The organism is Sphingobium naphthae, from assembly GCF_043589935.1.
Lineage (GTDB): Bacteria > Pseudomonadota > Alphaproteobacteria > Sphingomonadales > Sphingomonadaceae > Sphingobium > Sphingobium naphthae_A.
This window is the reverse complement of the sequence record NZ_CP171454.1, coordinates 2,841,592-2,895,986: the sequence shown is the minus strand read 5'-3', so window position 1 is coordinate 2,895,986 and position 54,395 is coordinate 2,841,592. Positions and strand designations below refer to the sequence as shown.

Annotated in this window: 57 protein-coding genes, 2 tRNA genes and 1 other RNA gene (2 of these 60 only partly in view); 28 read left to right on the top strand and 32 right to left on the bottom strand. The window is 67.0% G+C overall.

Going from position 1 to position 54,395, the window contains the following annotated elements; all coding sequences use genetic code 11:
• Positions 1-409: the 3' portion of a hemerythrin domain-containing protein gene (locus tag ACGGKE_RS14390; RefSeq protein ID WP_394438886.1), read on the top strand. It extends 26 nt beyond the left edge of the window; the window shows 409 of its 435 coding nt (coding positions 27-435); the start codon falls outside the window, past its left edge; the stop codon is at positions 407-409.
• A 5-nt stretch (positions 410-414) separates the two neighbouring features.
• Here the strand turns inward: ACGGKE_RS14390 and ACGGKE_RS14385 are convergent, their stop codons facing one another.
• The 13 genes from ACGGKE_RS14385 to mscL all read right to left on the bottom strand — a co-directional run bounded on the left by ACGGKE_RS14385 (position 415) and on the right by mscL (position 10,793).
• Positions 415-1,947, bottom strand: a complete 1,533-nt coding sequence (locus ACGGKE_RS14385; RefSeq protein WP_394438885.1) for a methyl-accepting chemotaxis protein — start codon at positions 1,945-1,947, stop codon at positions 415-417.
• A complete protein-coding gene (locus tag ACGGKE_RS14380; protein ID WP_394438884.1) occupies positions 1,947-2,258 on the bottom strand; it encodes a hypothetical protein in 312 nt (103 codons plus the stop codon). Before ACGGKE_RS14380 ends, ACGGKE_RS14385 begins: the two co-directional genes overlap by 1 nt.
• Before the next feature lie 35 nt (positions 2,259-2,293).
• Entirely contained in the window at positions 2,294-2,647 is a 354-nt protein-coding gene (locus tag ACGGKE_RS14375) for a (2Fe-2S) ferredoxin domain-containing protein (protein ID WP_394442043.1), read from the bottom strand.
• The gene (locus ACGGKE_RS14370; protein WP_394438883.1) at positions 2,620-3,168 is read right to left on the bottom strand and encodes a J domain-containing protein; all 549 of its coding nucleotides are present in this window, start codon (positions 3,166-3,168) and stop codon (positions 2,620-2,622) included. Before ACGGKE_RS14370 ends, ACGGKE_RS14375 begins: the two co-directional genes overlap by 28 nt.
• Positions 3,169-3,229: 61 nt before the next feature.
• An RNA gene (gene rnpB / locus ACGGKE_RS14365) (RNase P RNA component class A) lies at positions 3,230-3,631 on the bottom strand.
• 41 nt (positions 3,632-3,672) lie between these two features.
• The gene (locus ACGGKE_RS14360) at positions 3,673-4,371 is read right to left on the bottom strand and encodes an N-acetylmuramoyl-L-alanine amidase (protein ID WP_394438882.1); all 699 of its coding nucleotides are present in this window, start codon (positions 4,369-4,371) and stop codon (positions 3,673-3,675) included.
• Between the two features lie 130 nt (positions 4,372-4,501).
• On the bottom strand, positions 4,502-5,374 hold the full coding sequence (locus ACGGKE_RS14355) for a CheR family methyltransferase (protein ID WP_394438881.1): 873 nt from the start codon (positions 5,372-5,374) through the stop codon (positions 4,502-4,504).
• A complete protein-coding gene (locus ACGGKE_RS14350; RefSeq protein ID WP_394438879.1) occupies positions 5,374-6,459 on the bottom strand; it encodes a chemotaxis protein CheB in 1,086 nt (361 codons plus the stop codon). The genes ACGGKE_RS14355 and ACGGKE_RS14350 overlap by 1 nt, the downstream gene beginning before the upstream one ends.
• Positions 6,460-6,526: 67 nt before the next feature.
• A complete protein-coding gene (locus ACGGKE_RS14345) occupies positions 6,527-6,892 on the bottom strand; it encodes a response regulator (protein ID WP_394438877.1) in 366 nt (121 codons plus the stop codon).
• Between the two features lie 79 nt (positions 6,893-6,971).
• On the bottom strand, positions 6,972-7,409 hold the full coding sequence (locus ACGGKE_RS14340; RefSeq protein WP_394438875.1) for a chemotaxis protein CheW: 438 nt from the start codon (positions 7,407-7,409) through the stop codon (positions 6,972-6,974).
• Between the two features lie 5 nt (positions 7,410-7,414).
• Positions 7,415-9,802, bottom strand: coding sequence for a chemotaxis protein CheA (locus ACGGKE_RS14335; protein WP_394438873.1), 2,388 nt, complete (start codon positions 9,800-9,802; stop codon positions 7,415-7,417).
• 132 nt (positions 9,803-9,934) lie between these two features.
• Positions 9,935-10,204, bottom strand: a complete 270-nt coding sequence (locus ACGGKE_RS14330; protein WP_394438871.1) for a hypothetical protein — start codon at positions 10,202-10,204, stop codon at positions 9,935-9,937.
• Between the two features lie 145 nt (positions 10,205-10,349).
• A complete protein-coding gene (gene mscL / locus ACGGKE_RS14325; protein WP_394438869.1) occupies positions 10,350-10,793 on the bottom strand; it encodes a large conductance mechanosensitive channel protein MscL in 444 nt (147 codons plus the stop codon).
• Between the two features lie 104 nt (positions 10,794-10,897).
• On the opposite strand from mscL, the gene ACGGKE_RS14320 reads away from it, so the two are divergent.
• The 4 genes from ACGGKE_RS14320 to ACGGKE_RS14305 all read left to right on the top strand — a co-directional run bounded on the left by ACGGKE_RS14320 (position 10,898) and on the right by ACGGKE_RS14305 (position 13,623).
• Entirely contained in the window at positions 10,898-11,500 is a 603-nt protein-coding gene (locus ACGGKE_RS14320) for a LemA family protein (protein WP_394438867.1), read from the top strand.
• A 115-nt stretch (positions 11,501-11,615) separates the two neighbouring features.
• Complete coding sequence (locus ACGGKE_RS14315; protein ID WP_394442040.1) at positions 11,616-12,407, top strand: TPM domain-containing protein; 792 nt, start codon at positions 11,616-11,618, stop codon at positions 12,405-12,407.
• Positions 12,407-13,084: a TPM domain-containing protein gene (locus ACGGKE_RS14310; RefSeq protein ID WP_394438865.1), complete on the top strand. Its 678-nt coding sequence runs from the start codon at positions 12,407-12,409 to the stop codon at positions 13,082-13,084. Before ACGGKE_RS14315 ends, ACGGKE_RS14310 begins: the two co-directional genes overlap by 1 nt.
• The gene (locus tag ACGGKE_RS14305) at positions 13,081-13,623 is read left to right on the top strand and encodes an NUDIX hydrolase (RefSeq protein WP_394438863.1); all 543 of its coding nucleotides are present in this window, start codon (positions 13,081-13,083) and stop codon (positions 13,621-13,623) included. Before ACGGKE_RS14310 ends, ACGGKE_RS14305 begins: the two co-directional genes overlap by 4 nt.
• A gap of 10 nt (positions 13,624-13,633) precedes the next feature.
• Here ACGGKE_RS14305 and ACGGKE_RS14300 read toward each other — a convergent pair whose 3' ends face one another.
• On the bottom strand, positions 13,634-14,089 hold the full coding sequence (locus ACGGKE_RS14300) for a DUF6456 domain-containing protein (protein ID WP_394438861.1): 456 nt from the start codon (positions 14,087-14,089) through the stop codon (positions 13,634-13,636).
• A 99-nt stretch (positions 14,090-14,188) separates the two neighbouring features.
• Between ACGGKE_RS14300 and ACGGKE_RS14295 the strand changes: the two genes are divergently transcribed.
• Together ACGGKE_RS14295 and ACGGKE_RS14290 are read left to right on the top strand one after the other, a co-directional pair.
• On the top strand, positions 14,189-14,752 hold the full coding sequence (locus tag ACGGKE_RS14295) for a helix-turn-helix domain-containing protein (protein WP_394438859.1): 564 nt from the start codon (positions 14,189-14,191) through the stop codon (positions 14,750-14,752).
• 57 nt (positions 14,753-14,809) lie between these two features.
• On the top strand, positions 14,810-15,982 hold the full coding sequence (locus ACGGKE_RS14290) for a glycosyltransferase (RefSeq protein ID WP_394438857.1): 1,173 nt from the start codon (positions 14,810-14,812) through the stop codon (positions 15,980-15,982).
• Here ACGGKE_RS14290 and ACGGKE_RS14285 read toward each other — a convergent pair.
• Positions 15,958-17,613, bottom strand: a complete 1,656-nt coding sequence (locus tag ACGGKE_RS14285; protein ID WP_394438855.1) for a molybdopterin oxidoreductase family protein — start codon at positions 17,611-17,613, stop codon at positions 15,958-15,960. The two genes, ACGGKE_RS14290 and ACGGKE_RS14285, sit on opposite strands and share 25 nt — an antisense overlap.
• Before the next feature lie 117 nt (positions 17,614-17,730).
• Here ACGGKE_RS14285 and modA point away from each other — a divergent pair, with 117 nt between their 5' ends.
• On the top strand, positions 17,731-18,501 hold the full coding sequence (gene modA, locus ACGGKE_RS14280) for a molybdate ABC transporter substrate-binding protein (RefSeq protein ID WP_394438853.1): 771 nt from the start codon (positions 17,731-17,733) through the stop codon (positions 18,499-18,501).
• Positions 18,502-18,504: 3 nt separating this feature from the next.
• On the opposite strand, the gene ACGGKE_RS14275 is transcribed toward modA, so the two are convergent.
• On the bottom strand, positions 18,505-19,251 hold the full coding sequence (locus ACGGKE_RS14275) for an HAD-IIB family hydrolase (RefSeq protein WP_394438851.1): 747 nt from the start codon (positions 19,249-19,251) through the stop codon (positions 18,505-18,507).
• Between the two features lie 129 nt (positions 19,252-19,380).
• Between ACGGKE_RS14275 and modB the strand changes: the two genes are divergently transcribed.
• The 3 genes from modB to ACGGKE_RS14260 all read left to right on the top strand — a co-directional run bounded on the left by modB (position 19,381) and on the right by ACGGKE_RS14260 (position 20,905).
• Positions 19,381-20,085: a molybdate ABC transporter permease subunit gene (gene modB / locus ACGGKE_RS14270; RefSeq protein WP_228165991.1), complete on the top strand. Its 705-nt coding sequence runs from the start codon at positions 19,381-19,383 to the stop codon at positions 20,083-20,085.
• On the top strand, positions 20,075-20,686 hold the full coding sequence (locus ACGGKE_RS14265; protein ID WP_394438848.1) for an ATP-binding cassette domain-containing protein: 612 nt from the start codon (positions 20,075-20,077) through the stop codon (positions 20,684-20,686). Before modB ends, ACGGKE_RS14265 begins: the two co-directional genes overlap by 11 nt.
• 145 nt (positions 20,687-20,831) lie before the next feature.
• A tRNA-Gln gene (locus ACGGKE_RS14260) sits at positions 20,832-20,905 on the top strand.
• Positions 20,906-21,235: 330 nt separating this feature from the next.
• Here ACGGKE_RS14260 and ACGGKE_RS14255 read toward each other — a convergent pair.
• From ACGGKE_RS14255 to thiS, 9 genes are all read right to left on the bottom strand, one after another.
• Positions 21,236-21,874 (bottom strand): Rap1a/Tai family immunity protein, encoded by a 639-nt coding sequence (locus tag ACGGKE_RS14255; protein ID WP_394438846.1) that lies wholly within the window; start codon positions 21,872-21,874, stop codon positions 21,236-21,238.
• Positions 21,875-21,888: 14 nt separating this feature from the next.
• Positions 21,889-23,172: a capsule biosynthesis protein gene (locus tag ACGGKE_RS14250; protein ID WP_394438844.1), complete on the bottom strand. Its 1,284-nt coding sequence runs from the start codon at positions 23,170-23,172 to the stop codon at positions 21,889-21,891.
• On the bottom strand, positions 23,165-24,787 hold the full coding sequence (locus ACGGKE_RS14245) for a beta-3-deoxy-D-manno-oct-2-ulosonic acid transferase (RefSeq protein ID WP_394438842.1): 1,623 nt from the start codon (positions 24,785-24,787) through the stop codon (positions 23,165-23,167). Before ACGGKE_RS14245 ends, ACGGKE_RS14250 begins: the two co-directional genes overlap by 8 nt.
• 104 nt (positions 24,788-24,891) lie before the next feature.
• A complete protein-coding gene (locus tag ACGGKE_RS14240) occupies positions 24,892-26,187 on the bottom strand; it encodes a glycosyltransferase family 4 protein (protein ID WP_394438840.1) in 1,296 nt (431 codons plus the stop codon).
• 45 nt (positions 26,188-26,232) lie between these two features.
• Positions 26,233-26,673, bottom strand: a complete 441-nt coding sequence (locus tag ACGGKE_RS14235) for an HIT family protein (RefSeq protein WP_394438838.1) — start codon at positions 26,671-26,673, stop codon at positions 26,233-26,235.
• A gap of 9 nt (positions 26,674-26,682) precedes the next feature.
• Positions 26,683-27,318 (bottom strand): CoA transferase subunit B, encoded by a 636-nt coding sequence (locus ACGGKE_RS14230; RefSeq protein WP_394442037.1) that lies wholly within the window; start codon positions 27,316-27,318, stop codon positions 26,683-26,685.
• Positions 27,318-28,079 (bottom strand): HAD family acid phosphatase, encoded by a 762-nt coding sequence (locus ACGGKE_RS14225; RefSeq protein WP_394438836.1) that lies wholly within the window; start codon positions 28,077-28,079, stop codon positions 27,318-27,320. Before ACGGKE_RS14225 ends, ACGGKE_RS14230 begins: the two co-directional genes overlap by 1 nt.
• A 188-nt stretch (positions 28,080-28,267) precedes the next feature.
• Entirely contained in the window at positions 28,268-28,978 is a 711-nt protein-coding gene (locus ACGGKE_RS14220; protein ID WP_394438834.1) for a CoA transferase subunit A, read from the bottom strand.
• Between the two features lie 87 nt (positions 28,979-29,065).
• The gene (thiS, locus tag ACGGKE_RS14215) at positions 29,066-30,067 is read right to left on the bottom strand and encodes a sulfur carrier protein ThiS (protein ID WP_394438832.1); all 1,002 of its coding nucleotides are present in this window, start codon (positions 30,065-30,067) and stop codon (positions 29,066-29,068) included.
• A gap of 114 nt (positions 30,068-30,181) precedes the next feature.
• Between thiS and aroQ the strand changes: the two genes are divergently transcribed.
• From aroQ to ACGGKE_RS14190, 5 genes are all read left to right on the top strand, one after another.
• Positions 30,182-30,622: a type II 3-dehydroquinate dehydratase gene (aroQ, locus tag ACGGKE_RS14210; RefSeq protein ID WP_228166025.1), complete on the top strand. Its 441-nt coding sequence runs from the start codon at positions 30,182-30,184 to the stop codon at positions 30,620-30,622.
• A gap of 91 nt (positions 30,623-30,713) precedes the next feature.
• The gene (gene accB, locus ACGGKE_RS14205) at positions 30,714-31,199 is read left to right on the top strand and encodes an acetyl-CoA carboxylase biotin carboxyl carrier protein (RefSeq protein WP_394438829.1); all 486 of its coding nucleotides are present in this window, start codon (positions 30,714-30,716) and stop codon (positions 31,197-31,199) included.
• A 14-nt stretch (positions 31,200-31,213) separates the two neighbouring features.
• Entirely contained in the window at positions 31,214-32,566 is a 1,353-nt protein-coding gene (gene accC, locus ACGGKE_RS14200; protein ID WP_228166027.1) for an acetyl-CoA carboxylase biotin carboxylase subunit, read from the top strand.
• On the top strand, positions 32,563-32,907 hold the full coding sequence (locus ACGGKE_RS14195) for an arsenate reductase family protein (protein WP_394438826.1): 345 nt from the start codon (positions 32,563-32,565) through the stop codon (positions 32,905-32,907). The genes accC and ACGGKE_RS14195 overlap by 4 nt, the downstream gene beginning before the upstream one ends.
• 136 nt (positions 32,908-33,043) lie before the next feature.
• Positions 33,044-33,805, top strand: coding sequence for a ParA family protein (locus tag ACGGKE_RS14190; RefSeq protein ID WP_394438824.1), 762 nt, complete (start codon positions 33,044-33,046; stop codon positions 33,803-33,805).
• A 27-nt stretch (positions 33,806-33,832) separates the two neighbouring features.
• On the opposite strand, the gene ACGGKE_RS14185 is transcribed toward ACGGKE_RS14190, so the two are convergent.
• Complete coding sequence (locus ACGGKE_RS14185) at positions 33,833-35,608, bottom strand: fatty acyl-AMP ligase (protein WP_394438822.1); 1,776 nt, start codon at positions 35,606-35,608, stop codon at positions 33,833-33,835.
• 150 nt (positions 35,609-35,758) lie between these two features.
• Here ACGGKE_RS14185 and ACGGKE_RS14180 point away from each other — a divergent pair, with 150 nt between their 5' ends.
• Positions 35,759-36,283, top strand: coding sequence for a regulatory protein RecX (locus ACGGKE_RS14180; RefSeq protein WP_394438819.1), 525 nt, complete (start codon positions 35,759-35,761; stop codon positions 36,281-36,283).
• Positions 36,284-36,595: 312 nt separating this feature from the next.
• Here ACGGKE_RS14180 and ACGGKE_RS14175 read toward each other — a convergent pair whose 3' ends face one another.
• Positions 36,596-37,381 carry a TerC family protein gene (locus ACGGKE_RS14175; RefSeq protein WP_394438817.1) on the bottom strand — a complete coding sequence of 262 codons (786 nt, stop codon included), beginning with the start codon at positions 37,379-37,381 and terminating at the stop codon, positions 36,596-36,598.
• 130 nt (positions 37,382-37,511) lie between these two features.
• On the opposite strand from ACGGKE_RS14175, the gene ACGGKE_RS14170 reads away from it, so the two are divergent.
• From ACGGKE_RS14170 to ACGGKE_RS14160, 3 genes are all read left to right on the top strand, one after another.
• Positions 37,512-38,420, top strand: a complete 909-nt coding sequence (locus tag ACGGKE_RS14170) for a tetratricopeptide repeat protein (RefSeq protein WP_394438815.1) — start codon at positions 37,512-37,514, stop codon at positions 38,418-38,420.
• Positions 38,421-38,524: 104 nt separating this feature from the next.
• Positions 38,525-39,547 (top strand): class 1 fructose-bisphosphatase, encoded by a 1,023-nt coding sequence (locus ACGGKE_RS14165; RefSeq protein ID WP_394438813.1) that lies wholly within the window; start codon positions 38,525-38,527, stop codon positions 39,545-39,547.
• Positions 39,548-39,872: 325 nt separating this feature from the next.
• Entirely contained in the window at positions 39,873-41,825 is a 1,953-nt protein-coding gene (locus tag ACGGKE_RS14160; protein ID WP_394438811.1) for an acyltransferase family protein, read from the top strand.
• On the opposite strand, the gene ACGGKE_RS14155 is transcribed toward ACGGKE_RS14160, so the two are convergent.
• On the bottom strand, positions 41,758-42,651 hold the full coding sequence (locus ACGGKE_RS14155) for an N-formylglutamate amidohydrolase (protein ID WP_394438809.1): 894 nt from the start codon (positions 42,649-42,651) through the stop codon (positions 41,758-41,760). The two genes, ACGGKE_RS14160 and ACGGKE_RS14155, sit on opposite strands and share 68 nt — an antisense overlap.
• Before the next feature lie 144 nt (positions 42,652-42,795).
• Here ACGGKE_RS14155 and cpdR point away from each other — a divergent pair, with 144 nt between their 5' ends.
• On the top strand, positions 42,796-43,173 hold the full coding sequence (gene cpdR, locus ACGGKE_RS14150; RefSeq protein WP_394438807.1) for a cell cycle two-component system response regulator CpdR: 378 nt from the start codon (positions 42,796-42,798) through the stop codon (positions 43,171-43,173).
• A gap of 7 nt (positions 43,174-43,180) precedes the next feature.
• Here cpdR and ACGGKE_RS14145 read toward each other — a convergent pair whose 3' ends face one another.
• Positions 43,181-44,512 carry a dicarboxylate/amino acid:cation symporter gene (locus ACGGKE_RS14145; protein ID WP_394438805.1) on the bottom strand — a complete coding sequence of 444 codons (1,332 nt, stop codon included), beginning with the start codon at positions 44,510-44,512 and terminating at the stop codon, positions 43,181-43,183.
• Between the two features lie 129 nt (positions 44,513-44,641).
• Between ACGGKE_RS14145 and ACGGKE_RS14140 the strand changes: the two genes are divergently transcribed.
• Together ACGGKE_RS14140 and ACGGKE_RS14135 are read left to right on the top strand one after the other, a co-directional pair.
• Positions 44,642-44,716: transfer RNA gene (locus ACGGKE_RS14140), tRNA-Val, on the top strand.
• 238 nt (positions 44,717-44,954) lie between these two features.
• Positions 44,955-45,173: a hypothetical protein gene (locus ACGGKE_RS14135; protein WP_394438803.1), complete on the top strand. Its 219-nt coding sequence runs from the start codon at positions 44,955-44,957 to the stop codon at positions 45,171-45,173.
• A gap of 55 nt (positions 45,174-45,228) precedes the next feature.
• On the opposite strand, the gene ACGGKE_RS14130 is transcribed toward ACGGKE_RS14135, so the two are convergent.
• Entirely contained in the window at positions 45,229-45,975 is a 747-nt protein-coding gene (locus ACGGKE_RS14130) for an SDR family NAD(P)-dependent oxidoreductase (RefSeq protein ID WP_394438800.1), read from the bottom strand.
• 82 nt (positions 45,976-46,057) lie between these two features.
• Complete coding sequence (locus ACGGKE_RS14125; RefSeq protein WP_394438798.1) at positions 46,058-48,457, bottom strand: membrane-bound PQQ-dependent dehydrogenase, glucose/quinate/shikimate family; 2,400 nt, start codon at positions 48,455-48,457, stop codon at positions 46,058-46,060.
• A gap of 262 nt (positions 48,458-48,719) precedes the next feature.
• Between ACGGKE_RS14125 and ACGGKE_RS14120 the strand changes: the two genes are divergently transcribed.
• Positions 48,720-49,082 carry a PilZ domain-containing protein gene (locus ACGGKE_RS14120; RefSeq protein WP_394438796.1) on the top strand — a complete coding sequence of 121 codons (363 nt, stop codon included), beginning with the start codon at positions 48,720-48,722 and terminating at the stop codon, positions 49,080-49,082.
• Between the two features lie 10 nt (positions 49,083-49,092).
• Here ACGGKE_RS14120 and ACGGKE_RS14115 read toward each other — a convergent pair whose 3' ends face one another.
• Positions 49,093-50,115: a LacI family DNA-binding transcriptional regulator gene (locus tag ACGGKE_RS14115; RefSeq protein WP_394438794.1), complete on the bottom strand. Its 1,023-nt coding sequence runs from the start codon at positions 50,113-50,115 to the stop codon at positions 49,093-49,095.
• A 201-nt stretch (positions 50,116-50,316) separates the two neighbouring features.
• Between ACGGKE_RS14115 and ACGGKE_RS14110 the strand changes: the two genes are divergently transcribed.
• The 4 genes from ACGGKE_RS14110 to ACGGKE_RS14095 form a co-directional block, all read left to right on the top strand.
• On the top strand, positions 50,317-50,925 hold the full coding sequence (locus ACGGKE_RS14110; RefSeq protein ID WP_394438791.1) for a TetR/AcrR family transcriptional regulator: 609 nt from the start codon (positions 50,317-50,319) through the stop codon (positions 50,923-50,925).
• Between the two features lie 413 nt (positions 50,926-51,338).
• On the top strand, positions 51,339-51,752 hold the full coding sequence (locus tag ACGGKE_RS14105) for a hypothetical protein (protein ID WP_394438789.1): 414 nt from the start codon (positions 51,339-51,341) through the stop codon (positions 51,750-51,752).
• On the top strand, positions 51,749-53,011 hold the full coding sequence (locus ACGGKE_RS14100; protein ID WP_394438787.1) for an efflux RND transporter periplasmic adaptor subunit: 1,263 nt from the start codon (positions 51,749-51,751) through the stop codon (positions 53,009-53,011). Before ACGGKE_RS14105 ends, ACGGKE_RS14100 begins: the two co-directional genes overlap by 4 nt.
• Positions 53,012-53,156: 145 nt before the next feature.
• Positions 53,157-54,395, top strand: partial view of an efflux RND transporter permease subunit gene (locus ACGGKE_RS14095; protein WP_394438786.1) — the beginning only. The gene runs 1,956 nt beyond the window's last position; the window shows 1,239 of its 3,195 coding nt (coding positions 1-1,239); it begins with the start codon at positions 53,157-53,159; the stop codon falls past the right edge of the window.

Here is a 54,395-nt window from a genome sequence, read left to right as displayed (position 1 = left end):
GCATGAGGAAATCACCCTGACGGCGCGCGCGCTGGCGCGGGCGGTGAGCGAGGAGCGACAGCCCGAGGGCGTGGCCCGGCTGCGCTGGCAGCTTGCGCGACAGCTGATGACGCATCTGGCGCTGGAGGACCGGCTTCTCTACCCCGCGCTCAAACGCTCCGCCGATCTGCGCACGCGCGATCAGGCCGCGGCCCTGGAGCAGGAGATCGGCGCGCTCGGCGCCACCTTCAACAATTATATGTCCAGCTGGAGCGACGATCGCATCGCCCGTGAATGGCCGGCCTTCTGTGCCGAAACGCGCGCGATATTGCGGGCATTGACCGATCGCGTCGGGCGGGAGGACCGCTTGTTCGGAACATTGGGAGACGTTCGGAACGCAGGCAAGCCGTCGGCCGCCCGTTTGGCCTGATCGGATCAGGCCGCTTCCAGTTGCGCGACGAACTGGTCGGTCGCGCGCTGCAGGGCCCTTGCGGTGCGCGACAGGCCCGATGCGGCGCTCGACACGCGATCCGACAGGCTTTCCGTGCTGCGCGCCATGTCGGCCGCCTGCTCCACTTGCGTCGCCATGCGAGTCACGCCTTGCGCCGTATCGCGGGCGGACTGGCCGATTGCCCTGGTCGCATTGCGCTGGTCGTCCACCGCCCTCTGGATCTCGCCGGCCGCAGCCGCCAACTGCTCGACCGCGCTCGTCACGTCGGACAACGCATTTTGCGCCACCCCCGCGCCTTGCTGCGCCGATGTCGCCAGCGACTGGATCTCGCCGGTCGCGCTCGCCGCCTGGCCAGCCAGCTGCTTTACTTCCTGCGCCACCACGGCGAAGCCGCGGCCAACGTCCCCCGCTCGCGCCGCTTCGATCGTCGCATTGAGCGCCAGTAAATTGGTGCGCGCGGCGATCTGCGTGATCGAATCAGCGAAGCTGGCGATGGAGGCCGTGCGGCTTTCCATGTCGCGCATCGCCTGATGACCCGCGCCCGACACGCGCTGCGCGGCGCCGCCCAGCGTCGCTTGTTGAGACGCGGCGCTTGCGATGGCGGTGATCGACTCCGACAACTGCTCTATGCGGCTGGCAAGTTCGGCGGCGCGGCTGGACGATTGTTCAGCCGCCGCGACGGTTTCTTCGGTCCCCGCGCTCGCGCGCCGCGCCAGGTCGTTCAGGGCGCGCGCCGATCCTTCCAGCTCGCCGGTTGCGCCGCTGACCGCCGCGACGACATCGGCGATGGACTGGCGAAACGCCTGCACCAGCGCCAGCGTCTCGGCCCGCCGCTCGGTGGCGAGGCGCGCGCGTTCCTGCTCGCGCTCGGCGCGCATCGCATCCTCGCGCAGCGCCGCTTCGCGGCTCGCCATCATCGCTCGTTCCGCCGCGTCACGGCCCGCTTCGGCCGCTTCGGCCAGCTGCGCCGCGCCATGCACATGACCGTCGAGCGCCAGCAGCAATGCGCGCAGGCGCACCGCCAGATAACAGAGCACCGCTGCCTGCAGCACCACCGCCAGCGCATGGACGCCCACGCGCTGGATGTCGCTGCCGCCCAGGAACACCCAGCCCGGCGCGACGATGTTGAGCAGCAGATGGTGCAGCGCGGTCAGCCCCGCCGCCATCAGGATCGGTCGCCAGTCATAGAGCAGCGCCAGCCCGGCGATCGCCACGAAGAAGAACATGTGCGCGTCCATCTGCCACCGGTGCCCGGACAGCAGGAAGACGCCAAGCGCAGGCTGCACCGCCGCCAATGTGCTGACCATCAGCCGCACGGACAAATCCTGGCGATGGCGCAGCGCCATGATGGTCGGCAGGATGTTGACCAGCGCCGACAGGAGCAGCACCCGGCCGCCATCATTCAGGCCCAGCGCCAGCGATAGCAAGCCCAGCGCCCCGCTCCACAGCCAGCTGCTGAGCAGCAATATCTGAAGGCCCCGCAAGCGCAGGCGGGCCAGGCTGTTGATACCGCTCATCAGGCCGGCTCCCCACACCCGGCGGCGCGCGCCGAAATGGCGATCGCGCCGACGCCGATCAGCGGTTGCATCAGTTCGTCGCGCTGGCCATCGACCAGCAGCGATCCCGCCACGGGCCCGGCGGCCACCAGCCGGGCGCCATGCGCGACCGCGACCGACGCCAGCGCGGCGCGGCCACCCGGTCCGACCGGCAGCAGCAGCATCTGGCCCGATGCCGGCGGCGTGACATAGAGCGCCAGCAGCCCGACCACCACCAGCGCGCACTGGATGCACAACGGCGCATGACGCCGGAAACGGGCGGAAATCATCATCCTGCCGCCTTAGCGCTCGCTTGGTAAGGAAGTGATTAACGATCTGCGCCGACCGGCAGGCCAAGTTCGCTCGCCAGCATGTCCAGGTCGGCGTCCGGCCGCACCAGCAGCCAGTCCCGGCTCGCCGCGCCATTCACCACCGTCACCGCGCCCTTGGGGCACACGCCCAAGCAATCGACCTCGATGATGCCGGCAGCCGCCTTGCGGCCTTTCTTGATCGACAAATGCCGGCGCAGCGCCTTGGCCAGCCGTTCGTCGCCGCGCGGGCCAAAGCCGCCGTCCAGCTTCTTGGAGCATTTGCGACAGACGAGCACCGCCTGCTGCCAGTTGGAACGCACCTGGTCCTTCAATCGCCCGTCCTTCAATCCACCGCGCCGCGCGGCTTCCAGGTCCGGCGCTCCTCGGCGGCGCGCAGCACCTCATAAGCAGCCTGGATGGTCTGGAACCGCACCGCAGCGTCGGCGTCGCCAGGCTTGACGTCGGGATGATATTCCTTCGCCAGCCGCCGCCAATTCTTCTTCACCGCCTCGAAACTGGCGTCGGTCTCCAGTTCCAGCGCCGCAAGCGCATGAAGCTCGTCGCGCGACCGGCTGCCATCGCCCGCCCCGCCCCAGCCATGATAGGCGCTCGACTGATAGCCGCTGGCGTCGCGCCGCTCGTCCCGCTCGCGCTGCTCCCGCTCTTCCTGGTCCAGGCCCTGAAAATAGTCCCAGTTGCGGTTATATTCGGCCGCATGCTCGGAACAGAAATACCAGCGTTCCCGACTGTTGGGCGATTTGGGCGCAGGGCAATTGCCCGGCTGATCGCATCCGAAGCGATCGCACAGCCGCACCTGCTGCGCCTCACGCGCCGCGCCATAGCTGCGCCAGCGGGGAAATCCCCAATCATTGGAACGACCTTGTTTCGCCATCAGGATAAATTAGGAAATAAGCCGCCGGAAAGCCACCCCGCCGCCCGGACGGGCGCATGAAAATGCCAGAGGGCCTGTAAGCCGGGTTCTGTCCACTTCCTTGCGGAAGATGGGCGACCATTCCTCTAGGGAACGAATTGCTCCGTTCCTCCAGCAACCAACCCGGGCGGTCTCGGCCGAAATCTGCCTAGCAGCCAAAGCTGCGCGCCGCCCCTATTCGGTCTTGCTTCCGGTGGGGTTTACCGTGCCGCCTTGCGTTGCCGCAGACGCGGTGCGCTCTTACCGCACCCTTTCAATTTCGCCCGCCCGAAGGCTTAGTCGTAAAGACTGGGCGACCTGCTTTCTGTTGCACTGTCCCTTGGATCGCTCCAGCCGGCCGTTAGCCGGCACCGTCATTTCGTGAAGCCCGGACTTTCCTCGCCGTGGAAGTTACCCGCCACGCCGCGGCCGCCCGGCCCTCTGGCGTCCAGCGCCCTAGCGCGCTTTTGCCGCGGCGTCACCTGGCTATTCGTCGCCCCGTGGCTTGGGCAGCAGCAGCGCCAGCAGAATCGCGCGGCATTCCCCGTCGATCACGCCGTCGATCAGTTCCGGGCGAAAGCGCCGCTGAAAGGCGACCACCGCCGCTTCGGGTTCGGCGATGTCATAGCCGAACCGCTCCAGCGCCAGCATGAAGGCGCTGTCGGTCCAGAGCGGGTCCATCAGATTCCTGGTGGGGCGCGGCAGGGCGAGGCGGAGGCGCGCCAATTGTCCCCAGGGGAACAGCTCGCCCGGATCCTGCTTGCGCGCGGGCGCGACGTCGCTGTGGCCAACGATGTTGCCGCGGGTAATGCCATGGCGCTGCACGATGTCGTGCATCAGCGGAATGAGCGCGCCGATCTGCGCCTCGGGAAAGGGCCGATAGCCCCATTCATGCCCGGGATTGACGATCTCTATGGCGATGCTGGCGGAATTGACGTCGTTGATGCCGCGCCAGTGCGACCGGCCCGCATGCCAGGCGCGCTTGGCTTCATCGACCATGCGCACGATCTGCCCGTCCTCGCACACGACATAATGGGCCGACACCTTGGATTCGGGGCTGGCCAGCCAGTCGAGCGCGCTCGCCGCGTCGGGCATGCCCGTATAGTGCAGCACCAGTAGCGAGACGGCGGACGCACGTTCGTCGAAATTGGGCGAGGGCCGCTCGATCATCGGCATGTCGGTCATCGGGAAAGGCCAGTCACTTCCTGCTCGATCATCGCGCCCTTCCGGCCGATCGAACGGGTATCGGCCTGGACTGACCATGGCCGACTCCGGCCCTGCAATCAAGTATGGTGACGCGGCCGCCCGGCCGGGTTCAGCCGGCGCGGCGCATTCCCGCCATGCGCTGCGCGATCACGGCCGCCTGCCGGGCATAGCTGCCGCGAAAATCGGGATGCGCGATGAAATCGTCGCCCTGGCCGATCACCGTCTCGCCCGCGCCCAGCAGCAGCACCGACCCGGCATGGCTGTGTTGCCCGAGCAGCTTGAGCACCGCCTGCCGCCGCTCGGGCGTGAAGTAGAGCAGCACATTGCGGCACAGCAGCAGATCATATTCGCCGCTCGGTTCGCGCGCATCGAACAGATTGTCCTGGCGGAAATCGATCATCCGTCGCAGTTCCGGGCTCGCGCGCCAGTCGTCGCCATGCGGCTCGAACCATTTGATGAGGTCGCCGATCGCCAGCCCGCGCTGCACGTCCATCTGCGAATAGATGCCCGACTTCGCCTGCTCGATCGCCCGGCCGGAAATGTCCGTCGCCAATATCTCGATCTGCCAGCCGTTCCAGCGCGACCAGGCGTTGCGCAACTGGATCGCCAGCGAATAGACTTCCTGCCCGGTCGAACAGCCCGCGCTCCAGATACGCAGCACGCGATTAGGACGAGTCTCGTGCAGATGCGGCAGGATCTGGCTCTGCAGCATGTCAAACAATTGCAGGTCGCGGAAGAAGCTGCTTTCATTGTTGAGCAGCGCCTCGATCACCGCCTTTTCCAGCGCCGCATCGGTCTTGCGCAGCAGCTTGGCGGCCAGCGCCTCCATATCCTCCAGCCCATGGGCGCGCAGCACCGGACGCAGCGCCGTTTCCATGCGCCAGGCGCGCCCTTCCGACAGGATCTGCCCCGTGCGAGCCTCCAGCAAACCGGTCAGGATGCGCGCCGCGCCCTGCTGCGAACCAGCCCCATCAACCGACATCAAGCCATCACCTTTCCGCGACGCGCGACAAATGCCATCATCTCGCGCGGCTCCATCAGCGCGCAGGTCAGGCCTTCCCCAGCGACCGATCCGGGCATGCCCCAGACCACGCTGCTTGCCTCATCCTGCGCCACGATCCATCCTCCGGCCGCCACGATCGCGCGCGCGCCCGCTGTTCCGTCCCGGCCCATGCCGGTGAGCACCATCCCCGCCGCGCCCGCGCCATAGGTCTCGGCCATGCTCGCAAACATGGGGTCGACCCCCGGCAGGTTGCCCGCCGGCGTGCGTTCCTGGTTCAGCTGGATGGTCACTCGCCCATGCAGCCCCTTGCGCAATTGCAGATTGGCGTCGCCCGGCGCGACATAGATGACGTCCGGCGCCAGCAAGTCGCCGGTTGCCGCCACCTGGACGCGCAAGCTGGTCATGCGCGCCAGCTGTTGCGCGAAGTAGACGGTGAAGCTCAAGGGCAAATGCTGTGTCAGCAGGATCGGCACGCCCAGCGGCGCGTCCATAGCCTCGAACAACTGCCCCAAGGCGTGAATGCCGCCGGTCGATGCGCCGATGCCCAGGCAAGCCAGCGGCTGGGTCGCCGCCTTCGTCGCCAGTTGCGGCGGCCGAGGCGGGGCGATCGGCCGCACCTGTTCGACATCATCGGCAAACAGGCGGCCCAGCCGCTCCACCAGCGCCTGGGGGAATTGCTCGCCGAAACTGCCGCTGCCCGGCTTGGACAGAATGTCGCTCGCGCCCAGCGCCAGCGCCTCGACGGCCGCGGCGCTGCCTTCCTCGCACTTGCCCGACAGGATCGCGACCTTCACGCCCGCCCCCGCGTCCATGATCGCCGGCAGCGCGGCAAGGCCACTCTGCCCGGGCAACTCGATGTCCAGCAGCACCAGGTCGACCTTGTTGTCCGCCAGGAACGCCAGCGCCTGTTCCGCGCTGCTGCTCTTGTTGACGACGCAATAGTGCGGATCGGCGTTCAGGATCCGTTCGATCACCGTCCGCACGACGACCGAATCGTCGACGACCAGCGTGCGGATCGGCTGCGATACGCTTCGGGGGCTGGTCATGATCGGCGCACTGGTCATGATGGAGCTTTCTGGACGAAAGGCGGAAGGAAAGACGAAACTCCCCGGATCGGGTCCCAGCCTGCGGCTAGATGATCCCGACGATCGACAGCTTGCTTTCCAGCGTTTCCCGGTCGAACGGCTTCATCACATATTCGTCCGCGCCGGCATCCACCGCCGCCTTGATGTGGCTGATGCCATTTTCGGTGGTGCAGAAGATGATCTTTGGCCGCGCGGTCATCTTGGCGCTCGAAAGCGCCTGCAGAAATTCCATGCCGCTCATGACCGGCATGTTCCAGTCGAGCAGCACCACGTCAGGCGCGGCGGCTTCGCACTGGGTCAGCGCATCCTGGCCGTCCACGGCCTCGCTGACGGACAGGTCGAGCGATTCGAGGATGTGGCGAGCCACCTTTCGGATGACCTTCGAATCGTCAACGACGAGGCAATTTTTCATGAGGCGTCCCTTTGATACGTGCGTCCCGTTGACAGGGGCTTAGCGAGCAAAAACGAGGATTTGGTAAACGGCCAATATGTCAGGCCGCCTGTACGGCCGACGCGCCTTCGATGAAGCTGGACAGCGACACCAGCAGCCAGGGATGACCGTCATGTTCGACGATCGCGCTGGCATAGGCGGCCCAGGCCGGGTCCAGTTGCCCGCGCAGCGGCACTTCGCCTTCGGGCACGCGGCAGATGTCGGATACGCGGTCCAGCATCAGACCGTAGCTGTGGCCGCTGATGTCGGCGATGACCGCCAGGCCGCGCCGCTCGGGCGGGGTCGGCTGGCCATGCACGATGGCGGCGACATCGACGATCGTCAGCACCCTGCTGCGCAGGGCGGACAGGCCCGCGACATGCGCGCCCATGCCCGGCACGGGCGAAATGTCGGTCAGCTTGACGACCGCCTCGACCTCGCCGGCCTCCACCGCGACGCGCGTGCCGGCCAGGATCGCAAACAGATAGAGATTATCCATGGGCCTTACCCCTGCCTTCCGCCGATGGCGGCCATCAGCGCATCCTGGTCGTAGCGATAGATGCTGCCATCCTGCGGTCCCGCGGCGCGCGGCGACGCGCGCAGCTGGACGACGCGGCATCCCATGATCTCGCCTGCCTGCGCGGCGTCGGTTCCGCTGCACAGGATCACGTCCTGGGCATCGACGGGCGCGTCCGACGGCAGGCCCAGCATCACCTCATGCCCGGCCTGTCGCAGCAGCGGCGCCAGTATCTCGCGCGTCCACCCATCCTCGCTGTCCAGCAGCACGCAGCGGCCCTGCTGCGGCCGGTCCAGCCGTTCCTGCGGCAGCGACGCGAACAGGGCGAAGGGGCTCAGCACCTCCAGATGTTCGCCCTCGATCACCGACACGCCGCTCAGCACGCCGTGCATCGCGACCATGTCGGGCACCAGCGGCATCTGCACGATGTCGAGCACCGCCGCGACCGGATAGCAGGCTTCCTGCGCGCCATCGCGCAGGCGCAGCGCGCACACCTTGTCCTGCGGGAAATCCGCCCGGCCATTGACGACCGGCATCAGCCGCCCGTCCAGCCGCACATAGGCCTTGCCGCCCGACCGCCCGAACAGGCTGGCGTCGATATCCTCGACTCGCTCGATCAGCGACAATTTGAGCAGGCGGCGCTCACCCGACAGTTCCTCGAAACGCAGCGCGGCGACCATCTCGACGCCGGTGGCCTCGGCTTCCTCTTCCTGCCGCCGCGCGACCTGATCGTCGACGATATTGGGTAGGCGCGCCGCATTGGCGAGGCCAGCCGCGTCCAGCAGCAGCATCGGCCGGCCATTGTCGGGCAGCGTCATGCCGGCGTAGACGCCGCTCGCCATCACCAGCGGCGAGGCGGGACGGATCACCAGTTCCTCATGATTGTCCACCGCCGCGACCGCCAGGGCGAAGGGCATGCCCGTGCCCGACCGCACCACCATGATGGCGCGCGGGCCCAGCTGGGGCAGTTTTTCCATGCCCAATATGTCTTCCAGGTCGATCATCGAATGACGCACCGCGCGGATCGTCGCGATCTGCGCGCCGCCCACCCGGCTGATCTGCAGCATGTCGTTGTTGTCGTGCAGTATCTCGACCACCGCCGCGCGCGGAATGGCGAAATGCTGCCCGCCCGCGCGCACGATCAGGCCGGGAATGATGGTCAGGGTCAGCGGCACGCGCAGCGTGATGCACAGCCCCTGCCCCGGATGATTGTCGAGCGCGATGAGGCCGCCGATCCGCTCCACATTGGCGCGGACCACGTCCATGCCGACGCCGCGGCCGGAAATCGCCGTCACTTGCTGCGCGGTCGACAGGCCAGCGAGGAAGATGAGGTCCAGCTTCTCCTGCTCGGTCATGCGCGCGGCGGCGTCCGGTGTCAGCCGACCGGCGGCAATCGCCTTGTCCACCAGCCTCGCCGTATCGATCCCCGCGCCATCGTCGCTGATCGCGATGACGATCTGGTTACCCGACTGACGCGCCTCGACGCGCAGCCTGCCGGTTTCCGGCTTGCCCGCCGCGCGCCGGCGCTCGGGCGTCTCGATGCCATGATCGATGCTGTTGCGCACGATATGGGTGAGCGGGTCGACGACCATCTCCACCATTTCGCGGTCCATTTCGACATCGCCGCCCTCCAGCACCAGGTCGATGCGCTTGCCCAGCTCCCGGCCCAGGTCGCGCGCCATGCGCGGGATGGCGGCGAACAGACGATCGACGCGCTGCATGCGGGTCTTGGAAATCACGTCGCGCATGTCCGCGACACAGGTCGAAAGCCGCTCGAACACCGTATCCAGTTCGGGATCGGCGCAGCGTTCGCGCAACTTGCGCGACAATTCGTTGCGCGCGAGCACCATGTCCGACACGCCGTTCATCAACTGATCGATCAGACTGAGCGGCAAGCGGATCGTGCGGGGCGCTGCCTGCGGCCCGCTGGCGCGCGCGACCGTGGCGGGCGCTTCGGCCGCGCCTTCGGACGCCGGCTTGCTCGCCGCCTCCTCGGCCGGCGATTCGGCCGGGGCGTGCAGCGCGGCGATCAGATAATCGTCATTCTCATTGGGCAGGGCCGCGCCCATGGCGACCGCTTCGGTCAGCTCGCCGATCCGATCCATCAGGCCCAGCACCGCGCTGACCGTCGCGGCGTCGGGCTGGCGTTCGCCGGCGCGAATGTCCGCCAGCACATCCTCGGCTGCATGGCTAAGCCGTTCGAAACGCGGCAGGTTAAGGAAGCCGCAGCTGCCCTTCACCGTGTGGAAGAAGCGAAAGATCGCGTCCAGCCGGTCGCGGTCCGATGGGTCCGCCTCCCAGGCGACCACCTCGCCCGCCAGAGCCTCCAGCGTCTCCTGCGTCTCCGAAATAAATTCCTGAAGTAGTTCGTCCATGCCCCTGGCCTTTATGGGTGCGCGCTCGGGCACCATGGCGGGACGTGGTTAAGGGCGCGTTAAAGCCGCGCGCATGCGAAAAGAGGCGCCGCGACATGCGCAGCGCCCCTTCCTAACTCGTCGAGCGAGCGATCAGTGCTGCGCTTCGACAGCGTCGCCGGCTTCTTCGCCAGCTTCGCGCGTGGCGTCAGCCTTGTTCTCCAGCGAATCGGCGGCATTTTCCGCGGCCGCTTCGGCGTTGCCGGTCAGGTTGTCGGCCATGGCTTCCATATTGTCGGCCTGGTTATCGAGCGCATCCGCCTGATTTTCGTAAGCATTCTCGACCTGGTTTTCCTTGGCGGAATCGCACGCGGCGAGGGCGACAAGGCTCGCAAGGCCAAGGACAGTGACGAAGGTTTTCACGGCGTTATTCTCCTGTTGTGCCCCCGGGGGCTGACGTCTCTGGGCAAGGCGTCAAGGCTGCCATGGCAACCCCTCACCCTGACGGCGATCAACCGGTCGCATGCCGGATGGTTCCCGCCGCCAACTCGTTTCGTCGCATAAACGATTATTTTTTCAAGGAGTCGCGGATCTCCCGCAGCAAAATAATATCTTCGGGCGTGGGTGGCGGGGGCGCGGCCTCCTGCTTGGCCTCTTCCTTGTGGGTCAGCCGATTGACGGCCTTGACCATCAGGAAGATGATGAAGGCCAGGATCAGGAAGTTGACCAGCACCGTCAGGAACTCGCCCCATCCGAACATGGCGACGCCCGCGGCCTTCAGGTCGGCATAGCTTGCCGGATTGCCGCTGAACGTTTCGGGGATCGGGCCCAGCCGGACGAAATAGCGGGAAAAATCCGCCCCGCCGAAAACATAGCCGACGACCGGCATGATGAGGTCATCGGTCAGCGACTTGGTAATGGTGGCGAAGGCGCCGCCGATGATCACGCCGACCGCCAGGTCCATGACGTTGCCGCGATTGATGAAGGTCTTGAATTCGGACATCAGTCCCATGTGCAAATCCTAGGGTTGTGACGGTGATGAATCGAGGATGGCCCGTTGCGCCGCGCAGGACAACGCCCTATTTTCCACCAGCGAAACAATGCCGAGGATGCTCCATGACGCTTCTGCGCCGCTTCTCTACCGTTCTGCTGCCGATATTCGGGGCGCTGGCCCTGTCCGCCTGCGGAGTCAACAGCGTCCCCACCGCCGAAGAGGAGGCGAAGGCCAAATGGGCCGACGTGCAGGCGCAATATCAGCGCCGCGCCAATCTGGTCGGCAACCTGGTCGCCACGGTGAAGGCCGCGGGCAAGCAGGAACAGGATACGCTGGTCCGGGTGACCGAAGCGCGCGCCAAGGCGACCTCGGTGCAGGTCAATGCCGACGACCTGTCCGACCCCGCCAAGGTCGCCCAGTTCCAGGCCGCTCAGGCGCAGCTGAGCCAGGGGCTCGGCCGCCTGCTCGCCTCGGTGGAGGCCTATCCCGATCTCCAGGCCAACGAGAATTTCCTGCAACTGCAATCGCAGCTGGAAGGGACCGAAAACCGCATCGCGGTCGCCATTCGCGATTATAATGGCGCGGTTCAGGCCTATAACACCCGCATCCGCACCTTCCCCGACGCGATCGGCGCCAAGCTGATCCATGGCGCCAAGCCCATGACGCCGTTCGAAGCCACGACGCCGGGCGCGGAGGAGGCACCGAAGGTCGACTTCGGCGCCTGACGCGGTGCGCTTCGTCCCCTCCCAGCCATTGTCAGTCCCGCGCCTCCCTTATGCGTTCCCGTTGCCGGCGCGCGGGGGCCTGGACGCCGTCGCGCCGCGCCTCGCCGCGTTTCTGATGCTGCTGCTGGCGCTGCTGGCGATCGCGCCCGGGGCCCATGCGCAGCAATTCCCGGCGTTTGACGACAAGGGCGTGGTCGACGCCGCCAACATCCTGTCGCCGCAGCAGGAACAGGCGCTCAGCAGCAAGCTGATCGCGCAGAAGCAGGCAAGCGGCCGCTCGCTGGTCGTCGCCACCATTCCCGACCTGCAGGGCTATGACATCGCCGACTATGGCTATCGCCTCGGCCGCGCCTGGGGCATCGGCGACAAGGACAGCAATGGCGCGCTGCTGATCGTCGCGCCTGCCGAACGCAAGCTGCGGATAGAGGTTGGCTACGGCCTGGAAGGCATACTGACGGACGCCCTCTCCTCGCAGATCGTTCGCACCGTCATCGCCCCGCGCTTCAAGGCCGGCGACATGCCGGGCGGGATCGACGCGGGCGTGGATGCGATCACCGGCCTTCTGGCCTTGCCGCCCGACCAGGCGCGGGCGCAGGCCGCCAAGGCGGAGGAAGCGGCCCGCCGCAGCGACGATGATGGCGGCGGCATCATCGGCTTCTGGATCATCCTCTTCATCGTCTTCTTCGTCGTGCTGCCGATGCTGTCGCGCGCGCGCGGCGGCGGCCGGCGCTACCGACGCGGCGGCAGCGCCCCCGTCATCATCTGGGGCCCGGGGCTCGGTTCAGGCTGGGGCTCGGGTGGAGGCTCTGGCGGGTCGAGCTGGGGCAGCGGTGGCGGCTGGGGCGGCGGCGGCGGCTTTTCGGGCGGCGGCAGCTTCGGCGGCGGCGGCGCGTCGGGGGATTGGTGATGCAGCTTCATCTGACCCAGGCCGACCATCAACTGGTCTCCGCTGCCGTGGCGGAGGCGGAGGCGCAGACATCGGGTGAGATCGTCACCATCGTCGCCCGGCGGTCCGACAGCTATCATGATGTCGGCTATAGCTGGGCGGTGGGCGCGACGTTCACCCTGCTGGCGCTGGCGGCAGCGTTTCCGGGCTGGCTGCGCGATCTGCTCTCGGCCCTGCTGCTCGATTGGGAGCATGAGCTGCCGGACTGGGAATTGCTGACCGGGCTGCTCGGCCTGTCGCTGCTGACCTTCCTTGGCGTGCGCTATGCGCTGGCGATCATGCCGCTGCGCATGCGCCTGACACCCCGCGCCACGCGCGCGCGCCGCGTGCGCCGCCGCGCGATCCTGCTGTTCCGCACCGCCGCCGAAGCGCGCACGCATGGCCGCACCGGCGTGCTCATCTATCTCTCGCTCGACGAACATCGCGCCGAGATCGTCGCCGACCGCGCGATCAACGAAAAGGTGGCGCCCGAAGCCTGGGGCGAAGCGATGGGGGCGCTGATCGACGCCATTCGGCAGGATCGCGCGGGCGAGGGCCTGGCCGCCGCCGTCCGCCAGGTCGGCGTGGTGCTCGCCGCCCATTTCCCGCGCGCCGACGACGACATCAACGAACTTCCCGACAGGCTGATCGAATTATGACCGACCCCGACCGCGACTTGCCCGAACAGATCATGTGGGCCGGCCGCTTCATCACCGCCAAGACGCGCGGGCGATGGGAATATGTGTCGCGCGCGCGCGGCATCCACGCCGCGGTCATCCTGGCGATCGACGAGGGCAAAGACGGCCGCCACGTTCTGCTGGTCGACCAATATCGCGTCCCGCTCGGCCGTCGCTGCATCGAACTGCCCGCCGGTTTGGTCGGCGACGAGCAGGAGGGCGAGGAAGCGAGCCTCGCCGCCGCGCGCGAACTGGAGGAAGAAACGGGATACAGGCCCGAGCGCCTGGAACGGCTCGGCGATTTCTGCGCCTCTCCCGGCATGGTCTCCGAAGGCTTCACCCTCTTTCGCGCCCATGGCCTGGTCAGGACCGGCGAAGGCGGCGGCGTCGCCGAGGAGGATATTCTGGTCCACCGCGTGCCGCTCGACCGCATCGCCGATCATGTCGCCGACTGGCGGGCGCAGGGTTATGCGATGGACGTGAAACTGCTGCTGCTGCTGGGCGCGGGCATGGTTGCCTGACGGCGCGGCCTCACGGCACCCGATACCAGTCCGCCACACGGTCGAGCGCCAGCGTCAGCACCAGCTTGCCCGCGCGGCTCGGCCAGCCGAGCGCCTTTTCCGCCGCCGCCAGCCCCTCTCCGGCGCAGGCCACGCGCCAGAGAATGTCGGCAAGGCCTGGTCCCGCCGCCCTGATCGCGCCGTCGAACCGCTCGCGCGCCGCCATTTGCGCCAATGTCGGATCGAACGCGCGGCCCGGCCCGCGCCGTCCGCCCGTTGTGGGCGCCGAATCCCACCGCATCGTCACCCGCGCGCCCAGCCCCGCCCGCTCCCAGTCGGCGCGCAGCGTGTCGCCCGCGACGAAATGCCGCTCGCTCAGCCGTCCCCGCGCCCGCAGCCAGGACAAGGGCGATTCGCCCAGATGCACCAGCACGCGCTGCCGCGCGCCATCGGTGCCCTCGATCATCTGTTCGACATGACTGGCCATGGGGCATCTCCTTCGCTGCGGGAATCGACAGCGAAGCACTTGCCACGGGGGATAATCTGTAGGAAAGGGAAAACCAAATAGGTTATCCGAGGAGGCGCTATGATCACCCGCATCCGCGAGGTCCGCAAGGCGAAGGGGCTGACGCTCGAACAGGTGGGCGCGCTGTGCGATCCGCCCACCACCGCGCAGACCATCGGCCGGCTGGAAACCGGCACCCGCACCGTGTCGGTCAAATGGCTGAACCGCATCGCCCTGGCGCTGGGCGTCACCAGCGCGGAACTGGTCGCCTTGCCGGGGCAGAGCGAAATCGCCGTTGCCGCGCTGCTGGGTCCCGACGGCGTGCGCGCGCCCACCCGGCCGCTCGCCTTTCCCCCGCCGATCGCCGCCGATGGCATGGTGGGCGTCCATGTCGGCGCCAGCATCGGCGACTATCGCGCGGGCGACGCCATCTGGTGCCGCCGCATCGCGCCGCCCGATTATGGCGCGGCGCTCAACCGCGACGTGCTGCTGCCTCGCCCCGCCGGTCGCTTCCTCTTCGGCCGGCTGATCGGACGCGAAGGCGACCGGCTGCAACTACTCCCGCTCGGCCCGGGCACGCGCCAGCTGGTGGTCACCGACCCGCCCTGGGCGGCCGTTGCCGAACAGCTCGTCCGACGTCTCTAGCCATTCCGCCGCTCCGCGCTTAACCATGCGTCAAAGCTGTGCATCGAAAGAGGGGCCATGACACTCAACGTCCTAACGCTGTCGACCCTCTTCCCCGACATGAGCCGGCCCAATTTCGGCGTGTTCGTCGAACGCCAGGCGCGCGAGCTGGCCAGTCGCCCGGACGCCGACGTGACGGTGATCGCGCCAGTGGGCGTCCCCTATTGGCCGCTTTCGCTCGCGCCGCATTACGCCGCGCTGCGCGCGCTGCCGCGCAAGGAGCGCTGGCGCGAACTCACCGTCTATCGCCCGATCTTCCGCATCCTGCCCAAGATCGGGGGCCGCACCAATGTCAGCGCCATGACCCGCGCCATCCTGCCGCTGGTGCGCCGCCTGCACGCGCAAAAGCCCTTCGACGTCATCGACGCCAGCTTCTTCTTTCCCGACGGCCCGGTCGCCCGCCGCCTCTCCAGGGCGCTGGGCATCCCCTATTCGGTCAAGGCGCGGGGCGCCGACATCCATTATTGGGGGACGCAGCCGGGCACGCGCAAACTGGTGCGCCATGCCGCGGACGACGCTGCCGGCCTGCTCGCCGTGTCGGACGCGATGCGCCGGTCGATGGCGCGCATGGGCATCGATGCCGATAAGATCCGCGTCCATTATACCGGGGTCGATCTCGACACATTCGAACTGATGGACCGCCAGGCGGCCAAGGCCGCGCTCGACTTCAACGGGCCGGTCGTGCTCAGCGTCGGCGCGCTGATTCCGCGCAAGGGGCAGGACCTGTTGGTCCGCGCCCTGCCGCAGCTGCCCGACGTCACGCTGCTGCTCGCGGGCCAAGGCCAGTATCGGCGCACGCTCGAAACGCTGGCGCAGGATCTGGGCGTGGAGCGGCGGATCGGCTTCCTGGGATCGGTCCCGCATCACAAGCTGCCGCGCATCTTCGCGGCCGCCGACGTGATGGCGCTGCCATCCGAATCGGAAGGGCTCGCCAATGCCTGGGTCGAATCGCTCGCCTGCGGCACGCCCATCGTCATCAGCGACGTCGGCGGCGCGCGCGAACTGCTCGACCGGCCGGAGGCGGGACGGATCGTCGATCGCGATCCCGACGCGATCGCCGCCGCGATCCGCGCGATCCTGGATAATCCGCCCGCCCAGTCGGCTGTCCGCGAAGCCGCGCTGCGCTTCACCTGGCAGGCCAATGGCGACGCGCTGCTCGCGCATCTTCAATCCATCGCCGCGTCCGGCTGAGGGTCGATGGGCAACAGCCGCGCCCGTCCGTCGGGCGTCGGGAAGCGTCCTTCGTCGAACGGCACGTCCCCCCAGCGCCAGGGGGTCAGCTCGGCATAGGCCGGATTGGAAATGGGCGCATGCCGCTTCAGGTTGAGCAGCCGCCCGCCCGCATTGCGATAGGCGGTCAGGCGCACATGCTCGCGATAAATGTCCGCCGGCCGCTCATAATGGAAGGCATCGCCCCAACCCATCGTCTGCGCCATGCGCGTCAGCGTCCACCATAGCGGCCGCGCCTCGCCCGGCAGGTCGAACAGCCGGCGCTGGCGGCTGACCAACCGGTCCAGCGCCGTCATCGTCCCGTCCTGCTCGATCCCCACCGGCGCGGGGAGCAGCGCGGTCCAACCCTGCGCCGCCGCCTCCGCCCGATGCGTCGCGCGGATCGACAGGCCGACCAGCGAACGGGCCTGCGCCAGCCAGCTTTCCGCCGCGGGATCTTCCCCGATGCTGATCAGCGCTCGCACTGATCTGTCCTGCATCGCGCGCAACAGCGCTTCCCCTTCCAGCCCCGGCGCCTGCGCCATCGCGCGCGCGCCCCAGAAGAGCGCGGTGTCGGCCACCGCTTCGGCGTCGAAGCCGCGATGCGCCGCCAGGCTGTCGGCCGTGCAGCCGACCTCCCGCGCGCCCATGCCGTTCGCCGCCGGCTCCAGCGCGAACGGCCCCGCGCCCGGCCGCCCGATCCGACCCGTGGCCAGATGCAGGTTCAGCGCCGCCGCCGCCACCGCGGCATCTCCCCCGCCAAACAGCGACAGCGCTCGCGCGTCCGCCGCCCACAGGTCGTAAAAGTCGCGCACCAGTTGCGGCGCCAGCCCGCAGGCCCGCGCCACCGACCAGATGTCATGGCCAGGCCGCAGCGCATCCCAGAAGCCATCGGGCGCGGCGACCGCGCGCGTCAACCCTTGCTCATCGACCAGGCCGGCATCGCGACAATGCAGCAGCAGCCCGCGCAGCAACGGGGCCAGCGCAGCGCTTGGTGCCGGCAGATGCAGGTCCGGGTCCAGACCCGCCCCCTCCTCCGCCGCGCCGATCACCACCAGCCGCGCGCCGCCATCACCCCGCGCCGCCTGCACCCGGTCGACCAGCACGGGATGATCCCGCATCGCCGCGTCGCCGATCATCAGGATGGTCGCCGCCCGGCCGACATCCTCATAGCTGGCCGGCATGACATCCTCGCCATAGGCTGCGCGCTGCACGGCCGCGATCGCGCCGCGCCAGGGCGCATGGATGTGCGGGGACCCGAAAAAGCCCTTCAGCAGCTTGTTGGCGACATAATAATCCTCGGTGGGCAGGGCGCCGCCGACATGCAGCGCGATGCTGCCTGGCCCATGGCGCGCCAGCACCGCCGACAGACGCCGCGCCAGCTGCGCGATGGTCTTGTCCCACGGCTGGCGTCGCCCATCGACGAGGGGGTGCAGCAACCGCCCGTCCAGCGCCCGCTCGTCCTGCAGCCGTTGCGCCCGCGCACACAGCAGCCCACCATTGGCGGGATGAGTCGCATCGCCCTCCAGATGCAGGCCACGCTCCTCGCCCGTCACCGCGCGAATGCCGCAGCCGACCGCGCATTGTCCGCACAGGCTTCGCACGATCGCCATGGTCAGCGGGCTTTGCGGCGGTGATCGGACATGCCTCGCCTCCTAGCCCATTGAGGGGCGGGACAAAAGTGCGCCCTGCGCCTTGCCCTGGCGCGGCGGGATGGACAGATAGGCGCCATGATGACTCTGCTGCTGCGCGCCCTCGCCCTTCTCGCCCTGCTTTGCGCGCCCCTGGCGCCCGCCGCCGCGCAGCAGCGCGGCCCGTTGCTGCTCGCCGCCGCCAGCATGCAGGAAGCGATGACCGCCGCCGCCGACGCCTGGACCGCGCGCGGCCATCCCCGCCCGGTGCTGTCCTTCGCCGGCTCGTCCGCCCTTGCCCGGCAGATTCGCGCCGGCGCACCTGCCGACCTCTTCGTCTCCGCCGATGAAGACTGGATGGACGATGTCGAGAAAGCGGGTCTGGTCATGCGCGGCACGCGCGCCAACCTGGCGGGCAACCGGCTGGTGCTGGTGCGCCCCACCAATGCGCGCCTGTCGCTGCGCATCGGGCGCAACATGCCGATCGCGCGCGCACTCGGCGACGGCCGGCTCGCCATGGCCAATCCCGACAGCGTGCCCGCGGGCAAATATGGCAAGGCGGCGCTTACCGCGCTCGGCGTCTGGCCGGCGGTGGCGCCCAAGGTGGCGCGGGCCGACAATGTCCGCGCCGCGCTGGCGCTGGTGGAGCGCGGCGCAATGCCGCTCGGCATCGTCTATGCAACCGACGCGCGCGCCGGCAATGGCGTCGCGATCGTGGGCGCCTTTCCCGAAAGCAGCCATGCGCCGATCCGCTATCCGCTCGCGCGCCTGACCGCCAGCCGGCACCGCGATGCCGAGGGCTTTCGCCGCTTCCTGCTGTCCGCGACCGGTCGCTCGATCCTGAAGCGCTACGGCTTCAGCGCGCCTTGACCGCTATTTCTGGCAGGCGATGATCGCCGCGATCACCGCCAGCGTTTCCTGCGGGTCGCGCACCCGCACCGTATCCAGCCCCAGCTGCTTGGCGGGATAGTCGTTGCCGCCCGGAAAGATGGCGTCGCCGATGAACATCATCGCATCCAGCGCGATGCCGCTTTCGTCTCGCAGCTTGCGCAGGCCATAGGCCTTGTCCACGCCCGCGCGGGTCACATCGATCGACGTCGCCCCGCCCATGTTGATCGACAGGCCCGGCAGGCGCTGCCGCAGGTCCGCCTGGATTCGCGTGCGCTTGGCGAAATCGGGGTCCCACGCTTCCTTGGCGTGGATCGGCGCCTGCTGCCCCAGCGCCGAAAAGGTGATCTGGCTGCCGCGATCCTCGATCCGCTCGCCCCACACCTGCTCCGGCGCGAAGCCGGTCGCTTCCAGCGCCTCGTCGAAAGCCGTCAATATCGCCGCCTTCTGCGCCTCGTCGAACAGTTCGGCATAGACCGGGCGCCAGCCGCCATCGCCATGGGTATAGAGCTTGGTCCCGGTCGTCGGCATCAGCCACAGCCGCGACAGGTCGGCCCGCGCCGGCAGGCGGCTCGCCACCTGCTTGTCGAATTGCGGCCAGTCGCCGCCCGAAATCACCGCGACATGCGCGACCGTCAGCAGGTCCGCCAGCGCCTCGCCCATCTCCGCCTCCAGCGGCTGCTTGCTCAGCGCCAATGTTCCGTCAAGGTCGAAGGCGATCAGTGATTTCATGGCGCTATCCTGTCGAAGGGCGGCTGGTCGTCGCGGCGGCGCTACACCAGCGCCCGCGCCCTTCGCAACCTCGCTGACGCTGGCCGCGCTTTCTTGACGCGCGCGCGCTAATCCCCCACGCAGCGCGCCATGGACTTCTCCCTGTCGCCGCAGGACTGGACGGTCATCGGCCTGTCGCTCAAGGTCAGCCTGGTCGCGGTCGCCGCCATGCTGCCGATCGCCTTCGCGCTCGCCTGGGTGCTGGCGCGCTGGCGCTTTCCGGGCAAGCTGCTGCTCGACGCGCTCGTGCACCTGCCGCTGGTAGTGCCGCCGGTCGTCACCGGCTGGCTGCTGCTGCTGCTCTTCGGCATCAACGGCCCGATCGGCAGCCGGCTCGATCAGTGGTTCGGCGTCACCCTGCTGTTCCGCTGGACCGGCGCCGCGCTCGCCGCCGCGATCATGGCGATGCCGCTGATGGTCCGCGCGATGCGCCTGTCGATCGAATCGGTCGACCGCCGGCTGGAGCAGGCGGCGCAGACGCTCGGCGCCTCGCCTTTGCGCAGCTTCCTCTCCATTTCCCTGCCGCTCTCGCTGCCCGGCGTGTTCGCCGGCGCGATGCTGGGCTTTGCCCGCTCGATCGGCGAATTCGGCGCGACCATCACCTTCGTGTCCGACATTCCCGGCGAAACCCGGACCCTCCCCATCGCCATCTATGCCGCGCTTCAAGTGCCAGGCGCCGAAACGGCGGTCAGCCGCTTCGCCCTCATCTCGGTGCTGCTTTCGCTCGGCGCGCTGCTGATGTCGGAAATCCTCGCGCGCCGCGCCACGCAGGGACGCATGCCCCATGTCCTTTGACATCGCCGTCCGCCGCCGGCTGGGCGATCGCGACATCGCGCTCCAATGCCGGGCCGACGCGCGCCTCATTGCCCTGATCGGCCCGTCGGGCGCAGGCAAGACCAGCCTCCTCAACATGATCGCCGGCCTGCTGACCCCGGATGCGGGCCATATCCGGGTCGATGGCGAAACGCTGTTCGACAGCGCGGCGGGCATCGACCTGGCTCCCGCCGATCGCCATGCCGGTTATCTCTTCCAGGATGTGCGTCTCTTCCCCCACATGCGGGTCGATCGCAACCTGCGCTATGGGCGACGCCCGGGCGGCAGCCTGTCGCAGGCGGAAGTGCTGGATTTTCTCGGCATCGGCCATCTGCTCCACCGCATGCCCGCGACCCTGTCGGGCGGCGAGGCGCAGCGGGTGGCGATCGGCCGCGCGCTGCTGTCGGCCCCGCGCTTCCTGCTGATGGACGAGCCCCTCTCCGGCGTCGATCGCGCCCGGCGGGAAGAGATCATGCGCCTCATCGAACGGCTGCGCGACGACATGCGCCTGCCGATCCTCTATGTCACTCACGACCTGCGCGAAGCCGAACGCCTCGCCGACCGCATCGTTGAAATGGCGTGAAGCCCAGCCGCACGGCCGATTCGGCGGGGAAAAAGTAGGTCTGACCTACTTTTGGAAAGTTGGTCGAATGACTTTTGAAATCACTTGACCGACGCGAAAAGCCCGCCTATCTGCGGCCTCCCGAGCGGGGCTACTCCGCTCCTGATGCCCGATCGTCTAAAGGTAAGACTACGGACTCTGACTCCGTCAATCGAGGTTCGAATCCTCGTCGGGCATCCATCATTCTCGTTTGAAAAGCATAGACTTAGACTTTTGGGCGCTGTCGTTCTATGTGCAAAAGACGCCTCTCGGCTTTACCGCAGATTTCCGTGCTTTTCCGCTACTTTCCGCCCGCTCCCGGCGTCTCCATGGCACATGATTGCACATGCGAAGCCGATAAATTGTCGCACCGGTGACGCCCTAGACTCTGCGTCGCTAATCCGTCATTATGCTCTTGTGCAGATCGAAACCGTCTGGGGGACCAGCGACCATTCCAGATGCACATACGCCGCTCCAGCAACGTAGGGGCAGCCCGGACCAGCCAGCGTGCACCCGACAGGCTGTTTAGACTTACGCCAGAGGTATCCGCGCGGCGCTGCCCTTCTCAAAGCGCTTTGAGCCGGGCAGGTCCATCATCCGGTGAACGGGGGCTAATCCGTTCGTCCGGGGCCTCCACCGCAACCTTTTGGTCTGCGGCGCGCCGTGGACCGGGGACTCAGCGATGAAACCTCGGAACACGATAACGGTGAAGATTGATGTGAAATGCGATGTGGCAGCGATTGCGCGAGCGATTGCGTTACTCGCCTTCCTTCTGTCCTGAGCCACCCCGGCGGGCACTATGCTCGCCGGGTCTTTTATTTCGGGACGATGGGACGAGCTATTAGAATTGCACGAGAACTGCTGTCTCATGGCGTATGTCACCAGCGGTCCAGATCTCAACGACTGATATTCTTCATTGAGGCGAATCCACGCCAGCACACTGTCTCGGATCATGCGTTCGCTGTAGACTTCCGGCAGACAGATGATCGGCCTCTCTTCACGTGCAGCCGATGTCGCAAGCGATCCTTCCAAGACTCCGCTGATGAATGGCCAGCAAGTCATGGCAATGAGCGGCTCAGCGCTATCGCAATGCTTTAACAGCGCCGTTCCGTCATGGCTGGGGACGTCGGCTGCTGCTGCAAAGCTTGGAAATCCCCATGAAGGCGTCAAAAGCTAGCTCTACTTCAGGCCGCATCGCCATGGATGACATCCATCGAGCGTCGCCGCCGCCGGATCGAACGCGGCATTGGGAGAACCGCCGAAGGCGCGCGCTCAAGCCGTTCGACTGCATTACACACCAGCATGTGCAGGCCCTCTTCGCTCAGCAAGCCGCCGCGGATCAGGCATCGATCCTCCAGCACGCGTTTGAAAGCCGCATAGAGTTTGACATCCGGCTGCCGCGCGGCCGCCCAGAAATCATCAAGACTGCCATGATGGACGATGCCGGGCACCTTGTAGACGGCGTGCCCCAAGGCGGCCACCGGCTTTGCCTCGTTGAGCGCCAACGTGCCCACCGTGCTGTTGACGGTCACCACGCCCAGCGATTTCTGCACGACTTCGGCAATGTCCCAGTCGGCCAGATAATGGACGCGCTCGGCCACGCCATAATGGGCGGCCAGCCGGCGCGTCAACCGTTCCCAGCTGACCAGACCCGGATCGAGCGGATGGCGCTTGACCAGCAGCGCGACGCCCTGCGGCGCATGTTCGGCGAAGCTCTTGATGACGAAGCGCAAGGCCGCGCGCATGTCGCCGAAGGGCGAATGGACGCGGATCTGATAATCGGAATTGAGCTGCAGCGGCAGGGTGAAATATGGCTGGTCCTTGACCGCCTCCCATGTCGCGGCCGACCGCTTCGCCTCGCGCTTCTCCATCAGCAGCTTCCAGCACCAGGCGACCGACTCCAGCAGGAAACTGTGCGGCCGATGGGTGCGATAATAGGGGAAATAGGGCCGCATCAGCGCCGATGACAGGCCGTTGCGCATCGTGTTGCGCGCGCGTGCCTGGAAGGTGGAGGGCACCGGCGGCAGCGGCTCGCTCCGGTCCGGCAAGCCCGCCGCCTGGTCGATATACCATTGCGGATCGAGCGGCAGCGTCGAATTGCCGTTCACCCCGTCATCCTGCAATGTCAGGAAATCGGGCCGGATATAGCCTTCCTCCATGCAATGGACGCGCAGGCCCCGCAGCCGCGCCATGCCATGGGCGGATGTGTGATAGGGCCGGCAATCGCCATAGAGGATGAGGTCGGTCACCCCATGGTTGACGATGAAATCGTCGAAGAAGAGCGGCCAGTTGCGGAAGGTGCCGCGATAATCGGTCGCTTCCCCCGGCCAGTCGATCTTGTCGCCGCCATTGATATTGATGCGCAGCGCGCGATGGCCCCGCGCCCGCAGCGCTTCGGCCAGCATCGCGAAATACGGCCCATGCGGCCCCTGCAGGAACAGAAAGGTCTTAACCTGCCGATCAACCATGGAAAAACTCTGCGGCCAAGGTCATAAATCTGCGCAACTTCCCCTGTATGGCCCGCACCCTGATAAGCCAGTTCACCGGCGGCGTCGACCCATTGCCTAAACGCTCCACCATCACTTCGGGGCCACAAGGCAATCGGGTCACCGGATCGAGATAGCGCGGATAGAGAATGAGCGCGGCGGCGACAAGCTGATCGACGCTCAGCCTGCGCCCGCGCCGGGGGCTGGGCTGGGCCAAGTCGCGGGTCAGGCCCCATCCGGCATAGAAGGGCATGCCGTGCACCGTCACCGCGCAGCCGCGGATCAGCGCCTCGAACCCGGTGAGCGAGGAGAGGACATGCACGGCGTCCACCGCCTGGCACAATTCCATCAGCGACCCGCCGCCATCGATCGCATCGGCATGGGCCAGCACCGCCGCATCGGTCAGATGCCCCTTGCGATGCCCGGCCTGCACGTCGGGATGCGGGCGATAGAGGATCCAGGCGTCCGGCTCGGCCCGCCGCACTCGCGCCAGAAAGTCGAGATTGCCGCCGACCCCCGCGCCGCCCAGCCGCACCGACAGATCATCGTCCACCTGCCCTACTGCCAGCACCGTGCGGCGCCCCTGCGGCAAGGCCGGCAGCGACCCCGCCTGCGGCCCATATTTGGTGACGCCCGACGCGCAGATGCGCGCGCGCAGCCGCCCCGCCCGCTCGACCAGCGCCGGCGGGAAATCATGAGTGGCGAGCAGCGTTTCCAGGTCGTTGGCCGCGCGCGCATTATAATAGATGCCGCTGCGGTCGACCACGACCGATCCGGGCGGATGCAACGCCGCTCCCAGGCCGCGCGAGCGGATGAAGCCGTCCTCCACGCGCGCGATGGTGACGCCCTCGGCCTCGGCCTGCGCCACAACCGCTGCGGGCACGCGCGATGGCCAGACCGCCAGGGCGCCGCCCTCGCGCCGCGCCTTGCGCAATCCCCGCCGCGCCGACAGGAAGGGGGCAGATCGCGTTCCGTCCCACAAAAAGGCGCTGATCGCCTCGCGCTTCCAGAAGGCCATGCCGCTTGCCGCCGACAGGCCGCGATTGCCGTCCAGGTGTCGCCGCCAATCCGCCAGCTGCGCGACCGCCTGCGCGATGGGGGTCGGCGCGCCGGTGAAGGGATCGCGATAGTCCGCCGCCGCCAGGCGGCCGCGCAGCGTCGCGTGCAGCCGCGCCGGATCAATCGCCACGCCGTCCGCGCCGATCACCGGCACGCCGATCAGGCCGGCGATCAGCGCCCACTCATCCTCTATGTCGGCATGGACCGCCTGCGCGCCCTCGATCAGGCTCCAGGGATCGCAGTCGGCCGGCAGCGCGCGCCCCGCGACCGGCGCCTCGCCTGTCCCGGGCAGCAGGCCGATCTGGTCGGGATGCAGGCCGACGAACGCCTGCGCGTCCACCGGCGTCCCCACTCGCAAGAGCCGCCGCACCGGGTCGGGCCGTGGCCCCCAGAAGCTGCCGCCCACGCGCGCCGCGCGCAGCATGGCGAACAGTCCGTCGGGCAAGGGGCGCGCCGGCGCTCGCGCCGCAGGCGCTGAAACGGCCGCGACGGCGGGATCGACATGAGGAAAGGGCGGAGATCGCAGCAACGGGGTCATGCGTCGCACTCGACAGGCCTATGCCACCTGCCCCCCTGCTGTCCCGCCGCGCGCCGCATTGTCATGCCCCTTCGCCCCATCCTTGGGCGGGGGTTCCGCAAAGGTCAAGGAACAGAAGCCGTTACCTCTTCGATCAACTCGGTCACTATGTCGAAATAGTCACGCCATGTCGGCGCGCGCCACTGGCCGATGCGCGCCAGCTGCGCCGCGCGCTCGGGCGACTGCGCCTGCGCATAGGCGCAGATCGCCCGCATCCATCCCAGCCCGTCGAGCGGATCGAGATAATCGGGTGCGTCGCCGCCCACTTCGCGATGCGCGATGATGTCGCTGCAGATCACCGGCACGCCCGCGGCCAGCGCCTCGACGACCGGCATGCCGAACCCTTCGGCGAAGGACGGCATCAGCATCGCGCGCGCATTGGCGACCAGCGCCTGCATGCGATTGTCGGACACTTCGCCCGCCTCGATCACATGGCCGCGCAAAATGTCCGCGCGCTCCAATATGTCGATGACATTCTCATTTTCCCAGCCGCGCCGCCCGACCAGCACCAGCACCGGCGCGGCGTCGCCCATCTGTTCCACCAACCGCCGCCAGATGGTGAGCAGCAGCAGATGGTTCTTCCGCGGCTCGATGGTCGAAATATAGACGAAATAGGGCCGCTTGGGCAGCGTCTCGTCGCGCGCGCCGAAAATGTCGGGGGCGTCCGCGCCGAAATGCGCGACCCGCACTACTCGCCCGTCCAGCCCGGCGCGCATATGCGGCGCCAGCGCGTCGATCGTCGCCTGGCTGTTGCCGATGATGCCGGTGGCGTAGCGGTCAATCGTGCGCACGCGCCGGCGATGCTCCTCCGCGCCCTGCGGCCGGGCATATTCGGGATGGCTCAGGGGAATGACGTCATGCACCAGCGTCACCAGCTTGGCGCCTTCCGCGCGCAGGATCGCGCCGACCTGCGGCGCGTCGTCCAGATGATGCGGCGACACCTGCAGGTAGATGCGCGGCCCCCGGGCGCGCGGCACCGGGCGCGGGCGCGTCGCAAACATGTGACGGATCACCGACGCCTTGCCCTCGGCCGCGTCGTCGCTGCGCGCATTGCGCCACTTGGCCGCGGTAAAGGCCAGGAACTGGCGCACCGCCGCGCTGCTCAACCGGCCATAATAGCCGCCTGCCGGATGCACCGCCGCAAAGGACAGGCGATCGGGCATCCGGTCCAGCAATTCGCGGGCATAGACATATTCGACCCGGTCGATCCCGGTCGGCGCCGGGTGGAAGGCGCGCGACAGCAGCCGCGACACGTCCAGCACCACCTCGCTCTCGCCACGGGCGCCGTCGAAGCGCGGGCTGGCGCGCTTGGTGCGCAGCGCCAGCCGCGCGCCCGGGGCGTTGAAGGGACGCAGCGCCATCGGCTCAGCGCCCGCCGCTCAGGTCTGTCATGCAGGCGCCGGGCATCAGAATTGCGCGCGAATCTCTTGCGCCAGCGCGGCAAGCGCCTCGGGATCGGCCTTTGCACCCGCGCCATGGGCGGCGAAGCCCTTGGGGTCGCCTTCCCAGCGCGGCAGGATATGGACGTGCAGGTGGAAAATGGTCTGCCCGGCCGGCGCGCCGTTGAACTGCGCGATCTGGATGCCGTCGGGGTCCAGCGCCTTGCGGATGGCGGCGGCGACCTTCTTCGTCGTCGCCATCACCTGGGCCAGCGCCTCCTCCTCGATCTCCAGCAGGTTGCGCGCCTTCGACCATTTGGAAATCACCAGCGCATGGCCCCGCGTCTGCGGCATGATGTCGAGGAAGGCCAGCGTGTTCTCATCCTCATACAGGCTCGTCGACGGGATTTTACCCTGCAGGATCAGGGCAAAGATATTCGCGTCGTCATAGGTGCCGTCGAGGCTCATGGATTGCCCTTAGCTGATATAATGGGCGCTCGTCTTAGCAGCCACTTCCTCCGCCGTCACGCCCGGCGCCAGTTCAATGAGCTTGAACGGGCTGTCATGGTCGGGCCGCTGGAACACGGCGAGGTCGGTGACGATCATGTCGACGACATTGGTGCCGGTCAGCGGCAGGGTGCAGGCCGGGATGAACTTGGGATCGCCATTCTTGGACGTGTGCTCCATCACGACGATGATCTTCTTGACGCCCGCGACCAGGTCCATCGCGCCGCCCATGCCCTTGATCATCTTGCCGGGGATCATCCAGTTCGCGATGTCGCCATTTTCCGCGACTTCCATCGCGCCCAGCACAGTCAGGTCGATATGCCCGCCCCGGATCATCGCGAAACTGTCGGCACTGGAGAAATAGACCGACTGCGGCAGTTCGCTGATCGTCTGCTTGCCGGCATTGATCAGGTCGGCGTCCTCCTCGCCCTCATAGGGGAAGGGCCCGATGCCCAGCATCCCGTTTTCCGACTGGAGCGTCACTTCCACGCCCGCAGGGATATGGTTCGCCACCAGCGTCGGGATGCCGATGCCCAGGTTCACGTAGAAACCGTCCTTGAGTTCCTTCGCCGCCCGCGCGGCCATCTCGTCACGAGTCCAGGGCATCATTGCTCTCCCTTGGCGGGCGGTGCCCACCGCTTGTCCATCGGAAATATCTCGTCGAACCCGCCCTTGAGGCCGCTGCCATAGACGGGATTGGGCATGACGAACCAGCCATTGCCCCATAGGCCGGCGATCGGCAGGGTCATCGTCGCGGCGCGGCGCGCGGGCACGGCTTGCCCCGCATTGAACAGGTCGGAAAAATCGCCCAGCTGGTCGCCGCCCATCGCGATCACGCAATATTTGGCGGCGATCGTCGCGCGGCGGCCATCCTTGCGCGATCCCATCTCGTCGTCGCCGCTCAGATACAGCGTGCGCCCATGCACCGCCTCCCCCAGCCCCGCCGCCCGGATCGCCCGCGCGGTCGCATCGGCATTGGCGGCCGAGCGGTTGGTGTTGAAGATCACGGTCACACCCATCTTGCGCAGCGCGGCCAGCACATGATCCGCGCCCGGCACCGGCGCGACCGCGCCCTCCCCGGTCTTTTCCCACGCGTCCCAGTCGGCGGCGCTATAGCCCTTGCCGGTGGTCGCATCATGATATTCGTAACCGATGTTGAGCAGCACCGTTTCATCGACGTCGAACACGGCCGCCAGCGGCTTGTCGCCGCACGGCACGAATGTCGGCGCTTCCAGGCTCGCCCCCTGCGCCAGCACCACGCTGTCGGCCGGCCGCGCCTTCACCTTCCCCGCGACATAGCCGAGCAGCCCATGCCAGGTCTGCACCGAAAGCGCCGCGCCCTCGCCCGACCCGTAGAGATATTGCATCCCCGCGGGCGGATCGGCGGGCGCTGCGCCCGTAACGGCCGGAGGCGTCGTCGTCGCACAAGCCGCCAGAGGCGCCAGCAGGACTATCGTGCTCCTGCGAAGGCAGGAGCCCAGAGCGCCAAGGCGTGTCGCTCGACCCTGGGCTCCTGCCTTCGCAAGAGCACTAGCAGCAGCCGTCTCGCGAAACATCACGCCGCCTCCCGCTGCCTCACGGTGCGGAACTCGATCTTCTTGTCATAGGGCGCGCCCACGATCATGCGCTTGACGTAGATGCCGGGCAGGTGGATCGCGTCCGGGTCCAGGCTGCCGGTCGGCACCACTTCCTCCACTTCCGCGATGCAGATCTTGGCCGCCGTCGCCATGGGCTGGTTGAAATTGCGCGCGGTCTTGCGAAAGACCAGGTTGCCGCTCTCGTCGGCCTTCCACCCCTTGATGATCGCGATGTCGGCGAAGATGCCGCGTTCCAGGATATAATCCTGCCCGTCAAAGCTCTTCACTTCCTTGCCCTGCGCCACCTGGGTGCCGACGCCGGTCTTGGTGTAGAAGCCCGGAATGCCCGCTCCGCCCGCGCGGCAGCGCTCGGCCAGCGTCCCCTGGGGGCAGAATTCCACTTCCAGCTCGCCGGCCAGAAACTGCCGCTCGAACTCCTTGTTCTCCCCGACATAGGAGGAGATCATCTTCTTCACCTGCCGTGTGCGCAGCAGCTTGCCCAGCCCCTCGCCGTCGATCCCGGCATTGTTGCTGGCGATGGTCAGGTCCTTGACGCCCGCGTCGCGGATCGCGTCGATCAGCCGCTCGGGAATGCCGCACAGGCCAAAGCCGCCGGCGCAGATATGCATGCCGTCGAAGAGAAGTCCGTCCAGCGCAGCCGCAGCATCGGGGTAGAGCTTGTTCACCATCGCCTGTCTCCTCGTCCGTCTTTGCGACAGCCATAGGCAGTGACGCGGAGTCGGTCAATTTGCTGCGGGGGCGAAAGCGCCTCTGGATCAGATCAGGCCGGCCAGCGGGCTCGACGGGTCGGCATACATGCGCTTGCCCATGCGCCCGGCGCGATAGGCCATGCGGCCGGCCTCGACCCCGGCCTTCATCGCCGCGGCCATCAGCACCGGGTCCTTCGCTTCGGCGATGGCGGTGTTCATCAGCACGCCAGTGCAGCCCAGCTCCATCGCCTGCGCCGCTTCCGACGCGGTGCCCACGCCCGCATCGACCAGCACGGGCAGCTTGGTGCCCTCCACGATCAGGCGGATCGTCACCTTGTTCTGGATGCCAAGGCCGCTGCCGATCGGCGCGCCCAGTGGCATGATCGCCACCGCGCCCGCATCCTCCAGCCGCTTGGCCGCGATCGGATCGTCGACGCAATAGACCATCGGCTTGAAGCCTTCCTTGGCCAATATCTCGGTCGCGCGCAGCGTTTCGACCATGTCGGGATAGAGGGTGCGCGCCTCGCCCAGCACCTCCAGCTTGACCAGATCCCATCCGCCCGCCTCGCGCGCCAGGCGCAGCGTGCGGATCGCCTCCTCGCCGGTGAAGCAGCCCGCCGTGTTGGGCAGGTAGGTGATCTTCTTCGGGTCGATAAAGTCGGTCAGCATCGGCGCCTCGGGGTCCGACACATTGACGCGCCGCACCGCCACCGTGACGATCTCGGCCCCGGAAGCCTCCAGCGCCGCCGCATTCTGCTCGAAACTCTTATATTTGCCGGTGCCCACGATCAGGCGCGATCGGAATGTTCTGCCCGCAACGGTCCAGCTATCGGTGTCGACCGACACATGGTCGCCGCCGCCCACGAAGTGGACGATTTCCAGCTCGTCGCCATCCTCGACGCAGACGTCGGCCAGGGTCGAGCGCGGCACCACTTCCAGATTGCGCTCCACCGCCACCTTTTCCGGCACGAAGCCCAGTTCGCTCGCCAGCTCGGCCAGGGTCAGCCCCTGACGGACGCGGCGATGCTCGCCATTGATGCGGATGGAAATGGTGCCGTCTATGCTCACTATGCTGTCCCGATTGGCAAAGTGTCTCGACGCGGCGAGACAGGAAAGGCTAAGGATCGACCCGCATATAGGGGCGGCCCTGCCCCCGCCGCAACATCAGAAAGGGGACTGGCCTTGGCCGACGCGCGCAAAATCTATGTGCTGAACGGACCCAATCTCAACATGCTCGGCACGCGCGAGCCGGACATTTACGGCTATGATACGCTGGACGACATTGCCGGGCGGATGGAGGACGCGGCCAATCGCGCCCATGTGGAGATTGATTTCCGCCAGTCCAACCATGAAGGCCATCTGGTCGACTGGCTGCAGGAAGCCCATGCCGAGGGCGCGCATGCGGTCATCCTCAACCCCGGCGCCTATACCCATACGTCTATCGCGCTGCACGACGCGATCAAGGGCATCACGGTGCCGGTGATCGAGGTGCATCTGTCGAACCCGCACGCGCGCGAGCCTTTCCGCCACAAGAGCTTCGTGGGCATGGCGGCCAGGGGGACGATCGCGGGCTTTGGCCCCCTGTCCTACATGCTCGCGCTGGAAGCCGCGCTCGAACTGTGACGCGCCCATTTGGGCGCACGAAAGTTGCGCTTTGCCGTAAATACGCATAGGCGCAGGGCCAGAAACGACATTCACCGTCCAGGGACATGACATGAACGACAAGCAGGAAAAGGGCGCAATGCAGGTGGACGTGCAGCTGGTGCGGGATCTCGCCGCCCTTCTGGATGACACCAACCTGACGGAAATCGAGGTGGAGGACGGCGATCGCAAGATACGCGTCGCGCGCAAGGCCGCCAGCGCCGCGCCCGCGCCCGTCTATGCGCCCGCACCCGCCGCAGCGCCCGCGGCGCCGGCCGCCGCGCCCGCGCCCGCCGCCGCCAGCGCCGAACCGGCGCTGCCTTCGGGCACCGTGGTCAAATCGCCGATCGTGGGCACCGCCTATCTCGCCGCCGAACCGGGCGCCGCCCCCTTCGCGCGCGTCGGGACGCAGGTCGCCGCCGGCGAAACCATCCTCATCGTCGAAGCGATGAAGGTCATGAACGCCATTCCCGCGCCCTCCGCCGGCACGGTCAAGGCGATCCTGGTCGATAACGGCCAGCCGGTCGAATATGACCAGCCGCTGATCGTGATCGAATAAGGCGACGCGCGCTCATGGGCATTGAAAAGTTGCTGATCGCCAATCGCGGCGAGATCGCGCTCCGTATCCACCGCGCCTGCCATGAAATGGGCATCAAGACGGTCGCGGTCCATTCGACCGCCGACGCCGACGCCATGCATGTGCGCTTGGCCGACGAAGCCATCTGCATCGGCCCGCCGGCCGCCAAAGACAGCTATCTGAACGTCGCGGCGATCATCTCGGCGGCGGAAATCTCGGGCGCGGACGCGATTCATCCGGGCTATGGCTTCCTGTCGGAAAACGCCAAGTTCGCCGAAATCGTCGAAGCGCATGGCCTCGCCTTCGTCGGCCCCAAGCCCGAACATATCCGCACCATGGGCGACAAGATCGAGGCCAAGCGCACCGCCGGCGCGCTCGGCCTGCCGCTCGTGCCGGGTTCGGACGGCGCGGTCAGCGATGTCGAGGAAGCGCGCGCCATCGCCGAAGCGGCCGGCTATCCCGTCATCATCAAGGCGGCGTCGGGCGGCGGTGGTCGCGGCATGAAGGTGTGCACCTCGCCGGACCAGCTCGAAACGCTGATGCAGCAGGCGGGTTCGGAAGCAAAGGCCGCCTTCGGCGACGCCACCGTCTATATCGAGAAATATCTCGGCAATCCGCGCCACATCGAAATCCAGGTGTTCGGCGACGGCAAGGGCAATGCCATCCATCTGGGCGAGCGCGACTGCTCGCTCCAGCGCCGCCACCAGAAGGTGCTGGAGGAAGCCCCCTCGCCCGTCCTCAGCCAGGCCGAGCGCGAGCGCATCGGCGGCGTCTGCGCCCGGGCGATGGCCGACATGGGCTATCGCGGCGCGGGCACGATCGAGTTCCTTTGGGAAAATGGCGAATTCTACTTCATCGAGATGAACACCCGCCTTCAGGTGGAGCATCCGGTGACGGAGATGATCACCGGCCTCGACCTGGTGCGCGAACAGATTCGCGTCGCCGAAGGCAAGCCGCTGTCGGTGCAGCAGGACGATGTGCGCTTTACCGGCCATGCGATCGAATGCCGCATCAATGCCGAAGATCCCCGCACCTTCGCGCCCTCGCCGGGCACCGTCACCAGCTATCATGTGCCGGGCGGCATGCATGTCCGCGTCGATAGCGGCCTCTATCAGGGCTATAAGGTGCCGCCTTATTACGACTCCATGATCGGCAAGCTGATCGTCTATGGCCGCACCCGCGAAGGCGCGATCATGCGCCTCAAGCGCGCGCTGCAGGAATATGTGATCGAAGGGATGAAGACCACCATCCCGCTGCACCAGGCGCTGCTGAACGATCCCGACTTCTTAAACGGCGACTATACGATCAAGTGGCTGGAGGATTGGCTGGCGCGGCAGGACCAGGCATGAAAGCCACCATCTGGCATAATCCCAAATGCGGCACGTCGCGCAAGACGCTCGCCATTCTGGAGGAAACGCCGGGCGTCGAGGTCGAGGTGATCGAATATCTCAAGACGCCCTATAGCCGCGCCAAGCTCGCCCAGCTGATCGCCGACGCCGGGATGACCCCGGCCGACGCGATCCGCACGATGGGCACCGATGCGGAGGAACGCGGCCTGGCGGACATGGACGCCGACGCGATCCTGGACGCCATGGCCGCCAACCCCGCCTATGTGAACCGGCCCTTCGTCGAAACCGAAAAAGGCGTGCGCTTCTGCCGGCCGCAGGACAAGGTGCGCGACATCCTCTGATCGTTTCGTTCCCGAAACGAATTGAGTGCGCGCAGGCCGCGCATCTGTCGCTTTCGCTGTCTGCATCGGCCTCCCCGATGCCGTCTCGGGCATTTCAGTCCTTGCTTTGGCGCAAGGAAGCCGTAGCTTCCGCCCCATGGCAAAGGACAGCGCACAGAACCGGGCCCTGGCGACCATCGCCGTCTACAGTCTCAAGGGGGGCGTGGGCAAAACCACCTTCGCGATCAACCTTGCCTGGGCGTCGGCGTGCATCTCGAAACGCCGCACCCTGCTCTGGGATCTCGATCCGCAGGCGGCGTCCAGCTGGCTGCTCTCGACCGACCATAGCAGCCGCGACGCGGCGCAGGCGATCTTCAGCAAGGATGTGGAGGTGCGCAAGCTGATCCAGCCCTCCACCGTGCCGGGGCTGGACCTCATCGCCGCCGACACCTCGCTGCGCGGGCTGGATCATCTCTTCCGCGAGATGGACAAGAAGAAGCGGCTCGCCAGGCTGATCGAAACGCTGGGCCGCGATTATGACCGCATCATCCTCGATTGCCCGCCCGGCCTCACCGAAACCAGCGAACAGGTGCTGCGCGCCGCCGACATCATCGTCATCCCGGTCATCCCCTCGCCCCTGTCGCAGCGGGCGATGGGGGAAGTCGCGCGCTATCTGGTGCAGCGCGGCGGCGCCCATGCGCCGATCCTGCCGGTCTATTCGATGGTCGACCGCCGCCGCAGCCTGCACCGGGCGGCGCTGGAAAGCCAGACCGGCTGGCCCGCCATCCCGATGGCCAGCACGGTCGAACAGATGACGGTCCGCCGCAAGCCGCTCGGCGCCTTCGCGCCCCATTCGCCCCCGGCCCAGGCCTTCTCGACGCTCTGGACCCAGGTGGAACGGCAACTGGGCGCGCGCTAGGACGCGCGGCCGGTCCTGGGCAACGGGTCAGGCGGCGATGTCGTAGGGACGGATCTCGCCGGTCAGATACAGGTTGCGCGCCTTGGACCGGCTGAGCTTGCCCGAACTGGTGCGCGGCAGCGTGCGCGGCGGCACCAGCTCCACGACACAGTTCATGCCGGTGATCGCCCGCACCCGCTCGCGGATCTGGTCGCGCAGCCGCGAGCGCTCCTCATTGTCGGACGTGCGGCAATGGACCAGCACCGCGGGCGCTTCCTCGCCGCCTGGCGTCGTGATCGCGAAGGCGGCGATGTCGCCCTGCTTGAAACCGGGCAGCTGCTCGACCGCCCATTCGATATCCTGCGGCCAGTGATTCTTGCCGTTGATGATGATCATGTCCTTGGCGCGGCCGACGATGTAGAGATAGCCATCGGAAAGATAGCCCATGTCGCCGGTATCGAGCCATATGCGGTTCGTTGAATCGGCGGCCATGCAGGCCGCCGTCGCCGCCTCGTCGCGGAAATAGCCGACCATCAGGCTGGGGCCCGTGGTCCACACCTTGCCGATCTGCCGCTCGTTCATCAGGCCGCCATCCTCGTCGCGGATCTCGACGACCATGTCCTTGGCCGGCTTGCCGCAATTGACGATGGAACGGAAACGCTGCGGCCGGCCCTCGGGCGCGTCGCCGCCCGACAGGTCGGTTTCCTCGACCAGCTCGACGATGATCCCCTCGCCCGGTGGCATGATGGTGACGGCCAGCGTCGCTTCGGCCAGGCCATAGCTCGGCAGGAAGGCCTTGGGGCTGAAGCCCGCATCGGCAAAGGCGTCGACGAAACTCTGCATCACATCGGGGCGGATCATGTCCGCGCCATTGCCCGCGAGCCTCCAACGGGACAGGTCGAACCGATCCTGCGCCTTGGTCTGGCTCGACATGCGCCGCGCGCAGATGTCGTAGCCGAAGGTCGGCGAATAGCTGATCGACGTGCCCTCGTTGCGGCTGATCAGGTCCAGCCAGGCGAGCGGCCGGCGCGCGAAATCCTCGGTCTTCATGTAATCGGTCGACACCTGGTTGGCGACGACCGACAGGAAGCAGCCGACCAGGCCCATGTCATGATACCAGGGCAGCCAGCTGATGCAGCGGTCGCTCTCCTGCACCTGCATGCCATGGCTGTGCGCCGACAGGTTGCTCAGCAGCGCATGGTGCGTCACCGCGACGCCATGGGGGAAGCGGGTCGAACCGCTCGAATATTGCAGATAGGCGATCTCTTCGGGCTGCGCCTGCGGCAAGTCGCACGGGGTCGCGTCGCGGGCGATGAAATCCTCGAACGCGATGCTCTCGACGCTTTTCTGCCGCCCGGCCTCGCCCGCCATATCCTCCAGTTCCTTGGGAAAGAGGAACAGCATCGGGTCGCAGCTGGTCAGCTGGACATTGAGCTGGTCAATATAGCTTTCCTTGCCGCCAAAGCTGGTGGGCAGCGGCAGCGGCACCGGCCAGGCGCCGGCATAGACGATGCCGAAGAAAAGCTGCGCGAAGTCCGCGCCGGTTTCCGCCACCAGCGCGACCCGGTCCTGCGGCTTGACGCCATGGCCGATCAGCCGGTGGGCGCAGGCGATCGCGTCCGCGCGCAATTCGCTGAAGGGATAGGGCCGCGCCAGATTGCCCCGCGCGTCGTGGAAATTCAGGCCCCGCTTACCCTGCGCCGCATAGTCCAGCGCCTCGCCCAGCGTCCCGAAATCGGAGAAGCGGCGCGGCAGATCGTCAGTGGTCGGCGTCGGTGCCATCATCTCTTGCGAACCCGTCATATTGGTTTCACCCAATGTCATAAGAAGCGTGAAAGCGCGGCCGCTAGCAGCTTTGGCCGTCGCTTGCACCGGATAGTTGCATTCCAGCCTTGCTTTCTAGCCGACAAGGCGCGGTAAAATTCCGGCCCGACTGTGGCATAAACATGGCGCTTGGGCCATGCTGGACAGGATATGACGGCAAAACGCCCCCCCAAGCCCCTGGACGAGGATGCGTTGCGCGATCTGGCGCTGCGCCATGTCGCGCGCTTCGCCACCAGCCGGGGCAAGCTGCTGGCCTATCTCAACCGCAAGCTGCGCGAACGCGGCTGGTCCGGCGAGCGACCGGCTGATCCGCAGGCGCTGGTCGATCGCTTCGCCGACCTCGATTATATCGACGATGCGAGCTATGCCGTCATGAAGAGCGCGTCGCTCGCGCGCCGCGGCTATGGCGCGCGCCGCGTCGGCGAAGCGCTGCGCGCCGCCGGCATTGCGGAAGAAGACCGCCAGCAGGCCGACGCCCAGACCGCGCGCGACGCCTGGGCCGCCGCCGATCGCTTCGCCCGGCGCAAGCGCATCGGCCCCTATGCCGCCGCCCCGCTCGATCCCAAACAGCGGGACAAGGCGATCGCCGCCTTCCTGCGCGCCGGCCACGCCTACGCCCTTGCCCGCCGCTGGGTCGACGCCGCTCCCGGCGAGGCGGTCGAAGAGGAAGAATGACGCGCGCCGTGCGAGCGCGACGAGCCGCCCACCTCGCTCCGTCATCCCGGCCCTGAGCCGGTACCCGCTTCCCGTCCCGTTCCATGCACGCGCGCGCAGACCGCCTTCCAATGTAGGATATTCTCTGATCTATCCTGATCGATGCAGCCGCGCGCGCCCCTTCCGATCGCCTCTTTCCCTGGTCGAGGCCCTGTCGCGTACCTGTCGCGTCGCGGTCGCCAAGCGGGCGCGTTCCGGTCGCCTCAGGCCCGAAAAGCCCGACGACACTGTGAACTTCGGCCGCACCCCGGCACGCTTCGCCAGGGCGCTGCGTCAGCCCTCCCCCTTGCGCAGCTTCGCCCGCCGCGCAAAGATGTTGAGCACCTCCACCAGCGTGGAAAAGGCCATGGCGGCGTAGATATAGCCCTTGGGCACATGCACGCCGAACCCGTCGGCGATCAGCACAGCGCCGATCATCAGCAGGAAGCCCAGCGCCAGCATCACCACGGTCGGATTGCGCGCGATGAAGTTCGCCAGCGGGTCGGCTGCGATCAGCATCACCGTGACCGCGACGATGACAGCGATATACATGACCGCCAGGTTATCGGTCATCCCTACTGCCGTCAGGATCGAATCGAGCGAGAAGATCATGTCGAGCAGGATGATCTGCGCGATGGCGCTGCCAAAGCTCATGGCGACCGCGCCTTTCTTGTCCAGCACATCATTGCCGCCATGCGGATCGACATTATGGTGGATTTCCTTGGTCGCCTTCCAGATCAGGAACAGGCCGCCCGCGATCAGGATCATGTCCCGCCAGGAAAATTCGGTTTCGAACGTCGGCGCGCCATGCATGTCGAGCGGTCCATTCACCCCCAGGTCGAACACTGGCTGAGTGAGGCTGACGATCCACGCGATCATCGACAGCAGCACCAGTCGCATCGCCAGCGCCAGGCCGATGCCGATCCGGCGCGCCTTGGGCCGCTGCGCTTCGGGCAGCTTGTTGGTCAGGATGGAAATGAAGACGAGATTGTCGATCCCCAGCACCACTTCCATCACCACCAGCGCGATCAGCGCAGCCAGGGCGGTCGGATCGGTGAAGGCGACGATGAGACTGTCCATGATTCTCCCCAACGTTTCGCTTTGGCAACGTATCGAAACGGCGCGCACAGGCTATCGTTCCTTTGTTGCTGCTTGATGCCGCGCGGCCGACTTTATAATGCTGTCGCGCCATCATCCGGGGGGATATTCCATGCGTTTCACGTCGTTGCTGGCGGGGCTCGGCCTCGCTCTGTCCATCCATGCGCCCGCTGGCGCCGAGGTATTCGACGTGGACGGTCAATTTCCCGCGCCCTTTCGCGACGTCAGCCTGGCGCGCAGCATCGGCATCGACCGGATCGGCGGGCGTGACGGCATGGCCCTCTCGCTCGCCATCGAACAGCAGCTGGGCCGGCGCGGTCCCGACGGCCGCCCCCATTTCGACCTGATCGCCCTGTCGCGCGGCGGCCCCGATGCCGACGCCATCGTCAGCGGCATGGCCGACGCCAGCATCCGCAAGAGCGACGTCAAGCGCAAGGTCGAGCAATGCGTCGAAAAACAGGACGGAGCCTGCAAGAAGAAGGAGAAGGTGGAGGCGACCTGCCTGCAGGAACTGGTGGCCTTCTCCTCCACCCTGCGCGTTGCGAGCGCCAGCGACGGCCGCATTCTCTATACCGAGACCCGGCCGCAGAGCGAGACGATCATCACCTGCCGCGGCGACAAGCAGGATCGCGATCCCCGCGACGTCATCGACAAGATGGTGCGCAAGGCGGCCGACCGCTTCGCCGACGACATCGTCCCGCGCCACGATCGCTACCGCATCCGCCTGCGCGAAGGGCGCGAGGGCATGGACAAGGCGATGGCGCAGGCGTTCAAGGACAGCATTCGCCTGTCGCAGCGTGATCCCGCCGCGGCCTGCACTCAGTGGGCGGGCATGAACCAGAGCCTGCCGGGACACCCCGCGCTGCTCTTCAACCTTGGCATGTGCGCCGAGCGCGACGGCGATTATGCGGCGGCCGGCCGTCTTTATGCGCAGGCCGGCAAGGCGGACGAGGATATCGCCCGCATGCGCGACCTCACCATCGGGCGCGACGACGCGCGGGCGCGCGCGGCCATGCAGTGACGCTTGCGCTGGACTTGCCGGACGGGCTGCCGTAGCGACAGCCCGTCCGCGCATCGCGGCGGGCTCGAACGCCATATCCTCCACCCCTTGCCAGAGGCGGGCTTATGACCAGAACCACTCTCACGCGTTTCCTGATCGAACAACAGCGCAATGCGAACGCCCTGCCCGGCGAGTTGCGGCTTCTGATCGAAACCGTCGCCCGCGCCTGCAAGGTGATCAGCCACGCCGTCAGCAAGGGCGCACTCGGCGAAGTCTTGGGCAGCCTCGACAGCGAAAATGTCCAGGGCGAGGTCCAGAAGAAGCTGGACGTGATCGCCAACGAACTGCTGCTCGACGCCAATGAATGGGGCGGCCATCTGGCGGCCATGGCCTCGGAGGAGATGGAGACCATCTACCCCATCCCCAACCGCTATCCCAAGGGCGAATATCTGATGCTGTTCGATCCGATCGACGGGTCGAGCAATATCGATGTCGACCTGTCGGTCGGCACCATCTTCTCGGTGCTCAAGGCGCCCGAGGATTGCGCCGGGCGCGACGTGACGGAGGAGGATTTCCTCCAGACCGGCCGCAACCAGGTCGCCGCTGGTTACGCCATTTACGGCCCGCAGACGCTGCTGGTGCTGAGCGTGGGCACCGGCGTCTATGAATTCACGCTCGACCGGGAAGTGGGCAGCTGGGTCATGACGGACCCGGACATGAAGATGCCCCAGGGTAAATGCGAATTTGCGATCAACATGTCCAACCGCCGCCAATGGTCGCCAGCCGTCGAACGCTATATCGACGAACGGGTCACGGGGGCCAAGGGACCGTGCGGCAAGGATTACAACATGCGCTGGACCGCCTCCATGGTGGCCGACGTGCATCGCATCCTGAAACGGGGCGGCATCTTCATGTATCCCTATGATCATCGCTCGCCCGGCAAGGCGAAGCTGCGCCTGATGTATGAAGCCAATCCGATGGCGTTCCTGATCGAACAGGCCGGCGGCGCGGCCAGTGACGGCTTCATGCCCATCATGGACGTGCCGGCCAACGGGCTGCACCAGCGCGTGGGCGTGGTGCTCGGCGACACGGCCGAGGTCGAAGCGGTGGTCGCCTATGGCCGGAAAACCGAGGCTCTGGTCGACTAAGGGGAAAATGATGGGGGAGAGCGCTGATCAGAGCGCTCCATCCCCCAGCCATGCCACGCCTGCCGGTCCTACCGGCGGCTCCTCTCCAGAAACTGTTTTATTGGCGCAGCATGAGCGGGATTCGCTTAGCCCAGCGAGGTGACAAAAAAAAGGCTGATCCGAAGATCAGCCGAAAGTTTTTAGGAGAGGATGCCTGAAAGGCACAGCCCTTTTGGCGCAGCGGGCATTTTCGCGCAAATGCGAAGAGCAGAAGGCCGGTTGCACCGGACGCAATCGTCGCTCCTGGCGAAAGCAATTGGCAGGGCTTTGCGGGTAAGGGGGATCCATGCACGGACCAGCACCCATGGCGGCGATCGACCATCCGCATCGCTACCGACGCGACATCGACGGCCTGCGCGCCCTCGCCATCCTGCCGGTCCTTCTGTTCCATGCCCATGTTCCCGGCTTTTCGGGAGGGTATGTGGGCGTCGACATTTTCTTCGTCATATCCGGCTTTCTGATCACCGGCATCCTCTCCCGCGACATCGATCAGGGGCGCTTCTCCCTCATCCGCTTCTACGAGCGGCGCTTTCGCCGGATCATCCCGGCGCTTGCCTTGATGATCCTGGTCACGCTGGCGCTTGCCGCCTGGCTCTATCTTCCCGGCGATCTGGAAGGCGTACCGCGCTCGGCGCTGGCGGCGACGCTGTTCGCGTCCAATCTCTGGTTCTTCACCGACACCGGCTATTTCGCCGGTGGCGCGGACGTGAAGCCGCTGCTCCACACATGGTCGCTGGCGGTGGAGGAGCAATTTTATATCGGCTTTCCCATCCTGCTGATGCTGCTCGCGCGCCATGCCCCGCGCTGGCGCACCGCCACGCTATGGGGCATGGCCGCCGCCTCGCTGCTGCTGGCCATAGGGATGGAACGCGACACCAGCGGCTTCACCTTCTATCTGCTGCCCACCCGCGCCTGGGAATTGTTCGCGGGCGGGCTGCTGGCGCTCGGCGCGGTGCCGGCGCTGCGGCGGCGCTGGCTTCGGGAAGGGGTCGCCGCGATCGGCCTGATCGCCATCGCCCTGCCCGTGTTCCTCTATGATCGCGCCACCATCTTCCCCGGCGTCACCGCCCTTCCCCCCGTGCTCGGCGCGGCGGCGCTGCTTCATGCCGCCCCCGGCACCCGCATCGGCCGCGTCCTGTCGCAGCCCTTGCTGGTCGGCATCGGCCTCGTCTCCTACTCGCTCTATCTCTGGCACTGGCCGCTGATCGTCTTCACCGAATATGCGACCGACGCGCCGCTGTCCGGCGCGCTGCGACTTGTCGTGATCGCTGTCGCCTTCCTCCTCGCCTATCTCTCCTGGCGCCTGGTCGAGCGGCCGTTCCGCAACCGCAACCGCGTGCCAGCCCGCGCCATATTCCGCTTCACCGCCGCCGCCATGACCCTGCTCTGCCTCGCCTCGCTCGCGCTGATGGCGCTGGGTGGCTGGCCCACGCGCTTCTCCGCGCCGGTGCTGGCACAGATGGCGGGGCAGCGGGACTTCAGCCCGATGCGCCACCGCTGCCATGACAGCTTCATGCGCGATGCTGCGCCCTGCACCTTGGGCGCGCCCGTGCGCGCTGACGCCATGCTGTGGGCCGACAGCCATGGCGTGGAACTGGCCTATGCACTGTCGCTGGAGGCGAGGGCGCAGGGCCGCGCCCTCATCCAGCGCACCACCTCAAGCTGCCCGCCTGTCCTGGCCTATGAGGCGACAGATCCCCGCTGCGCGGCCGCCAACCGGGCGGCCTTCGCCGCCCTGCGCGCCGACCCGCGCATCCGCCGCGTCTATCTCAGCGCCTTCTGGGCCAATGGCGACTTCGACGCGCCCGATTTCGTCGCCCGGCTCGACCGGACGATCGCCGCCATCCGTGACGAGCGACGCGATGTGGTCCTGATCGGACCGGTGCCGCCGCAGCCCTTCGACGTTCCCCGCCATCTCGCGCATCTGGCGCGCGCCGGACGGCTGGACCAGGCGCAAGGCGTCAGCCGCGCCTGGGTCGAGGCGCGCACGCCGCATCTGCGCGCTCTCTTCGCGCGCTGGCAGGACCGAGGCGTCACGCTGATCGACCCGCTCCGCGCGCTCTGCGCTGCGGGCACCTGCGCCATCACAGCGGACGGCAAGCCGCTCTATTTCGATTCCCATCATCTGAGCGTCGCGGGGGCGACACGGGTCGTGCGCTACGGGCGCTTCCCTATTCCGCCGCCATCGCATAGCCGGCGCGCGGCAATTCCACCGCCAGCGCCTCGGCCAGATCGGTGACCACCGCCTGCATCCGCGCCACGCCCGGCCCGGGCTGTTCCAGCGCCGCATCGAGATAGAGGCGGCGGTCGATCTCGACCTGCAGCGCATGCAGCCCCCTGTCGGGGTTCCCGTGCCGCTCGATCAGATGGTCGCCGGCATAGGGATGGTTCTGCGCCACGCTCACGCCGTGACTTTCGACGATTTCCGCGGCGAGCGCCATCAATTGGGTCGATGCGCTGCGGCCGAACCTGTCGCCAAGGACGACGCCCGGCGGCGCCTGCCCGGCGCCTGCAGGCGGCAAAGGCGGCATGGAATGAAGGTCGATCAGGATGGCGTGGCCATGCGCGTCCCGCGCCGCGCGCATCCTATGCGCGATCGCGGCGTGATAGGGGCGATGCAGCGTCTCGATCCGCTCGCGCGCCTCCGCCCAGCAGAGCGGCCGCTGCCACAATTCGCTGGCGCCCGGCATGCGCCGGGGAAAGAGGCCAAGGCCGCCGCGCAGCTTCGCACTGCTGTGCCAGGCGGCATCGCGCGGCGCGTCGGCGATCATGCCGGGATCAACCTCCCGCTCATGGCGGTTGAGGTCGATCATCGCCCGCGGCGCGCGCGCGACAAGCACGCAGAAGCCGCGCGCGATCAAAGGACGGGCGAGCAGATCGACCCAGCGATCCTCCAGCCGCCGCAACTGGGCAGGGCGCACGCGCGCGGCGGCCAGCAAGGCATCGGGATAGTCGCGGCCCGCATGAGGAACCGACAGGATGACGGGCCGGCCTGGCAATTCCGCGCCGAAAAGGTCGAAGGCCGCTTCACGCAAGCAGGGAGTGGGCAGCGCTTCGTCGTTCAAGGCGGCTCCTTTCGCCGGCCCCCCGCGAAATTGGTTACCCGGCTGGATAATATCTACACCTTGTCGCATATAAGCAGGCTTCGCGCCACCCCAGTGGCGGCGTGCAAGCCGGCTTAGCTGCCGGACGGACGAATGTTGAGGGCAATGATTCGCATCCTACTGGCCGAAGATGATGAGAGCATGCGCGTCTATCTCGCCCGCGCTCTGGAACGATCGGGATATGAGGTCGTCGCCGTGTCCACGGGGACGCAGGCCGTACCTTATATCAATTCGGACCGATTCGACCTGCTGCTGACGGACATCGTCATGCCGGAAATGGACGGTATCGAACTGGCTCAGCACGCCGCGCAGGTTGCGCCTGAAATGCGCATCATGTTCATCACCGGCTTCGCGGCGGTGACGCTCAAGGCCGGCAAGGCGGTGCCGCAGGCGAAGGTGCTTTCCAAACCGTTCCACCTGCGCGACCTGGTGCTGGAGGTCGAGCGCATGTTCGGCAGCGAAAGCCTGACCGGCCTCAACTGAACGCGCGTCAGTCGGGCACCACTTCCTCCATGTCCGGCGTCGGATCGAGCGCGATACCCGCCATCGCCGCGTTGAACCGTTCGCGGTCCAGCCCCTTCTCCCACGCAGACACGACCACCGTCGCGACGGCATTGCCGACGAAGTTTGTGAGGCTGCGGCATTCGCTCATGAAGCGATCGACGCCCAGGATCAGCGTCATGCCCGCGACCGGCACCGACGGCACGATCGACAGCGTCGCAGCCAGCGTGATGAACCCCGCGCCCGTCACCCCGGCCGCGCCCTTGGACGAGACCATCGCGACCAGCAGCAGCAGAATCTGTTCTTCCAGGCTGATATGCACGTTGCACGCCTGCGCGATGAAGAGCGCCGCCAGCGTCATGTAGATGTTGGTGCCGTCGAGGTTGAAGCTGTAGCCGGTCGGCACGACCAACCCGACGACCGACTTGCGACACCCTGCCCGCTCCATCTTCTCGATCAGGCTCGGCAGCGCCGCTTCGGACGAGGATGTGCCCAGCACCAGCAGCAATTCCGCCTTCAGATAGCGGATCAGGTGCAGGATGTTGAACCCGACGGCCCAGCACACCGTGCCGAGCACCACCAGCACGAACAGCAGCGACGTCAGGTAGAAGGTCGCGACCAGTCCGGCCAGATTGGCAAGCGCGCCCACCCCATATTCGCCGATGGTGAACGCCATCGCGCCGAAGGCGCCGATCGGCGCCGCCTTCATGAGCAAGGCGACCAGCTTGAACACCGCATGGCTGGCCGATCCCAGCACGGTCATCAGCGGCGTAGCCTTGTCGCCGATCATGGTGAGGGCGATGCCGAACAAGATGGCGACGAACAGCACCTGCAGGATGTTGCCGTCCGCCACCGCCGACACCATGGTCGCCGGGATGATGCTCATCAGAAAGCCGGTGAGCGTTCGCTCATGCGCCTGATGCGCATAATCCGCCACTTTGCCCGCATCGAGCGTTGCGGGATCGATGTTGAGGCCCGCGCCCGGCTGGATCAGGTTGGCGACGATCAGCCCGACGATCAGCGCCAGCGTGGAAAAGGTCAGGAAATAGCCGAACGCCTTGGCCGCCACCCGGCCGATCGCGCCCAGTTCCTTCATGCCCGCGATCCCGGTGACGATGGTCAGGAAAATGACCGGGGCGATGATCATCTTCACCAGCTTGATGAAGGCTTCCCCCAGCGGCTTGAGCTGCACGCCCGCTTCCGGCCAGAAATGACCGATCAGCACGCCCAGCGCGATGGCGGCGAGCACCTGGACATAGAGCTGACGATGGAATGGCAGCCGCGGCGCCGTCTGGATCGGCGAGGATGGCGATGGCAGCATGATGATGTGGCGTCCCCCTTATGCGCCGCAGCATATGGGCCGCCCCTCCCCTGTCCAGAAGAATGTGTGCGCACGGCAAATAACCGCTTGCGTGCCCCGACGCCCCCCGCTATTGGCCCCCTCCACGGCGGGCGTGTAGCTCAGTGGTAGAGCACTGTGTTGACATCGCAGGGGTCGCAAGTTCAATCCTTGCCACGCCCACCATTGAAAACCCCGGCAGGTCATCGACCTGGCGGGGTTTTTATTGTGGCGCGGCCGATCGTCGACCCGGCCGTGCGCTTTTCACGCCATTACGCCTTCGGGTGGAAATCTGAGGCTATTATATCCCTTGCCATAAGCAGGGCACCGCGCCTCCTTCGCGAATATCGCTTCCCATCCCGTATCGCAAAGCAGCGTCGATCGACGGATCATGATAGGATCGCGACTCAGAAGGAGGCGACGCATGACCATTTTGGAGACCGACAGCCAGCCCCCGGAGGATGCCTGGACGCAACTTTTCTATGCTTGGCAGATGCCGTGGCGGATGAGCTTGCAATGGTGGGAATTCTATGTCCAGGCGCTGAACGTCACGGGCACGCATCTGACGCATGGCAGGCCGCAGCTGGTGCCCCCGGAGCAGGAGCCCTTGCAGGTCGAGGAAGCCGAAGGGCTTTGCGCCTGACAGGTGGCGGACCGGGCTGAAGCGCCCTGCCCTTGGCCTGCCCCTGCTTGCGCTCTCAGCCGCGCGCGACCTGGAATCCGGCGAAGGATTGCGTGACCGGCATCAGTTCGAGGCGATTGATGTTGAGATGCGGCGGCTGGCTTGCGACCCAGAGCAGGGTCTGCGCGATGTCCTGCGCGGTCATGGGCTGAGCGCCGCCATAGAGCGCGTCCGATGCCGCCTGGCTGCCGGTGCGGACCAGGGTAAATTCGGTTTCGACCATGCCCGGTTCGATCGAGGTGACGCGCACGCCTGTCCCATGCAGGTCGGAGCGCAGGCCGAGCGAGAATTGCTGCACGAACGCCTTGGTCCCGCCATAGACATTGCCGCCGCTATAGGGATAGGTGGCGGCGACCGAGCTCAGATTGATGATCGCCCCTTTCCGCTCGACCAAGCGCGGCAGCAGCTTGTGCGTGATGGCGATGAGGCCGCTGATATTGGTGTCGATCATCTGCTGCCATTGCGCCAGATCCGCCTGATGCGCCGGCGCGGTGCCGAGCGCCAGGCCAGCATTATTGATCAGCAAGTCGATTGCCTGAAACTGCGATGGCAACGACGCGAGCGCGCTGTCGATCGCCGCTCCGTCGCGCATGTCGAAGGCCAGCGCATGCATCTGCGGTCCAATGTCCGCGACCAGCGCCTGCAGCCGATCCGCGCGCCGGCCCGTGCCGATCACCCGCCATCCCGCCGCGGCGAAGGCGCGCGCCGCCGCTTCGCCAATGCCCGCGGTGGCTCCAGTGATGAGGACGGTCCGGTCGGTCATGCTGTCTCCTTGTCGGCAAAGCGGGCCAGCCCCCGCGCATCGTTGCGCCTATGTGGCTTAGCGGCGCGCGGGAGACAACCGGTCAGGGCAGCGCATAGGCGACTAGCTGGTCGCTGACCGGCGTTTCCATGAAGTGATGGCCGCCCGCCATGATGACCAGATATTGCTTGCCATTCTGGCTGTAGGTCATCGGCGTCGCCTGTCCGCCGCCCGGCAGCACGTCGGTCCATAGCGTCTTGCCGGTGCGCAGGTCAATGGCGCGGATCAGATTGTCGGTCGCGGCGGCGATGAAGATGAGGCCGCTCTTGGTCACCACCGCCCCGCCATTATTGGGCGTGCCGATGGTCAGCGGCAGCATCGATGGAATGCCGAAGGGCCCGTTGGTGCGCGCCGTGCCGAACGGCCGGTCCCACAGGGTGCGCCCGGTCGCCAGGTCGATCGCGCGGATGCCGCCATAGGGCGGCTGCTTGCACAGCATCCCGGTGAACTTCATCCGCCAGCCGGCATTGACGTCGATCGCATAGGGCGTGTGCGCCTGCGGATCGCCCGCCCCTTCCGCGCCGCCGATATTGCCACGCGCCTGGTCGCGGGGCGCCCAGCCGCGTTCATTGGCTTCCGCCCGCGGCACAAGCCGCACATAATTGGGCATGTCGTTATAGTTGGCGACGATCACCCCGCGCGCGGGGTCGATCGCAATGCCGCCCCAGTCGGTTCCGCCATTATAGCCGGGATATTCGATCGATCGGCGATCGGCTTCGGGCGGCGTGAAGAAGCCCTTGTAGCTCGCCTTGCGGAACTGGATGCGGCAAATCATCTGGTCGATCGGCGACATGCCCCACATGTCCCGCTCCGTCAGGTCGGGCTTTCGCAGATTGTGGTAAAGAGAGACGCGCTGGGTGGCGGCGCGCTCCTGCGGCTCGACGCCCCCGCCCGGCGCCTTGATCCGGCCGATCGGGGTCAGCGGCTGGCCGGTACGGCGGTCGAGCACATAGATGTCGCCCTGCTTGCTGGGCAGGACCATTGCGGGCACCGCGCCCTGGGGCGTCGGGAAATCGACCAGCGTCGCCTGGGCGCCAAAGTCATAATCCCATACATCCTTTTCCACCGCCTGGAAGCTCCAGCGCGGCTTGCCCGTCACGACGTCAATCGCGACCAGCGAAGTGGCATAGCGGTTTTCCTGCGGCCGCCGCAGGCCGCTGTAATAATCGGCCGCGGCATTGCCCATCGGCAGGTAGACGAGGCCCAGTTGCTCGTCGCCCGACGCGATCGTCCACATATTGGGCGTGCCGCGCGCATAGGTCTGGCCTGCGGGCGGCGGGCCGCTGCGTTCGGGGTGCATCATGTCCCACGCCCAGCGCATTTCACCAGTGACCGCGTCATAGGCCTGGATCACGCCCGAGGGGGCCCAGCGATCCTGCCCGTCGAGCACCTGATGCCCGGTCACAATGACGCCGCGCACGATGGTGGGCGGCGAGTTGATCGAGACATAGCCGGGCCGCACCTGCCCCATGCCGTCGGTGATGCGCAGCTGGCCATTGCGGCCAAAGTCGCGGCACTGCCGCCCGGTGCGCGCGTCGAGCGCGATGATGCGGGCGTCCAGCGTGCCGAGAATGATCCGCTGCGCGCAGGGCGCGCCCGCCGCCGCGCCAGGCACGGCATAATAGCTGACGCCGCGACAGGCGGCGGTATAGGGAATGGCGTCATCCTTGACGCCGGGGTCGAAACGCCATTTCTGCTTGCCGGTGGTGGGGTCGAGCGCCAGCACCATGCTTTTGGGCGTGCAGAGATAGAGAGTGTCGCCGATCTTGAGCGGCGTGGTTTCCGCGCCATAGGTGTTGCGCACATCCGGCGAACTGGGCAAGTCGCCGGTGTGGATCGCCCAGGCACGCTTCAACTGGCCGACATTGTCCGGCGTGATCTGCGCCAACGGCGAATAGCGACGCGCGCTGTAGGTGCCGCCATAAGCGGGCCAGTCATCTCCCACCTGCGCCAGCGACGGATCCGCCATGGCGAAGCGTTCGCCCGGCAGATTGCCCTGCACTGGCGGAATGAAGTTGCCCGCGATGCTCCAGCCGAAGATTCCCGCGATGAGAAGAGTCGCCACGACGCCGAGCCCCGCCAGCTTCCAGCGGCCCGGGCGGCGCGTCATGGTGGGCATGACCAGCATCACGGCGATCAGCAGGACCAGCGGAGCGACCAGCCGCGGCACCAGTGCCCACGGGCTTAACCCCACTTCCCACAAGGCCCAGAACAGCGTGCCCAGGAAGATGGCACCATAGAGCCATGCACCCGTCATCCGCCCGCGCGCCAGCAGCACGCCGGCGACGATCATGGCCACGCCGGCGACCAGATAATAGGCCGATCCGCCCTCCACCAGCAGCCAGACGCCGCCGACCGACAGCACCAGGCCGATGAGGCCGATCAAGGCGCCCAGAATGATCGCCGCGATCGATCGCCTTGCAACGGGACCCGTGCTGCCCATCACTGTTTCTCCTTTGTGTCTGGCGGGAGTTTACCCACAGAAGCGACCAGGGACGGATGGGTTCCTTTCGGCGGCGGAATTCATGGGGATTTCTCTGGACAATTTTGGCGCGCGGCGCGGGCGATCCGCCGCGCGTCCGATCAGGCGTTACCGGTTGTTAAGAATTGGGTGCAAGTATCGGACTCTTCCATCGAGGGATGTCAGCGACGTCCTTCGTCCCTGTTGAGACATGTCGCATGGCGATTTTTGGAGGTGCTGGACAATGACAATCACGGACCTGGCAGCGCGCTTCGACAGGCGGCGGCATCCGCGCTTCGTCACCGCGTTCGAAGCGGACCTGATGGAGGGCGAGGAGTGCCGGAAGGTGATCGTCGGCGACGTATCGGCCGGCGGCTGCCTGCTGGAACATCCGCTGGGCTTCCGCATCGGCAACACCGTGCGGCTGCGGGCCAAGGATCTGGACATGGAGGCGCGCATCATGTGGTCGCGCGGCGACCTGTGCGGCATGCGCTTCGCGCAGAGCGTCGATCCCTGGCAAGTGATCCGCGCCAATGTCGATGGCGCAGCGCGGCTGGAGGACATGATCAACGAAGGCGCGCGGCTGCGCCTGGAGCCCACCCGCTAAGGCACCCCGCCTAAGGCACGGAGCCAGTCGACTCGGCGATCCGCAGCCTGAGCGGCGGAATGTCGAGCGGCGAGAGCGGTCTGGCTTCTATCAGGTCGGCGAGCAGGCGCGCGGCGCCTTCCGCCATGGCGCCGAAGGGCCGCTCGACCGTGGTCAACGACGGGATCAGCATGTCCGCGAGCAGGCTGCCGTCGAAGCCAACGACCGACAGACGATCCGGAACGCCGATTCCCTGTTCATGCGTCGCCTTGAGCAGGCCGGCGGCCATGACGTCGTTCGCCGCGAAGATGGCGCTGGGCTGATCGCGCTCCGCCAGCAGACTGCGTCCGGCCGCCAGGCCCGAGGCGAGGCCATAATCGCCCTCCCGCTCCGCCATCAGCGTCACGCCGCCGCTGGCCAGGCCTTCGATGAAGCCGGCGCGCCGCTCCGCGGCGGAGCGGGTGTTGGCAGGGCCGGTCACCATCGCGATGCGCCGATGCCCCAGCGCCAGCAGATGCGCCGCCACGTCGGCCGCCGCCCGGCGCTCCTGTGACAGGATGACGGCGCCATAGCCGTCGATCGGCACTGAGGAGAGCGCGACCGCCGGCACGCCAGCGTCCCGCAGGGCGGGGGCGAGATCAGGAAGGTCGGCGACCGGCGGGAGCAGCATCACGCCATCGACGCGCGCGCGGCGCGCGAAGGCCAGAACATCCGCCTCCGGGTCGGTCCCCGTTTCCAGCGCGACCGAATGGCTGACCACTTCATAACCGCGCCGAGTCGCTTCCCGCCCGACGCCGCGCTGGACGCTGTCGAGCACCAGCGCATTGCGATCGCTGTGGACGATGCCCAGCAGATAGGAGCGGCCGGTGGCGAGGGCGCGGCCCCGCTGGCTGGGACGAAAGTCCAGCGTCGCGATGGCGGCGCGGACGCGGTCGCGGGTCGCGGCGTTGACCTTGGGGGAATCGTTGAGGACACGCGAAACCGTGCGGATCGAGACGCCCGCCGCCGCCGCCACATCTCCGATCGTCGGATCGCCGGTCGCTATCCTGTCCATTGCCCGCATCGCCCTTGTCCCCTCGGTTCGCGCAACCACGCTATTGCCCCCCGCCCGCCCTGTCACCTCCCGCAAGGCGCGTCACCCTCTGAACACCGACAGCGAAAGCGACAGGTGCACGGGGTTTGCGCGCGCGCCGGGTCGAGGCGGGAAAGCGGCCATGCTGGACTTTCGGGCGATGCCACCTATATACCGATCGGTATGGAAACGATGACGCAGAACGGGAGGGGCCGGCCCCGGGAGTTCGATCCCGAACAAGCCCTGTCGGCTGCGCTGCAGGTGTTCTGGCGGCGCGGTTATGAAGGCGCGTCGCTGGCCGAACTGACCGAAGCGATGGGCATCACCAAGCCGAGCCTCTACGCCTGTTTCGGCAACAAGGAAGCGCTCTTCCGTAAGGCGCTCGACCTCTATGAGCGCGACAAGCTCTGTTATGTGCGGTCCGCGCTGGACGCGCCGACGTCGCGCGAAGTCGCCGAACGACTGCTGCGCGGGTCGCTGGCGATCCAGACCAACAGCACCGATCCCAAGGGATGCATGGGCGTCATCAGCTCGGTCGGCGGCACGGCCCATTCCGAATGCATTCGCGACGAGATATTCGCGCGCCGCGCGTCGTCCGACCGGGCGCTGATCGAGCGATTCGAGCGCGCCCGGGCGGAAGGCGACCTGCCCGACCATATCGAGCCGCAGGCGATCGCCTGCTACCTGTCCACCGTGATGCAGGGCATGGCGGTGCAGGCGGGCGCGGGCGTGCCGGTCGAGCGGCTGGAGGCGCTGATCAACACCACGCTGGCGATGTGGCCCGGGCGCTGAACTTTATTTCGCATCCGTAGCATCCTCCCCCCTTGAAATCGGCGGGCGAGAAATAAAATACCTGCCGGTACAGAATAGCTCTTGACCAGCAAGGTCCGGTTAATATATACCGAGCGGTATAGAAGGAACTGGGCCTATGTCCGGGGAGGTCAATCATGCACGATATTTCCACTGCCGACCGCTGTCGCTGACAGCGGCTTGATGGCGCGCATCGGGGCAACCGAGGCACGCCGTTTCCATCATCACAGCCCTTCTCCCTGACGCGCAGCCGCGCGGCCAGCCGGGATGGTCTGCGCAAAAATTCGGGCGCAAGCCGCGAGACGCCATCAGCGTCATTCCGGGCGTAAGGACGCGCGTCCGCCGAACACCGGCAGCGCGAGGCAGCGCCGCAAGACAGGGAAGGAACACGGATCATGGCTTTCCTCGACTTCACTCAACCCATGGCAGGGCCCGCCCCGCTGGCGGCCGTCACCACCACGCCCGCCCCGGCCGATTCCGCGCCGGCCATCGCAACCGGATTTACCGCGCAGGAATGGCGGATCGTCGCGCTGGCGCGCACCGACGGCCTGCGGTCGCTGAACGGACCGGGCCGTTTCGTGCGGTTGCGGCGCTGGATCTTCGGCGAAGAAACCAACCTGACGCTCGCCAGCGAGCGGCTGGAGGCGTTGCGGCGCCTGGCTGTCGAAGCCTGGCACCGGGGCTATGCCGTATCGCTTTCAGCGCTCGCCGCCTTTCGCGCGGCGGGCTTCTCCACCGCCCAACTCGAGCTGCTGCTCGCCACCATCAGCGCGGGCCGCCACGCCCGCGGACGCCGGAGTTTCGCATGAACCAGATGAGCAAGGTCACCGCCGACGGCGCGCAGGACGCGCCCGCACACCGCCCGCGCCGCCGATGGTCCCGTCGCCATGGCGGCATCGCCGCCATCGCGCTGGTCGCAGTGCTGGGCGGTGCCTGGAAACTGATCGACAAGCCGCAGGCGCAGGCGCAGGCAGCGCAAATCGCGACGGTCGGCATTTCCGCGCCGTTGCAGCGCGCCGTCACCCAATGGGATGATTATGTCGGCCGCTTCGCCCCCAGCCAGACGGTGGAAATCCGCCCGCGCGTGTCTGGCGCGGTGACCGCCATCCATTTCCGCGACGGCGACTATGTGCGGCAGGGGCAATTGCTCTTCACCATCGACCAGCGCCCGTTCCGCGCCGCGCTGGCCGAGGCGCGGGCAAGCGTTGCATCGGCGCGCAGCGCGCTGCTGCTGGCGCAGAATGACTATGCCCGCGTCCAGCGCCTGACCGGCGACGAGGCGGTGTCGGGCAGCGAAGTCGATGCGCTGCGATCGCGCCTACAGGCGGCGCAGGCCGAACTGGCGGGCGCCCAGGCGCGCGAACGCAGCCGCGCGCTGGACGTCGAGTTCACTCAGGTGCGTGCGCCCATTTCCGGGCGGGTGTCCGATCGCCGGGTCGACATCGGCAATCTGGTGTCGGGGGCGCAAGGCAATGGCGCGACCCTGCTGACGACGGTCAACAAGCTGGACCCGATCTACTTCAACTTCGACGCGTCCGAAGCGCTTTACCTCAAGTCGCAACGGGATCAGGCCGACGGCGGCCTGGTCGAGGTGCGGTTGCAGGACGAAGCCGATTATCGCCACAAGGGCCGGCTCGACTTCACCGACAATGGCCTGGACCCCCGGTCGGGGACGATCCGCATCCGCGCGGTCTTCGCCAATCCCGACAATTTCCTGACCCCCGGCATGTTCGGCAATATGCGCCTGGCCAATGGCGGCAAGGCGACGGCGCTGCTGGTGCCCGACGCAGCCATCCAGTCGGACCAGGCGCGCAAGACCGTTCTGGTCGTGGGCAAGGATGACAGCGTCGCGGCCAAGCCCGTGGAACTGGGGCCGGTGGTGGACGGACTGCGCATCATCCGCAGCGGCCTGAACCCCAAGGACCGCGTGGTCGTGAGCAATGTCCAGGCGGCCATGCCCGGCGCCAAGGTCGCGACCCGGCCCACCCCGATCAAGCCGACCCCCGCGCCGGTGACCCCGGTCGACAGCGCGGCGCCCGCCGCGGCGCAGGCGACGTTCGTGCAGTAGGGTCTCCGGGCTCCTGAAAAAGCGAGAGCCCGGACCTGCCCTTTGAACTGGCTTCTGCTTTCGCAGGAGCGCGACATTCTCTCGTCCCGTGATCCGGCGGCTGCCGGATCGCGCGGCATCCCTTTCGCTCGCAAAGGACGATCCGATGCGCCTTTCCCGTTTCTTCATCGACCGGCCGATCTTCGCCGCCGTGATCGCGGTGGTCATCACCGTGGTCGGCGCGCTGGCCTTCATCGGCCTGCCGGTCAGCCAATATCCCGACATCGTGCCGCCCACGGTCACGGTCTCCGCCCAATATCCCGGCGCCTCGGCGGAAACGGTCGCATCGACCGTGGCCGCGCCGATCGAGCAGGAAATCAACGGCGTCGACGACATGCTATACCAGAGCAGCCAGTCGACGGGCGACGGCAAGGTGACGATCACCGTCACCTTCAAGATCGGCACCGACCTGGATGCCGCGCAGGTGCTGGTGCAGAATCGCGTCGCGGTCGCCGTGCCGCGCCTGCCCGAGGAAGTGCAGCGTCTGGGCGTCGTCACCCGCAAGACCACGCCCGAATTCCTGATGGTCGTGAACCTGCAGTCGCCCGACGGCACGTTCGACCGGGACTATATCTCCAACTATGCGCTCACCCAGGTGCGCGACCGGCTCGCACGGCTAGATGGCGTGGGCGACGTGCAGATGTTCGGCGCGCGCGATTATGCGATGCGCGTCTGGATCGACCCCGATCGCGCCGCCGCGCTGGACCTGACCGCGGGCGAAATCGTCTCCGCGCTGCGCGCGCAGAATGTCCAGGTGTCGGCCGGTTCGATCGGCCAGCCGCCCTATGACCGGGGCGAAGCCTTCCAGATCGGCGTCGAAATGCAGGGCCGGCTGAAGACGCCCGAGCAATTTTCCGACATCGTCATCCGCAGCGACGCCGACGGGCGCCAGGTGCGCGTGCGCGACGTTGCGCGCGTCGAACTGGGCGCGCAGGATTATGGCATCAACACCTATCTGTCGAACAATCCCACCGTCGTCATCGCGGCGATGCAGCGCCCCGGCTCCAATGCGCTCGACGCGGCGGAAAAGATCAAGGCGGAGATGGAGCAACTGTCCCAGCGCTTTCCCAAGGGGCTGGAATATAGCATCATCTACAATCCCACCGAGTTCATCAGCCAGTCGATCGACGCCGTCTACCACACGCTGATCGAAGCGGTGCTGCTGGTGGTGCTCGTCATCCTCGTCTTCCTGCAAAACTGGCGCGCGGCGATCATCCCGATCATCGCCATTCCCGTGTCGCTGATCGGCACGGCGACGATCCTGGCGGGGCTGGGCTACAGCCTCAACAATCTGTCGCTGTTCGGGCTGGTGCTCGCCATCGGCATTGTCGTCGATGACGCGATC

Bases quoted from the DNA above. Each gene is read 5' to 3' on its own strand.
- ACGGKE_RS14335 (WP_394438873.1), bottom strand. From the start codon at position 9,802: ATGGACGAACTACTTCAGGAATTTATTTCGGAGACGCAGGAGACGCTG.
- ACGGKE_RS14250 (WP_394438844.1), bottom strand. From the start codon at position 23,172: ATGGTTGATCGGCAGGTTAAGACCTTTCTGTTCCTGCAGGGGCCGCAT.
- ACGGKE_RS14190 (WP_394438824.1), top strand. From the start codon at position 33,044: ATGGCAAAGGACAGCGCACAGAACCGGGCCCTGGCGACCATCGCCGTC.
- ACGGKE_RS14175 (WP_394438817.1), bottom strand. From the start codon at position 37,381: ATGGACAGTCTCATCGTCGCCTTCACCGATCCGACCGCCCTGGCTGCG.
- ACGGKE_RS14240 (WP_394438840.1), bottom strand. From the start codon at position 26,187: ATGGCGCTGCGTCCCTTCAACGCCCCGGGCGCGCGGCTGGCGCTGCGC.
- ACGGKE_RS14220 (WP_394438834.1), bottom strand. From the start codon at position 28,978: ATGGTGAACAAGCTCTACCCCGATGCTGCGGCTGCGCTGGACGGACTT.
- ACGGKE_RS14145 (WP_394438805.1), bottom strand. From the start codon at position 44,512: ATGCTGCCATCGCCATCCTCGCCGATCCAGACGGCGCCGCGGCTGCCA.
- ACGGKE_RS14265 (WP_394438848.1), top strand. From the start codon at position 20,075: ATGTCCTTTGACATCGCCGTCCGCCGCCGGCTGGGCGATCGCGACATC.
- ACGGKE_RS14300 (WP_394438861.1), bottom strand. From the start codon at position 14,089: ATGGCCAGTCATGTCGAACAGATGATCGAGGGCACCGATGGCGCGCGG.
- cpdR (WP_394438807.1), top strand. From the start codon at position 42,796: ATGATTCGCATCCTACTGGCCGAAGATGATGAGAGCATGCGCGTCTAT.
- ACGGKE_RS14385 (WP_394438885.1), bottom strand. From the start codon at position 1,947: ATGAGCGGTATCAACAGCCTGGCCCGCCTGCGCTTGCGGGGCCTTCAG.
- ACGGKE_RS14380 (WP_394438884.1), bottom strand. From the start codon at position 2,258: ATGATGATTTCCGCCCGTTTCCGGCGTCATGCGCCGTTGTGCATCCAG.
- mscL (WP_394438869.1), bottom strand. From the start codon at position 10,793: ATGGGACTGATGTCCGAATTCAAGACCTTCATCAATCGCGGCAACGTC.
- ACGGKE_RS14165 (WP_394438813.1), top strand. From the start codon at position 38,525: ATGACCAGAACCACTCTCACGCGTTTCCTGATCGAACAACAGCGCAAT.
- ACGGKE_RS14130 (WP_394438800.1), bottom strand. From the start codon at position 45,975: ATGACCGACCGGACCGTCCTCATCACTGGAGCCACCGCGGGCATTGGC.
- ACGGKE_RS14160 (WP_394438811.1), top strand. From the start codon at position 39,873: ATGCACGGACCAGCACCCATGGCGGCGATCGACCATCCGCATCGCTAC.
- ACGGKE_RS14245 (WP_394438842.1), bottom strand. From the start codon at position 24,787: ATGACCCCGTTGCTGCGATCTCCGCCCTTTCCTCATGTCGATCCCGCC.
- ACGGKE_RS14125 (WP_394438798.1), bottom strand. From the start codon at position 48,457: ATGGGCAGCACGGGTCCCGTTGCAAGGCGATCGATCGCGGCGATCATT.
- accB (WP_394438829.1), top strand. From the start codon at position 30,714: ATGAACGACAAGCAGGAAAAGGGCGCAATGCAGGTGGACGTGCAGCTG.
- ACGGKE_RS14275 (WP_394438851.1), bottom strand. From the start codon at position 19,251: ATGAAATCACTGATCGCCTTCGACCTTGACGGAACATTGGCGCTGAGC.
- ACGGKE_RS14355 (WP_394438881.1), bottom strand. From the start codon at position 5,374: ATGTCGGTTGATGGGGCTGGTTCGCAGCAGGGCGCGGCGCGCATCCTG.
- ACGGKE_RS14320 (WP_394438867.1), top strand. From the start codon at position 10,898: ATGACGCTTCTGCGCCGCTTCTCTACCGTTCTGCTGCCGATATTCGGG.
- ACGGKE_RS14295 (WP_394438859.1), top strand. From the start codon at position 14,189: ATGATCACCCGCATCCGCGAGGTCCGCAAGGCGAAGGGGCTGACGCTC.
- ACGGKE_RS14310 (WP_394438865.1), top strand. From the start codon at position 12,407: ATGCAGCTTCATCTGACCCAGGCCGACCATCAACTGGTCTCCGCTGCC.
- ACGGKE_RS14360 (WP_394438882.1), bottom strand. From the start codon at position 4,371: ATGACCGACATGCCGATGATCGAGCGGCCCTCGCCCAATTTCGACGAA.
- ACGGKE_RS14230 (WP_394442037.1), bottom strand. From the start codon at position 27,318: ATGCCCTGGACTCGTGACGAGATGGCCGCGCGGGCGGCGAAGGAACTC.
- ACGGKE_RS14225 (WP_394438836.1), bottom strand. From the start codon at position 28,079: ATGCAATATCTCTACGGGTCGGGCGAGGGCGCGGCGCTTTCGGTGCAG.
- ACGGKE_RS14110 (WP_394438791.1), top strand. From the start codon at position 50,317: ATGGAAACGATGACGCAGAACGGGAGGGGCCGGCCCCGGGAGTTCGAT.
- ACGGKE_RS14340 (WP_394438875.1), bottom strand. From the start codon at position 7,409: ATGGATAATCTCTATCTGTTTGCGATCCTGGCCGGCACGCGCGTCGCG.
- ACGGKE_RS14345 (WP_394438877.1), bottom strand. From the start codon at position 6,892: ATGAAAAATTGCCTCGTCGTTGACGATTCGAAGGTCATCCGAAAGGTG.
- ACGGKE_RS14115 (WP_394438794.1), bottom strand. From the start codon at position 50,115: ATGGACAGGATAGCGACCGGCGATCCGACGATCGGAGATGTGGCGGCG.
- ACGGKE_RS14305 (WP_394438863.1), top strand. From the start codon at position 13,081: ATGACCGACCCCGACCGCGACTTGCCCGAACAGATCATGTGGGCCGGC.
- ACGGKE_RS14315 (WP_394442040.1), top strand. From the start codon at position 11,616: ATGCTGCTGCTGGCGCTGCTGGCGATCGCGCCCGGGGCCCATGCGCAG.
- ACGGKE_RS14285 (WP_394438855.1), bottom strand. From the start codon at position 17,613: ATGGCGATCGTGCGAAGCCTGTGCGGACAATGCGCGGTCGGCTGCGGC.
- accC (WP_228166027.1), top strand. From the start codon at position 31,214: ATGGGCATTGAAAAGTTGCTGATCGCCAATCGCGGCGAGATCGCGCTC.
- ACGGKE_RS14105 (WP_394438789.1), top strand. From the start codon at position 51,339: ATGGCTTTCCTCGACTTCACTCAACCCATGGCAGGGCCCGCCCCGCTG.
- ACGGKE_RS14370 (WP_394438883.1), bottom strand. From the start codon at position 3,168: ATGGCGAAACAAGGTCGTTCCAATGATTGGGGATTTCCCCGCTGGCGC.
- ACGGKE_RS14135 (WP_394438803.1), top strand. From the start codon at position 44,955: ATGACCATTTTGGAGACCGACAGCCAGCCCCCGGAGGATGCCTGGACG.
- ACGGKE_RS14100 (WP_394438787.1), top strand. From the start codon at position 51,749: ATGAACCAGATGAGCAAGGTCACCGCCGACGGCGCGCAGGACGCGCCC.
- ACGGKE_RS14185 (WP_394438822.1), bottom strand. From the start codon at position 35,608: ATGACATTGGGTGAAACCAATATGACGGGTTCGCAAGAGATGATGGCA.
- ACGGKE_RS14170 (WP_394438815.1), top strand. From the start codon at position 37,512: ATGCGTTTCACGTCGTTGCTGGCGGGGCTCGGCCTCGCTCTGTCCATC.
- modB (WP_228165991.1), top strand. From the start codon at position 19,381: ATGGACTTCTCCCTGTCGCCGCAGGACTGGACGGTCATCGGCCTGTCG.
- ACGGKE_RS14290 (WP_394438857.1), top strand. From the start codon at position 14,810: ATGACACTCAACGTCCTAACGCTGTCGACCCTCTTCCCCGACATGAGC.
- ACGGKE_RS14235 (WP_394438838.1), bottom strand. From the start codon at position 26,673: ATGAGCCTCGACGGCACCTATGACGACGCGAATATCTTTGCCCTGATC.
- modA (WP_394438853.1), top strand. From the start codon at position 17,731: ATGATGACTCTGCTGCTGCGCGCCCTCGCCCTTCTCGCCCTGCTTTGC.
- ACGGKE_RS14195 (WP_394438826.1), top strand. From the start codon at position 32,563: ATGAAAGCCACCATCTGGCATAATCCCAAATGCGGCACGTCGCGCAAG.
- ACGGKE_RS14180 (WP_394438819.1), top strand. From the start codon at position 35,759: ATGACGGCAAAACGCCCCCCCAAGCCCCTGGACGAGGATGCGTTGCGC.
- ACGGKE_RS14350 (WP_394438879.1), bottom strand. From the start codon at position 6,459: ATGACCAGTGCGCCGATCATGACCAGCCCCCGAAGCGTATCGCAGCCG.
- ACGGKE_RS14120 (WP_394438796.1), top strand. From the start codon at position 48,720: ATGACAATCACGGACCTGGCAGCGCGCTTCGACAGGCGGCGGCATCCG.